The 49,912-nt window shown below is 59.1% G+C and carries 47 protein-coding genes, 1 pseudogene and 1 riboswitch; of the genes and pseudogenes, 24 read left to right on the top strand and 24 right to left on the bottom strand.

The window, feature by feature from the left end; translation table 11 throughout:
* Window positions 1-326: 326 nt before the first annotated feature.
* Complete coding sequence (locus tag MF6394_RS29765; protein WP_078468110.1) at window positions 327-1,064, bottom strand: substrate-binding periplasmic protein; 738 nt, start codon at window positions 1,062-1,064, stop codon at window positions 327-329.
* Between the two features lie 197 nt (window positions 1,065-1,261).
* Between MF6394_RS29765 and MF6394_RS29760 the strand changes: the two genes are divergently transcribed.
* Window positions 1,262-1,714 carry a GNAT family N-acetyltransferase gene (locus MF6394_RS29760; protein WP_034133957.1) on the top strand — a complete coding sequence of 151 codons (453 nt, stop codon included), beginning with the start codon at window positions 1,262-1,264 and terminating at the stop codon, window positions 1,712-1,714.
* A 97-nt stretch (window positions 1,715-1,811) separates the two neighbouring features.
* On the opposite strand, the gene MF6394_RS29755 is transcribed toward MF6394_RS29760, so the two are convergent.
* Genes MF6394_RS29755 through MF6394_RS29745 form a run of 3 tightly spaced genes read right to left on the bottom strand, consistent with a single transcriptional unit; the run spans window position 1,812 to window position 4,774 of the window.
* The gene (locus tag MF6394_RS29755; RefSeq protein ID WP_034133958.1) at window positions 1,812-2,108 is read right to left on the bottom strand and encodes a winged helix-turn-helix domain-containing protein; all 297 of its coding nucleotides are present in this window, start codon (window positions 2,106-2,108) and stop codon (window positions 1,812-1,814) included.
* Between the two features lie 17 nt (window positions 2,109-2,125).
* Window positions 2,126-2,626, bottom strand: coding sequence for a M48 metallopeptidase family protein (locus MF6394_RS29750; RefSeq protein ID WP_003194942.1), 501 nt, complete (start codon window positions 2,624-2,626; stop codon window positions 2,126-2,128).
* 42 nt (window positions 2,627-2,668) lie between these two features.
* On the bottom strand, window positions 2,669-4,774 hold the full coding sequence (locus MF6394_RS29745; protein ID WP_069557080.1) for a putative bifunctional diguanylate cyclase/phosphodiesterase: 2,106 nt from the start codon (window positions 4,772-4,774) through the stop codon (window positions 2,669-2,671).
* A gap of 312 nt (window positions 4,775-5,086) precedes the next feature.
* On the opposite strand from MF6394_RS29745, the gene MF6394_RS29740 reads away from it, so the two are divergent.
* Both MF6394_RS29740 and MF6394_RS29735 read left to right on the top strand, forming a co-directional pair.
* Window positions 5,087-5,752 (top strand): polysaccharide lyase family 7 protein, encoded by a 666-nt coding sequence (locus MF6394_RS29740; RefSeq protein WP_047711966.1) that lies wholly within the window; start codon window positions 5,087-5,089, stop codon window positions 5,750-5,752.
* Between the two features lie 473 nt (window positions 5,753-6,225).
* A complete protein-coding gene (locus MF6394_RS29735) occupies window positions 6,226-6,519 on the top strand; it encodes a hypothetical protein (RefSeq protein WP_034133962.1) in 294 nt (97 codons plus the stop codon).
* Between the two features lie 59 nt (window positions 6,520-6,578).
* Here the strand turns inward: MF6394_RS29735 and MF6394_RS34855 are convergent.
* Window positions 6,579-6,725: pseudogene (locus MF6394_RS34855) on the bottom strand (fructose-1,6-bisphosphate aldolase); the annotation flags it as partial.
* A gap of 636 nt (window positions 6,726-7,361) precedes the next feature.
* Between MF6394_RS34855 and MF6394_RS29730 the strand changes: the two are divergent.
* The 3 genes from MF6394_RS29730 to MF6394_RS29720 are packed head-to-tail and all read left to right on the top strand — an operon-like array spanning window position 7,362 to window position 11,254.
* Entirely contained in the window at window positions 7,362-8,438 is a 1,077-nt protein-coding gene (locus MF6394_RS29730) for a SagB family peptide dehydrogenase (protein WP_078468109.1), read from the top strand.
* A 13-nt stretch (window positions 8,439-8,451) separates the two neighbouring features.
* Window positions 8,452-10,050 carry a carbamoyltransferase C-terminal domain-containing protein gene (locus MF6394_RS29725; protein WP_050516284.1) on the top strand — a complete coding sequence of 533 codons (1,599 nt, stop codon included), beginning with the start codon at window positions 8,452-8,454 and terminating at the stop codon, window positions 10,048-10,050.
* Window positions 10,037-11,254, top strand: a complete 1,218-nt coding sequence (locus tag MF6394_RS29720) for an MFS transporter (protein ID WP_228391119.1) — start codon at window positions 10,037-10,039, stop codon at window positions 11,252-11,254. Before MF6394_RS29725 ends, MF6394_RS29720 begins: the two co-directional genes overlap by 14 nt.
* 109 nt (window positions 11,255-11,363) lie before the next feature.
* On the opposite strand, the gene fba is transcribed toward MF6394_RS29720, so the two are convergent.
* The 6 genes from fba to tkt all read right to left on the bottom strand — a co-directional run bounded on the left by fba (window position 11,364) and on the right by tkt (window position 17,717).
* A complete protein-coding gene (gene fba / locus MF6394_RS29715; RefSeq protein WP_003177554.1) occupies window positions 11,364-12,428 on the bottom strand; it encodes a class II fructose-bisphosphate aldolase in 1,065 nt (354 codons plus the stop codon).
* A gap of 232 nt (window positions 12,429-12,660) precedes the next feature.
* Window positions 12,661-12,993: an MliC family protein gene (locus MF6394_RS29710; protein ID WP_034133963.1), complete on the bottom strand. Its 333-nt coding sequence runs from the start codon at window positions 12,991-12,993 to the stop codon at window positions 12,661-12,663.
* Between the two features lie 61 nt (window positions 12,994-13,054).
* A complete protein-coding gene (locus tag MF6394_RS29705) occupies window positions 13,055-13,282 on the bottom strand; it encodes a hypothetical protein (protein ID WP_003194953.1) in 228 nt (75 codons plus the stop codon).
* Window positions 13,283-13,313: 31 nt separating this feature from the next.
* On the bottom strand, window positions 13,314-14,477 hold the full coding sequence (locus tag MF6394_RS29700; RefSeq protein WP_057710262.1) for a phosphoglycerate kinase: 1,164 nt from the start codon (window positions 14,475-14,477) through the stop codon (window positions 13,314-13,316).
* Window positions 14,478-14,494: 17 nt separating this feature from the next.
* Entirely contained in the window at window positions 14,495-15,550 is a 1,056-nt protein-coding gene (gene epd / locus MF6394_RS29695) for an erythrose-4-phosphate dehydrogenase (protein WP_078468108.1), read from the bottom strand.
* Window positions 15,551-15,719: 169 nt separating this feature from the next.
* On the bottom strand, window positions 15,720-17,717 hold the full coding sequence (tkt, locus tag MF6394_RS29690; RefSeq protein ID WP_034133964.1) for a transketolase: 1,998 nt from the start codon (window positions 17,715-17,717) through the stop codon (window positions 15,720-15,722).
* Between the two features lie 260 nt (window positions 17,718-17,977).
* Between tkt and MF6394_RS29685 the strand changes: the two genes are divergently transcribed.
* The 5 genes from MF6394_RS29685 to MF6394_RS29665 all read left to right on the top strand — a co-directional run bounded on the left by MF6394_RS29685 (window position 17,978) and on the right by MF6394_RS29665 (window position 22,942).
* The gene (locus MF6394_RS29685) at window positions 17,978-18,973 is read left to right on the top strand and encodes an ArsR/SmtB family transcription factor (protein ID WP_003194962.1); all 996 of its coding nucleotides are present in this window, start codon (window positions 17,978-17,980) and stop codon (window positions 18,971-18,973) included.
* A 19-nt stretch (window positions 18,974-18,992) separates the two neighbouring features.
* The gene (metK, locus tag MF6394_RS29680; protein ID WP_069557074.1) at window positions 18,993-20,183 is read left to right on the top strand and encodes a methionine adenosyltransferase; all 1,191 of its coding nucleotides are present in this window, start codon (window positions 18,993-18,995) and stop codon (window positions 20,181-20,183) included.
* 212 nt (window positions 20,184-20,395) lie between these two features.
* Window positions 20,396-20,746, top strand: coding sequence for a DUF1090 family protein (locus MF6394_RS29675; protein WP_047711968.1), 351 nt, complete (start codon window positions 20,396-20,398; stop codon window positions 20,744-20,746).
* Window positions 20,747-20,845: 99 nt separating this feature from the next.
* Window positions 20,846-22,507 (top strand): NAD-dependent DNA ligase LigB, encoded by a 1,662-nt coding sequence (gene ligB, locus MF6394_RS29670; protein ID WP_078468107.1) that lies wholly within the window; start codon window positions 20,846-20,848, stop codon window positions 22,505-22,507.
* A gap of 39 nt (window positions 22,508-22,546) precedes the next feature.
* A complete protein-coding gene (locus MF6394_RS29665; protein WP_044271866.1) occupies window positions 22,547-22,942 on the top strand; it encodes a DUF1090 domain-containing protein in 396 nt (131 codons plus the stop codon).
* A gap of 6 nt (window positions 22,943-22,948) precedes the next feature.
* Here MF6394_RS29665 and MF6394_RS29660 read toward each other — a convergent pair whose 3' ends face one another.
* Window positions 22,949-23,398: a c-type cytochrome gene (locus tag MF6394_RS29660; protein WP_003194972.1), complete on the bottom strand. Its 450-nt coding sequence runs from the start codon at window positions 23,396-23,398 to the stop codon at window positions 22,949-22,951.
* A 129-nt stretch (window positions 23,399-23,527) separates the two neighbouring features.
* On the opposite strand from MF6394_RS29660, the gene mltA reads away from it, so the two are divergent.
* Complete coding sequence (mltA, locus tag MF6394_RS29655) at window positions 23,528-24,721, top strand: murein transglycosylase A (protein WP_044271868.1); 1,194 nt, start codon at window positions 23,528-23,530, stop codon at window positions 24,719-24,721.
* Between the two features lie 124 nt (window positions 24,722-24,845).
* Here the strand turns inward: mltA and MF6394_RS29650 are convergent, their stop codons facing one another.
* Together MF6394_RS29650 and MF6394_RS29645 are read right to left on the bottom strand one after the other, a co-directional pair.
* Window positions 24,846-25,232 (bottom strand): MAPEG family protein, encoded by a 387-nt coding sequence (locus MF6394_RS29650; RefSeq protein WP_003194977.1) that lies wholly within the window; start codon window positions 25,230-25,232, stop codon window positions 24,846-24,848.
* Window positions 25,233-25,261: 29 nt separating this feature from the next.
* Window positions 25,262-26,095: an EamA family transporter gene (locus MF6394_RS29645; RefSeq protein WP_069557072.1), complete on the bottom strand. Its 834-nt coding sequence runs from the start codon at window positions 26,093-26,095 to the stop codon at window positions 25,262-25,264.
* 103 nt (window positions 26,096-26,198) lie between these two features.
* Here MF6394_RS29645 and MF6394_RS29640 point away from each other — a divergent pair, with 103 nt between their 5' ends.
* Complete coding sequence (locus MF6394_RS29640; protein WP_044271874.1) at window positions 26,199-27,434, top strand: cation:proton antiporter; 1,236 nt, start codon at window positions 26,199-26,201, stop codon at window positions 27,432-27,434.
* Here MF6394_RS29640 and MF6394_RS29635 read toward each other — a convergent pair.
* Complete coding sequence (locus MF6394_RS29635; RefSeq protein ID WP_069557071.1) at window positions 27,418-28,293, bottom strand: LysR family transcriptional regulator; 876 nt, start codon at window positions 28,291-28,293, stop codon at window positions 27,418-27,420. The two genes, MF6394_RS29640 and MF6394_RS29635, sit on opposite strands and share 17 nt — an antisense overlap.
* Window positions 28,294-28,385: 92 nt before the next feature.
* On the opposite strand from MF6394_RS29635, the gene MF6394_RS29630 reads away from it, so the two are divergent.
* Both MF6394_RS29630 and MF6394_RS29625 read left to right on the top strand, forming a co-directional pair.
* Window positions 28,386-28,799 (top strand): VOC family protein, encoded by a 414-nt coding sequence (locus tag MF6394_RS29630; protein WP_044271877.1) that lies wholly within the window; start codon window positions 28,386-28,388, stop codon window positions 28,797-28,799.
* A 34-nt stretch (window positions 28,800-28,833) separates the two neighbouring features.
* Window positions 28,834-30,123, top strand: a complete 1,290-nt coding sequence (locus tag MF6394_RS29625) for a cation:dicarboxylate symporter family transporter (RefSeq protein ID WP_235369393.1) — start codon at window positions 28,834-28,836, stop codon at window positions 30,121-30,123.
* 19 nt (window positions 30,124-30,142) lie between these two features.
* On the opposite strand, the gene MF6394_RS29620 is transcribed toward MF6394_RS29625, so the two are convergent.
* The 3 genes from MF6394_RS29620 to MF6394_RS29610 all read right to left on the bottom strand — a co-directional run bounded on the left by MF6394_RS29620 (window position 30,143) and on the right by MF6394_RS29610 (window position 33,511).
* Window positions 30,143-31,033 carry a formate/nitrite transporter family protein gene (locus MF6394_RS29620; RefSeq protein WP_047711973.1) on the bottom strand — a complete coding sequence of 297 codons (891 nt, stop codon included), beginning with the start codon at window positions 31,031-31,033 and terminating at the stop codon, window positions 30,143-30,145.
* A gap of 71 nt (window positions 31,034-31,104) precedes the next feature.
* Window positions 31,105-33,006, bottom strand: a complete 1,902-nt coding sequence (locus MF6394_RS29615; protein ID WP_078468106.1) for a patatin-like phospholipase family protein — start codon at window positions 33,004-33,006, stop codon at window positions 31,105-31,107.
* Window positions 33,007-33,106: 100 nt separating this feature from the next.
* Entirely contained in the window at window positions 33,107-33,511 is a 405-nt protein-coding gene (locus MF6394_RS29610; protein WP_003194988.1) for an acyl-CoA thioesterase, read from the bottom strand.
* A gap of 198 nt (window positions 33,512-33,709) precedes the next feature.
* A riboswitch (S-adenosyl-L-homocysteine riboswitch) is annotated at window positions 33,710-33,816 on the top strand.
* A 21-nt stretch (window positions 33,817-33,837) separates the two neighbouring features.
* Between MF6394_RS29610 and ahcY the strand changes: the two genes are divergently transcribed.
* The 5 genes from ahcY to MF6394_RS29585 all read left to right on the top strand — a co-directional run bounded on the left by ahcY (window position 33,838) and on the right by MF6394_RS29585 (window position 40,394).
* The gene (gene ahcY / locus MF6394_RS29605; protein ID WP_003194990.1) at window positions 33,838-35,247 is read left to right on the top strand and encodes an adenosylhomocysteinase; all 1,410 of its coding nucleotides are present in this window, start codon (window positions 33,838-33,840) and stop codon (window positions 35,245-35,247) included.
* 172 nt (window positions 35,248-35,419) lie between these two features.
* Window positions 35,420-36,265: a methylenetetrahydrofolate reductase [NAD(P)H] gene (gene metF, locus MF6394_RS29600; protein WP_003194992.1), complete on the top strand. Its 846-nt coding sequence runs from the start codon at window positions 35,420-35,422 to the stop codon at window positions 36,263-36,265.
* Window positions 36,266-36,344: 79 nt separating this feature from the next.
* A complete protein-coding gene (locus MF6394_RS29595; RefSeq protein WP_078468105.1) occupies window positions 36,345-37,427 on the top strand; it encodes a hypothetical protein in 1,083 nt (360 codons plus the stop codon).
* A gap of 63 nt (window positions 37,428-37,490) precedes the next feature.
* The gene (locus MF6394_RS29590) at window positions 37,491-38,294 is read left to right on the top strand and encodes a substrate-binding periplasmic protein (protein ID WP_044271885.1); all 804 of its coding nucleotides are present in this window, start codon (window positions 37,491-37,493) and stop codon (window positions 38,292-38,294) included.
* A 222-nt stretch (window positions 38,295-38,516) separates the two neighbouring features.
* Window positions 38,517-40,394: a DEAD/DEAH box helicase gene (locus MF6394_RS29585; RefSeq protein WP_044271888.1), complete on the top strand. Its 1,878-nt coding sequence runs from the start codon at window positions 38,517-38,519 to the stop codon at window positions 40,392-40,394.
* A 158-nt stretch (window positions 40,395-40,552) separates the two neighbouring features.
* On the opposite strand, the gene MF6394_RS29580 is transcribed toward MF6394_RS29585, so the two are convergent.
* Together MF6394_RS29580 and MF6394_RS29575 are read right to left on the bottom strand one after the other, a co-directional pair.
* Window positions 40,553-41,131 (bottom strand): YceI family protein, encoded by a 579-nt coding sequence (locus tag MF6394_RS29580; RefSeq protein ID WP_032894782.1) that lies wholly within the window; start codon window positions 41,129-41,131, stop codon window positions 40,553-40,555.
* A gap of 32 nt (window positions 41,132-41,163) precedes the next feature.
* Window positions 41,164-41,715 (bottom strand): cytochrome b, encoded by a 552-nt coding sequence (locus tag MF6394_RS29575; RefSeq protein WP_032894779.1) that lies wholly within the window; start codon window positions 41,713-41,715, stop codon window positions 41,164-41,166.
* 272 nt (window positions 41,716-41,987) lie between these two features.
* Between MF6394_RS29575 and MF6394_RS29570 the strand changes: the two genes are divergently transcribed.
* The gene (locus tag MF6394_RS29570; protein ID WP_034128920.1) at window positions 41,988-43,394 is read left to right on the top strand and encodes an adenosylmethionine--8-amino-7-oxononanoate transaminase; all 1,407 of its coding nucleotides are present in this window, start codon (window positions 41,988-41,990) and stop codon (window positions 43,392-43,394) included.
* A 134-nt stretch (window positions 43,395-43,528) separates the two neighbouring features.
* On the top strand, window positions 43,529-44,248 hold the full coding sequence (locus MF6394_RS29565; protein ID WP_044271891.1) for a 16S rRNA (uracil(1498)-N(3))-methyltransferase: 720 nt from the start codon (window positions 43,529-43,531) through the stop codon (window positions 44,246-44,248).
* 75 nt (window positions 44,249-44,323) lie between these two features.
* Here the strand turns inward: MF6394_RS29565 and MF6394_RS29560 are convergent, their stop codons facing one another.
* The 3 genes from MF6394_RS29560 to MF6394_RS29550 are packed head-to-tail and all read right to left on the bottom strand — an operon-like array spanning window position 44,324 to window position 46,854.
* The gene (locus MF6394_RS29560; protein WP_078468104.1) at window positions 44,324-45,226 is read right to left on the bottom strand and encodes a transporter substrate-binding domain-containing protein; all 903 of its coding nucleotides are present in this window, start codon (window positions 45,224-45,226) and stop codon (window positions 44,324-44,326) included.
* A 25-nt stretch (window positions 45,227-45,251) separates the two neighbouring features.
* A complete protein-coding gene (locus tag MF6394_RS29555) occupies window positions 45,252-45,602 on the bottom strand; it encodes a RidA family protein (RefSeq protein ID WP_044271895.1) in 351 nt (116 codons plus the stop codon).
* 10 nt (window positions 45,603-45,612) lie between these two features.
* A complete protein-coding gene (locus tag MF6394_RS29550; RefSeq protein ID WP_078468103.1) occupies window positions 45,613-46,854 on the bottom strand; it encodes a D-amino acid dehydrogenase in 1,242 nt (413 codons plus the stop codon).
* A 107-nt stretch (window positions 46,855-46,961) separates the two neighbouring features.
* On the opposite strand from MF6394_RS29550, the gene MF6394_RS29545 reads away from it, so the two are divergent.
* The gene (locus MF6394_RS29545; protein WP_044272113.1) at window positions 46,962-47,864 is read left to right on the top strand and encodes a LysR family transcriptional regulator; all 903 of its coding nucleotides are present in this window, start codon (window positions 46,962-46,964) and stop codon (window positions 47,862-47,864) included.
* 31 nt (window positions 47,865-47,895) lie between these two features.
* On the opposite strand, the gene trhA is transcribed toward MF6394_RS29545, so the two are convergent.
* Window positions 47,896-48,513, bottom strand: coding sequence for a PAQR family membrane homeostasis protein TrhA (gene trhA, locus MF6394_RS29540; RefSeq protein ID WP_003195019.1), 618 nt, complete (start codon window positions 48,511-48,513; stop codon window positions 47,896-47,898).
* 145 nt (window positions 48,514-48,658) lie between these two features.
* Between trhA and MF6394_RS29535 the strand changes: the two genes are divergently transcribed.
* Complete coding sequence (locus MF6394_RS29535; RefSeq protein WP_032894764.1) at window positions 48,659-49,573, top strand: LysR family transcriptional regulator; 915 nt, start codon at window positions 48,659-48,661, stop codon at window positions 49,571-49,573.
* Window positions 49,574-49,912: the final 339 nt, after the last annotated feature.

Raw genomic sequence — 49,912 nt, 5'->3', positions numbered from 1 at the left:
CCACTCAAGCGTTGGTAATATTGGCTCGCAAGCTTGCTCGAGTGGTGTTCGCTCTACTGAAAGGGCAAAGCGAATATCAGCCAAAGGTTGGTTGAGGGTTGCCCCTCAACCATAGAATCTCCCACAGTTGGGTCGTGGGGCGTCAAGTAAATAGGCGTCGGCTGTCAGGCCGTCTTCGCAGGCAAGCCAGCTCCCACAATTAGATCGCGGTGCGTCAGTTAGAGCCGCGTCGGCTATCCGGCCGTCACGGGAGCAAGCTCCCTCGCCACAGGGTCAGCGTCGCACCAACGTTGTGTAGATAACTATGCCGCGATGAGGCCCGCACGCTACATCCCATGCGCCTTCATCAACCGCGCATAACTGCCATCAGCCTTCATCCTGGCAATCTCCCGATCAAAACCCGCGACAATCTGCGCATGCTCGGGGTTCTTCAAACTGACCAGAATATGCAGGCTGTTCTCGCTCAAAGGCTTGCCCACAAACGCCACGGTATTGCGCACCCGCGGCGACTCCCGAGCCAGGTAATAACGCGCCACGTATTCATCTTCCAGCGTCAACCGCACCCGCCGCGCCGCGAGCATGCGCACCGCCATGGCAAAGTTGTGCACGGGTACTTTCTGTAGCTGGGTGTCTTGATCGAACGGTGCCGAGTAAGCGTAACCGCGCACCACGGCGATGGTCTCGTCGCGCAGTTCGGCCAGGCTCTGATAACCAATGTCATCGTCGCTGCGCTTGAGAAAGCGCACACGGTTAAGCAGGTACTCAGCAGAAAACTGGCCAAACTGCGTGCGGGCCTCGTCGTACCAGGCGTTGATCAGCACATCGTAGCGCCCATCCCCCACGCCCTTGAGCGCACGGGCCCAAGGCACCTGTTCAAAATCACTGGCGTACCCCGCACGGGCCAGGGCCGTGCTGACGATATCGGTGGCCAGGCCGCCATTGATCAAGGTGGCATCGGTGAACGGCGGCCAGCCATCCGCCACCAGACGCAGACGCTGGGCCAGCACCGGCTGGGCCAGCAACAGCACTGCGATCAAAGCAACGGCACGAGTCAATCGCGGCATGCTCAAAGTCCTTGGCGGGCAGGCGGTGGCCTGATAACAGTAGCTCATCAATAAGCTTGCATTGCAGATTACACAAAGCAGCCAGCGGCGCACGCACTGAATGATGGCAAATTGACGCCATTCACACATTTGCCAATTTTAGACAGCGGCGCCCGTCACGCTTACTATCCAGGCACGTCTTTATAAGAGCACACATCATGACGGTTGATTGGGTTTGCAAACATCACGACGACCTGGGCAAGGACCAGCTATATGCCGTCCTGCGTTTGCGCAGCGAGGTATTCGTCGTCGAGCAGAAATGCGCGTATCAGGACATCGATGGGCAGGACCTGGCGGGGGACACCCATCACCTGATGGCCTGGAACGACAATGAACTGGTGGCTTACCTACGCCTGCTGGACCCGGAGTCCCAGGGCGGCGATGTGGTGATTGGCCGGGTGATCGTTGCGCCATCGGCACGCGGCACCGGGTTGGGGCACACGATGATGGAAGAGGCCCTCAAGCAGATTGAAGAAATCTGGCCCGAGACACCGATCTTTCTCTCAGCTCAGGCGCATTTGCAGGAGTACTACGGGCGGTATGGGTTTGTAGTGGCGGGTGAGGAATACCTGGAGGACGATATTCCCCATATCGGCATGCGGCGCATCTGAGGGCGCCATCGCAGGCAAGCCAGCTCCCACATTGGAACGCATTCAACTGTGGGAGCCGGGCTTGCCCGCGATAGCGTCAGCCCTGCCACCGCTGAACTCAGGGGTAGCCCAACACCTGCTTGATCGACGCCAGATTAGCCTCGATCCACCTGCGGTCAATCGCCCCCCAATTCCGAATCCGATAGTGCCCGGCATGGTTACGCGCACCATCCTCCTGCTCGAACTCACACACAATATCCAGGTCGGCCAACGCCGCAATCGTATCCTGGGCGGTACGCCTAGGCATGCCGGTGGCCTCGGTCAGCGCCGGGACGCTGCTGGCCAGCTGGCTGTCGATCAAGTACGCCACGTACAGGCGGCGGTAGAAGCTGCTTTTGGTCTTGCTCACATCCATGGTCAGTCGCCTTGGGGTTAGGGCTTGCCCTGCAAATCGCGCCAGGTGAGGTACACGCGCAGGTCGAATTCCACCTGATGGTAGCCCGGCATCATGTATTGGCAGAGTTTATAGAACGCCTTGTTGTGGTCCGACTCCTTGAAGTGAGCCAGTTCATGTACCACGATCATGCGCAGAAACTCCGGGGCCGCCTCCTTGAACAGCGAAGCGATGCGGATCTCTTTCTTGGACTTGAGATTACCGCCCTGCACTCGGGAAATCGTGGTGTGCAAACCCAAGGCACGATGGGTCAGGTCCAGCCGGTTGTCGAACAGCACTTTGTCGATAGACGGCGCGTTACGCAGGTGCTCCTGCTTCAAGGCCAGGGCGTACGCATACAGGGCCTTGTCGCTCTGCACCGCATGGCGCTCGGGGTAACGCTGTTCCAGATAGGCACCCAACTGGTCCTTGGCGATCAGTTGGCGCACTTGCTCCTGGAGCGCGGCGGGGTAGGCCTGGAGGTATTTCAACGCGGTCATGGGCTCGGCAACGCAATTGGGACGGGCGCCAGTGTAGCGAATTCAAAGCGCGCGAGGGTACGACCAGCCGGCAACGTCTTCGGCCATCAACGGCAGCGCCGCCCACGGCCCCTGGATATACGCGCAGCCATTGGCCTTTAGCCATTGTGTTTGCTCAAGGGTCTCCACGCCTTCGGCGATCACCAGCACACCAAAATGCTCACACAGTTGGATGATGCTGCGCGCCATCGCCGCATCCCGCGCCGAGCCAGGCAGGCGCGCCACCAATTGAGGGTCAAGCTTGAGGGTATCGAACTTGAGGTCGCGCAAATGGGCCAGGGAGCACTGGCCGCAGCCAAAGTCGTCCAGGGCAATCCGCACCCCGATCCGGCGCAGTAACTGGAGTTGCTTGGTAGACTCGGCAAGATTACTCATCAAGCAGTCCTCGCCGATTTCCACCTCCAGTTGCCGCCCCTCTAACCCATGCCGCTCCAGCATCTGCTGCAGTTGGTTGGCGAGGTTGGGCATGTTGAACTGGCTGCTGCTCAGGCTCACGCTCAACACCAGGTCGGGGTCGAAGGTGGCTTGCCAGGCCTGGCGCTGGGCGGCGACCTGCTGGTAGATCCAGGCACTCAACTGGTTGATCAACCGCGCCTCTTCCAGCAGCGGCAAGAACAGGCCCGGCGGCACATCACCGACGCTGGGATGCTGCCAGCGCAACAGCGCCTCGACGCCGCGCAAACGCCCGTCTTCCAGGGAGACTTGGGGCTGGTACACCAAGGTGAAATCCTTGTTGGCAATGGCGGTACGCACACTGTCTTCCAGCATCAGCCGCGAGCGGGCGCGGCCGTTCATTTCCTGGTCGTAGTACCGATACTGCTGACGGCCGGCGCGCTTGGCTTCGTACATGGCAATATCCGCGGCCCGCAGCAGGCCGCCCAAGTCCGAGCCGCAATCCGGGAAGGTCGCGATGCCGATACTGACCCCCAGCATCACCTCCAACCCATCGACCTGCTGGCACACAGACACCCGTTCGATGAGCTTTTCCGCGATCTTCGCGGCCTGCTCGGGAAACTCCAGCTCCAGCAACGCGGTGAATTCATCCCCGCCCATGCGCCCCAGAATGTCGTAGGAACGCAGGCACGCCTGCATTTGCTCCGAGACCCAACGCAACACGCGATCCCCGGCGTCATGGCCCAGCGTATCGTTGACCCGCTTGAAGCCATCCAGGTCCAGGTACAGCAATACCAGCGCCTGCTCGCTACGTTCGCTGCGCAGCAAGGTGTTCTCCATCGCCTGATGGAAACCGCGCCGGTTCAACAGTCCGGTCAGCGGGTCGGTCACGGCCTGAAATTCCAGTTGCTGGTGCAGGTGACGCACCTCAGACATGTCCAGCACCGTCACCACCATCGCCTTCTGCTCGGCAGGCAAGGGCGCACAGGACAACGCCACCGGCACCTGCTGACCCCGACCGGTGCGCAAAATGGCATCGTGCTGGCGCCACGTCTCGCCCCGGCGATACGCCTCGTACATGGGGAAACCCAACCAGGCTGGCACATGGGGCTTTTGCAGGAAACTGAGGAAACTCTCGCCCTGCAACTCAGCCATCGTCGCATTCAACAGCCGCGAAATGGCCGGGTTGGCGTACTCGATCACGCTGGTTTCGCTCACCACCAAAATACCCTCGGCGGCGTTATCCAGCACCGAGGCATTAAAGGCGCGGGCCAACTCCAGGTCATGGCTCAGGCGCTGCAAGGCACGGCGATTGCGCTGGTGCTCCAGCAACGCCTGCACCTTGGGCTTGAGGATATGCGGGTCGAAGGGCTTGAACAGGTAGTCGATCGCCCCGCTGGCATAGCCTTCAAGCACCGCATCGGGCGAATGGGCGGTGGCGGTCAGAAAGATAATCGGCGTCATACGCGTGCGCTGGCTGCCCCGCATCAGGCGTGCCACCTCGAAGCCGTCCATGCCCGGCATGCGCACGTCCAGCAACACCAGGTCGACGTCGTGGGCCAGCAGTAACTCCAGGGCCTCCAGGCCAGACGCGGCGGTGATCACACGCCAATCGTCACGCTGCAACAGCGCACGCATGCTGACGAGGTTTTCCGGGTAGTCATCGACCACCAACAGAACCGAAATTGCATCGTCGTGTTGTGGAGCGCCATCCATGCTACGTCTCTTCCTTAGGGAGCTACACCGGTCACTTTTGTTACAAAGGCCGGATAAACACTGAGGGCTCACTCTAGCCGTGGTTCTAAAAAAGCAGAAGTGACGTAGGGGCCATCATTGTGCCAAAGGCCAGGAAGCCGACTAACGGTAAGGCCCTGTAGCCCGCGGTTCACGGGCAACATGGCTTTTTGGCATTCCTCTGACGCCAATAAATTGCCAGCAATTGTTTAACAATCTCACCAGCACCGCCTATAAAGAACCTGGAAGGCCCTTTGGGCCAATGCCTACACCCTCTGTAAAAAGGCCAACACCATGATCGACCTTTCCACCTGGAACCTGAGCATTCCGGTCGGCTCCCCACCCACAACCATTGAAACGCCAAGGCTGCTGAGCGGCTTCAACGATCAATACTTCCAGGCCGAAGGCAGCGACGTGCAGTTCTGGACACCCGTGACGGGCTCGCGCACCGAAAACGCCATCTACCCACGCAGCGAACTGCGCGAAACCTACGCCGACGGCCGCCTGCGCAATTGGACCTACCCCGAGGCCGACAACTTCCTGCGCGCCACCCTCACGGTCAACCAGGTGCCCTCCTCCGGCAAAATTGTGATCGGCCAGATCCACGCCTACGACAGCCAGAAGCCGCTGATCAAGCTGGAGTACCAGTTCAAGGAAAAAACCCAGACCGGCAACATCGTCGCCAAAGTGCGCATGCGCCCGGACGAGGCCGAAAGCCGGGTGATCATCGTCGCCTCCAACGTGCCGCTGGAGAAGAGCTTCACCTATGTGATCAACCTCAACAAAGCCGGGTTGCTCAGCGTGTATGCCGCCGACAGCGAGTGGAATGAACGGATCGGCGCGGCCTGGGGCGACAAGCCGTTGTACTTCAAGGCGGGGGTGTACGTGCAGGACAATTCGGGCGACACCAATGAGGGTGCGCGGGTGACGTTTGCGAAGTTGGATATTGATCATGAGTGAATCGTCCCGTGAGACACAGGATTTTTCCCAGATAAATCCAAAGCCTTAAACACACCGCAGCCCCCTGTGGGAGCCGGGCTTGCCCGCGATGACGGCGCATCAGCCACTCTCCTCGGCGCCTGACACACCGCCATCGCGGGCAAGCCCGGCTCCCACATTGATTGTGCGTCAGCTCAAGGTGCGGTGTGGGTCCTACAGCACCGTTGCGACAAGCCACATCGCCGCTTATAGTTCGCCCCGTCGCCGGCATTGATCGGCGATAGGGTTTCGCAGCCCTACAGAGTTAAAACCGCACCCGTCAAAAACAACCCCGGTACTCTTGCCGAAGGTCGTCTTTGTTATGGCGGCTGTGCGTGGGAGACCTTCGGGTCTGCCGGGTCTTAACTCCTCGGTCTGCGAACCCGCGTACAGCTGCCACCCAATTTGTTTCGCAGCAAACGGTGGTCATTCTTCTCTCGAGTTAAGGATTCACCATGACCCAACAGCTACCACCCCGTCGCTTCACTCCTTGCACCGAAACCGCCACCGACTACCCCGTGCTGTTGATCGACAGCGAAGCCCCACTGCTCGACCTCCACGCCTGCCTGCGCGAACGTCTCAACGCGGCTCTGGAACACCTGAACCTGATGGCCTGCTCCAGCCTGCCGGACTTCGCCGAGCGCGACCTGAACAACGTAGCTAATACCGCACGCATCCTCGTGCAGGATGTGAGTGATGTGTTTCGAGTCATTGAACACCGTGGTTTCGGCGCTTCATCTGCAAGTTGATTAAATGGTGTCCATAAAAAAGCCCGCATCGCTGCGGGCTTTTTATTAACACTTGAGGCTCAGCTCACCTTAGCGTTCAACTCACCTTTCAAATACCGCTGATACATCGCTTCCAACGAGATCGGCTTGATCTACAAAGAATTGCCCCCCGTACCGAACGCTCCATAACCCGTGATAGAGCAATCACGCATGGAGCTCTCGGTTGCAAGGGAAAATCACAGATGCGGGTCAGTATCAACGTAAGCACTCTATACGCCGCGCCTAGCGTCCTCGACTAAACGCTTATAGCGCTGAGCACCCGCGAAGAAAAACATGTGCCCACAACGGCTACGAAACCTTCGGCTTTTATGCAACAGGATATTACGGCCTCGTATACAAATTAGTGCTTTTAGAAATCAACGGGGAAGCGAAATGTAGGAAATACCAATCAGAACGATCCGATAACCTCATGGACAAATACACAAAAATTCGACTGAGAACAATACCGCTCAAGAAAACAAAATTGACAATCTCAATAGGCGCTCATACGGTTTAATTGCATCGCACATCTGCGAAGGCAACAACCCTGAGGAACTATATTATGAAACGAGTAACTATAGAACCGACGCTCAACAATCAATCAAACGACGCGTACCAGACCCCTCACTTCTCAATTAAAACGGTGACTGTACCCCACTACGCATTCGTTCCAAACTGTAAGGATCGAATTATTGAAGCTTCTGCTGACAGTAGAAAACTAGAAATTAAATAATCATTTACCGCCTGGGCTTCGGCCCAGGCAGTTCATAAAAATGAATCTCGCTAAATGAATTTCACCAAACCTAATAGGTGCTTAGGCGGCTATGTGTACTGCGAAGAAAAAATGGCTCTCAAACGACATATTTCTTGTACTTAAAGATGGTGAGGCTTACTTGTGGGACTATAGAAACCACGCTCAATACCAGATAAGTGCTGGGGAGTTTGAGCGGTTAGTGAGTTTTTCTGCAGGCGATTTCGTATCAGACACAGACGATGACATATCCATAGACACATCCGGGGTCCTTCATGACGTGAAACCAACCGATGAATGGGGTTGGGACGTGTTATCAAAAATATTCCACATTGGGACATCTCATCCGAATTCGCCAGCCCCTGACAAGCCTGAAATGTACATTGAATACGCTAAAAGCTACTTGAATTTCTGCAAGTCAATCCATAAGAATGAACCAGATATTTCTTTAATAAAAGGAGGCGAAAAAACACTACTGCCACCTCCAAACATTTCAGTCATTAAAGAAGCGAGTCTATGGGAAACCCTTTTGGCGCGTCATACTTGTCGAGATTTTTTTGACACTTCAGTACCAGTATTGTCACTAGCAACCATACTTTATGGAACTTTAGCAGATAAAAAAGAGGTCGATTACGACGCTCCGACTGGCGCTCAAAAGTTCGGATTCAGAAGGACGTCACCTTCGGCGGGAGGCTTACAGGCGACGGAGGGCTATGTATGGGTACGGAATGTCGAGGATCTTGCACCCGGCATTTATCATTATATAAGTGAACAGCACACGCTGGAGAAAGTACGCGACCTTCCGCCTGAAGTAATATCTACTTATTTATGCGGCCAGCACTGGGCAAACAACTTGGCATTCGCAATTTTTTTCACCTCTCGTTTTGACAAGCTTTGGTGGAAATACCCTCACTCTCGTGCCTATCGTCCAATGCTGCTGGACGTCGGACATCTATCACAAACTGCAAATTTATTAATCACCGCGCTTGGCTTACATCCTTGGTTGACCGGTTACTTTCATGACAAAGAGATAAATGAACTCTTAAAGGTAAACCTTCCCTCGGAGCAAGTCATCTTTTTGGTGGGTGCAGGGCATGGCACGGGTAGTTCGTACACCACCGAAGTTAGGAAACTACTAGACGGAGTCTGATGAGGTGCTGACTATGGTCAATTTTGAAAATGATGACAGTGTAATCCTTGGCCTTAAAGATGGACATGACGGAGCGGTAGCTCTAATTATCGGTAACCACTTGGAGTTTTCTGTAGAAGCAGAAAAGGATAACGGTCTTCGCTTTTCAAGCGTGACACCTGACGTACTTTTGAAAATTTTTCACATGTTCAACAAACCCGTGGACATAGTAGCTCAGAGTGGTTGGAGTAGAGGACAGAGTTCAGAAAGTGACACCATTGGTGCAGGTTATTCTGGATTAACGCAGATTCTTAACCAAAAACGATCAATATTTGGTCGCGACGTTACTTATTTCTCATCCTCCCATGAACGCTCACATCTTTTATGCGGATATGGGCTTTCGCCGTTCCCACAAGGACAACCTTGCTACGCATTACTTTGGGAGGGTTATTTTGGCGCATTCTATCGAATCGATGAAAACGTAAATATTTCTAAATTAGGTAGTGCACTTGAAAACCCTGGGGACAGATTTGCTTTTCTATACGCGCTCGCAGATCCCACTTTTAATCTTGGGGCGGGGCAAATTCGTTTAAGTGATGCCGGAAAACTCATGGCGCTCGCCGCTTATGGCGAAAACGGTGAGATCGATGAGGACGCCAGACACATAATAGCGACGCTACTCGACGAGAACACGAATTTTAGAAAGCTTCACAAGCGCCAATTTCGTAAAAGCAAATATTACAATATTGGAATTGAAAACCCTCGACTCGCATCGCTTGCACACCAATTTTCAAACGCAATTTTCAATCTGTTTCGCGACTTTGTTCAGCCGCTAGTTTTTGATGACGCACCTTTATTAATTGTGGGTGGCTGTGGATTAAATTGTGACTGGAATACCAAATGGAAAGAGACACAACTATTCCCTGATGTATTTATTCCTCCGTGCACAAACGACAGTGGATCTGCAATTGGAACCGCGATTGATGCATTATTGCACACCAAAGGACTTGCCAAGATAACTTGGTCGCCCTATGCAGGTGAGCCATCACAGATTGACACAGATAATACAGGCACCTTCATTAGTGAACCCTATGATATACGGCGTGTTGCACAATTGCTTCATGACGGTTCCATATTAGGTTGGGTGCAGGGTAGATATGAAATGGGGCCTAGAGCCCTAGGGAATCGCTCAATATTGGCGGCGCCCTACCCTAGAGAAAATCTCATTAGATTGAATAAAATCAAGCAGCGCGAAGGGTTTCGACCTATTGCGCCGATATGTTTAGAAGAATGTATGGGTGAATACTTCCACCCGTCTACTCCCTCCCCCTTCATGCTAGAGTTTCGTAAAGTAATTTCATCTAAAATTCCGGCGGTCACGCACGTTGATAACTCAGCGCGTCCTCAATCAGTCAATAAATCGCAAAATCCTCGTATGTATCAATTACTGAGTGCCTATCGTGACATTTCAGGAGTCGGTGTACTTTGTAACACTTCCCTGAATTTTAACGGTCGCGGTTTTATTAATAGGTTGAGCGACCTTTGTCGATTTGCCAGCGAACATCAACTCGACGGCTTCGTATTTGAAGACAAATTTTTTCTCAATTCAGATCGGCATGATGAAAACGTCTAGCAAGCTTATTTATGTGCAAGCGCTATCCAGCCTCTCATTATGGCTTGATATTTTTTTGATCTTCACGGTTCCCGTTTATATATGGCATGCCTCTCCTTCATCGATAGCATTCTTGGCTTTTTGTCTGGGTGCACCAATGTTGTTTCTTGGCCCTATCATTGGAACACTGATAGATCGACATGACGTCAGGAAAACACTATTATTAGGTGCCTTGCTGCGCACACTATCTACTGTAGCGCTAGCAGTGTCTCCAGACCTTCAGAGTTTTTTGTTTTTCGTTTTATTCAAAGGCGTATCAAACTTATTCTACTTTCCTTCGATGACCATCGCGGTTCGAAAACTGATACTTGCCGAAGAGCGTAAATCTTTTTTCAGTCACGTCAGTGTATTTGATCAATCTTCAAAAATTCTCGCCCCATTACTTGCAGGTGCGTTAGCGGTAGTATTGCCACCCAAGGATTTATTCTTTTTATCTGCTGCCGCCGTTTTATTAACCATTCCATTCCTAAAGTCTATTTGCCGGGCATTCCGAACGCAAATGAATGACTCCTCTACGAAAATCCTTCCACTCTATCGTGACATAACTAGAGGGTTTTCTATATTCAATGCCCTGCCCTTTCAACTCCGCATAGGCTTTTTGTACTCCCTACTGACATCGCTTGCGTTAGGAATTTACGACCCACATTTGGCGTCCTTTCTAGCCTACGAAGCTTTACCTCCAGTCAGTTTTTCAGTGATCGTTTCCGCGACAGCCGCAGGCGCGATATGTGCCGCTCTGCTGATGAAGTTAAAGCTGAGCAATATCGATGAGATTCTACTTCGATCACATGCATTAGTTATTTTCTCTACAGCATTAATCCTGACGGCAATTTTAGTATTTTTTCAAGTACCTGGAAGAGCCTATCTCTATCCGCTGGTTTGGTTTGTGAATGGTTTCAGCTATGAGCTTTTAATCATTTCCTCAAACATAATCCTTCAACAGTTATGCCCTCCTGACAATATTGGAAGAGTGTCCATGTCTTTCAGAAGCGTCCAAATGCTCTGTATTATAATTGGGCCTTCATTAGGGACAATATTAATAATCGCGGCAGGTCGCTCAGCACCTTTCGTTGCGGCCGCATGCATGGCTTTTTTAACTGCATCAGTGTCAATTGCGGTCTATTTATATCTGTACAAAAAACAAGCACGCACACCTGTCAGTTAGTGCAGCATCGAACGATGGCCCGGTGACTCTCCTAACACTTAAAGTTGCCAATTCAAGTCCACAAAAAAGCCCGCATCACTGCGGGCTTCTTTAGTTAAACGCTTGAGACTCAGTTCACCTTAGCGTTCAACTCACCTTTCAAATACCGCTGGTACATCGCCTCCAACGAGATCGGCTTGATCTTCGAAGCATTACCCGCAGTACCAAACGCTTCATACCGTGCGATACACACATCACGCATCGCCGTCACAGTGGCGCCGAAGAATTTACGCGGGTCGAACTCGCTCGGGTTGGTGGCCATCAGGCGACGCATCGCACCGGTGGACGCCAGGCGCAGGTCGGTGTCGATGTTGACCTTGCGCACGCCGTACTTGATGCCTTCGACGATTTCTTCAACCGGTACGCCGTAGGTTTCTTTGATGTCGCCGCCGTACTGGTTGATGATCGCCAGCCACTCTTGCGGTACCGAGGAAGAACCGTGCATCACCAGGTGGGTGTTGGGGATGCGCTTGTGGATTTCCTTGATGCGGTCGATGGCCAGCACGTCGCCAGTAGGTGGCTTGGTGAACTTGTAGGCGCCGTGGCTGGTGCCGATGGCGATGGCCAGGGCGTCGACCTGGGTTTTCTTGACGAAGTCGGCGGCTTCTTCCGGGTCGGTCAGCATCTGGCTGTGATCCAGCACGCCTTCGGCGCCGATGCCGTCTTCTTCGCCGGCCATGCCGGTTTCCAGCGAACCCAGGCAGCCCAGCTCGCCTTCAACCGATACGCCGCAGGCGTGGGCCATGGCCACGGTTTGTTGGGTCACGCGTACGTTGTACTCGTAGTCGGTTGGGGTTTTGCCGTCTTCGCCGAGGGAACCGTCCATCATTACCGAGCTGAAGCCCAGTTGGATCGAGCGCTGGCACACGTCAGGGCTGGTGCCGTGGTCCTGGTGCATGCACACCGGGATGTGTGGGAATTCTTCGATCGCGGCGAGGATCAGGTGACGCAGGAACGGGGCGCCGGCGTATTTGCGCGCACCGGCCGAAGCCTGGACGATCACAGGGGAGTCGGTCTTGTCAGCGGCTTCCATGATGGCGCGCATCTGCTCAAGGTTGTTGACGTTAAAGGCTGGGACGCCGTAGCCGAACTCGGCTGCGTGGTCCAGCATTTGACGCATGCTGATAAGTGCCATTGTGTTGTCTCTCCCGGTCGAGGGTCGTTAATCGTGCAAGCCTGCCGTAGCGGCGGCTGCTATTCAAGTTATTGCAGTGCTCGGCGCACAACCTCTGTGAGATTGGAGCCGGATCAATGTGGGAGCGGGCTTGCTCGCGAAAGCGGTGTATCAGTCACCGGATTCGTCAGCTTACCCACCGCATTCGCGAGCAAGCCCGCTCCCACATTTGCTTCTCATCAAATCCAAAATCCTATTGGGCCTTACAGCCGCGCCCAATCAAATCATCCGTCGCCACCCAGTAAACCAGGCCTTCCTCACCTTTGGTGTGAAACGCCAACTGGCCGTCGCTGTACAGCACGCCCGAGGCGGCTACTTCTTGCTTGAGCCGGTAAACCTGGTCCGAACCGCCGAGGCGTACATCCACTTCGGAACGGGCCGGGTTGGCAAAGCGCCAGTTCACCTCGGCCTTGCTGTCGCAGGTCCAGGTGGTCCATTTGTCGGCTGGCTCTGCCTTGTCGAACAGGTTCATGCTGCTGCAGCCGGCCAACAGGGCCAGGGCTGCCAGGGCGAAAACGCCTTTCATTGCCAATCCTCGCAGGGCGGCCTATGGGCCGCCGTTGCTGTCGGTTAGTGGATCAGACCCGTCATGGGCAACCCTGTTCCTGACCGTTGGGCGCGGAGTCGTATTTCTCCAGCCGTTCGTTGCCGATGCGCTTGTTGATCACCGGCATGGTCTCGGCTTGCCAGTCAGCCTGGTAACAGCTTTTTCTCAACGGTGCCTTCGCGTTATCCGCCTCGGGCGCCGCGCTGGGTGTGCTGCCGCAGCCAGCCAACAGGCCCGCTGCGATCACCAGTGCCAACGACTTGATCATGGGAACGCTCCTTTTCCTGATCACGCGAGCCTTAACCTTTGGCTCGGGTTTCCAGCACTTCCACGGCTGGCAACACCTTGCCCTCGACGAACTCGAGGAAAGCGCCACCACCGGTAGAAATGTAGGAGATCTGATCAGCCACACCATATTTATCGATAGCCGCCAAGGTATCGCCGCCGCCAGCAATGGAGAACGCCGAGCTTTCAGCGATCGCTTTAGCCAGCACCTTGGTGCCGTTGCCGAATTGGTCGAACTCGAACACGCCCACCGGGCCATTCCACAGGATAGTCTGGGATGCCTTGAGCAGCTCGGCGAAGTTGGCCGCGGTTTGCGGGCCGATGTCCAGGATCATGTCGTCGTCGGCCACGTCAGCGATGAGCTTGACGGTAGCGGCGGCGCTGTCCGCGAATTCCTTGGCAACCACCACGTCTACCGGCAGCGGCACGCTGACCTTGGCGGCGATGGCGCGGGCGGTGTCGAGCAGGTCTGGCTCGTACAGGGACTTGCCCACCGGGTGGCCAGCAGCGGCCAGGAAGGTGTTGGCAATGCCGCCGCCGACGATCAGTTGGTTGCAGATCTGGCTCAGGCTGTTGAGTACGTCCAGCTTGGTGGACACCTTGGAGCCAGCAACGATAGCGGCCATTGGTTGGGCCGGAGCACCCAGGGCCTTGCCCAGTGCATCCAGCTCGGCAGCCAACAACGGGCCAGCCGCGGCGACCTTGGCGAACTTGGCCACGCCGTGGGTCGAACCTTCGGCGCGGTGGGCGGTGCCGAACGCGTCCATCACAAACACATCGCACAGGGCGGCGTATTGCTGGGCCAGTTCGTCGCTGTTCTTTTTCTCGCCCTTATTGAAGCGCACGTTTTCGAACAGCACGATATCGCCCGCTTTCACGTCCACGCCGCCCAGGTAGTCTGCGACCAATGGCACGTCGCGGCCCAGGGCCTTGCTCAGGTACTCGGCGACCGGCTTGAGGCTGTTTTCGGCAGAGAACTCACCTTCGGTCGGGCGACCCAGGTGGGAGCAGACCATCACGGCCGCGCCTTTTTCCAGGGCCAGCTTGATGGTCGGCAGCGAGGCCAGGATTCGCGCATCGCTGGTGACAACACCGTCCTTGACGGGGACGTTGAGGTCTTCGCGAATCAGTACGCGCTTACCTTGCAGATCGAGGTCGGTCATCTTCAACACGGTCATGGGTCGCAGTTCCTGAATTACTGTTGAGGTTGTTTAGAAGCGATGTGCAGATAGTGTTCGGCAACATCCAGCATGCGGTTGGCAAAGCCCCATTCGTTGTCGAACCAGGCCAGGATGTTCACAAGCCTGGGGCCGGAAACGCGGGTCTGGCTGGCATCGACAATCGCCGAATGCGGGTCATGGTTGAAATCGCAACTGGCGTGGGGCAACTCGGTGTAGGCCAACAGGCCTTTGAGCGGGCCGCTGGTAGCGGCGTCGCGCAGGATCCGGTTGACCTCGGCCGCGTCAGTGTCGCTCACGGTTTGCATGGTGATATCCAGGCAAGACACGTTCACCGTCGGCACCCGTACGGCTTTGGCCTGGATTCGCCCGGCAAGTTCCGGCAGCAGTCGCTCGATGCCCCGCGCCAGGCCGGTGGACACCGGAATCACTGACTGGAATGCCGAACGCGTGCGGCGCAGGTCTTCGTGGTGGTAGGCGTCGATCACCGGCTGGTCGTTCATCGCCGAGTGAATCGTGGTGATCGACACGTAGTCCAGGCCGATCGCCTGGTCCAGCAGGCGCAACAACGGCACGCTGCAGTTGGTGGTACACGACGCGTTGGACACCAGCCGCTCATCGCCGGTCAGGCAATCCTGGTTGATGCCGTAGACGATGGTGGCGTCGACATCCGCCTCGCTGGCCATCGGCTGGGAAAACAGCACACGCGGTGCGCCGGCGTCGAGAAAACGCTGGCCATCGGCACGGGTGTGATAGACACCGGAGCATTCCAGCACCAGGTCGACGCCCAGTGCTTTCCAGTCGATGCCTTCGGGGGTGGCACTGCGCAACACTTGTACGCAGTTGCCATTGATATGCAGACAATCGCCTTCAACCCGCACTTCGCCCGGGAAGCGGCCGTGGGTGGAGTCAAAGCGTGTCAGGTATTCGATGCTGGCCATGTCGGCCAAATCATTGATCGCGACAATTTCAAACCCGGCCGCCGCCCCTCGCTCGAACAGAGCACGCAAGACGCAACGACCAATGCGGCCGTAGCCGTTGAGTGCAACTTTGTAGGGACGCGGTTGAGGCATGGGGTTCTCGCATTGTGGGCGACACAAACCACTGTAGGAGCGAGCTTGCTCGCGAAGAACCTGAGAGCGCCGCGTTAAACCAGAAACGCTGCGTTATCGTTAACGATCTTCGCGAGCAAGCTCGCTCCTACAGTAGAGGCGGTGGCCAGTGGGCCACCGCGTTAGCGCCTTAGTCTTCCAGCAGCTCTTCAGCCTGACCCAGGATGTTTTCCAAGGTGAAACCGAACTCTTCGAACAAGGCTGGCGCCGGCGCCGACTCACCGTAGGTGGTCATGCCGATCACGCGGCCTTCCAGGCCCACGTACTTGTACCAGTAGTCGGCGTGGGCCGCTTCGATGGCGATACGCGCGCTGACCTGCAACGGCAATACCGATTGCTTGTAGCCGGCGTCCTGGGCTTCGAACACGCTGGTGCAGGGCATGGACACAACACGTACGTTGCGGCCTTGGGCGGTCAGCTTGTCGTACGCCTGAACGGTCAGGCCCACTTCGGAACCGGTGGAGATCAGGATCAGCTCCGGCTCGCCGATGCAGTCCTTGAGCACGTAACCGCCACGGCTGATGTCGGCGATCTGCGCGTCGGTACGCACCTGGTGTTGCAGGTTCTGACGCGAGAAGATCAGCGCCGAAGGGCCGTCCTTGCGCTCGATGGCGTGCTTCCAGGCCACGGCGGATTCCACCGCGTCGGCTGGGCGCCAGCAATCGAGGTTCGGCGTGGTGCGCAGGCTGGTCAGTTGCTCGACCGGCTGGTGCGTCGGGCCGTCTTCGCCCAGGCCGATGGAGTCGTGGGTGTAGACGTGGATCACGCGCTTCTTCATCAGCGCGGCCATACGTACGGCGTTACGAGCGTATTCCATGAACATCAGGAAGGTCGCGCCGTAAGGCACCAGGCCGCCGTGCAAGGAAACGCCGTTCATGATGGCGCTCATGCCGAACTCGCGCACGCCGTAGTACATGTAGTTGCCGCTGGCGTCTTCGGCCGAGACACCTTTGCAACCTTTCCACAGGGTCAGGTTGGAACCGGCCAGGTCAGCCGAACCGCCGAGGAACTCAGGCAGCAACGGGCCAAAGGCGTTCAGGGTGTTCTGGCTGGCTTTACGGCTGGCGATGGTCTCGCCCTTGGCCGCGACTTCAGCGATGTAGGCCGAGGCTTTTTCCGAGAAGTCGGCAGGCAGGTCACCGGCCAGGCGGCGTACCAGTTCGTTGGCCAATTCCGGGAATTCGGCGGAGTAGGCCGAGAAACGCTGGTCCCACTCGGCTTCGGCGGCCAGGCCTTTTTCCTTGGCATCCCATTCGGCATAGATGTCGGCCGGGATTTCAAACGGGCCGTGGTTCCACTTCAGCGCTTCGCGGGTCAGGGCGATTTCCGCGTCACCCAGTGGGGCGCCGTGGCAGTCTTCTTTACCTTGCTTGTTCGGCGAGCCAAAACCGATGGTGGTCTTGCAGCAGATCAGGGTTGGCTGCGCGCTCTTGCGAGCGGTGTCGATGGCGGTCTTGATCTCTTCCGGATCGTGGCCGTCAACGTTGCGGATCACCTGCCAGTTGTAGGCTTCGAAACGCTTAGGCGTGTCGTCGGTGAACCAGCCTTCGACTTCGCCGTCGATGGAGATGCCGTTGTCATCGTAGAAGGCAATCAGCTTGCCCAGGCCCAGGGTGCCGGCCAGGGAAGCGACTTCGTGGGAAATGCCTTCCATCATGCAGCCATCACCCAGGAATACGTAGGTGTGGTGGTCAACGATGTCGTGGCCAGGGCGGTTGAACTGCGCGCCCAGGACTTTTTCCGCCAGGGCGAAACCAACGGCATTGGCCAGGCCTTGGCCCAGGGGGCCGGTGGTGGTCTCAACGCCTGGGGTGTAGCCGAATTCCGGGTGGCCCGGGGTGCGGCTGTGCAGTTGACGGAAGCTCTTGAGGTCGTCGATGGTGACGTCGTAGCCAGTCAGGTGCAGCAGCGAATAAATCAGCATCGAGCCATGACCGTTGGACAGCACGAAGCGGTCACGGTCGGCGAACGAGGGGTTGCTCGGGTTGTGTTTCAGGTAGTCACGCCAAAGTACCTCGGCGATATCCGCCATGCCCATCGGGGCACCGGGATGGCCGCTGTTGGCTTTTTGCACGGCATCCATGCTGAGGGCACGAATGGCGTTGGCACGCTCACGACGGCTGGGCATCGCTGATCTCCTGGAGTTTGCTTATAAAGAAACGGAAAAAAGGACCGGCATTTTCCCTCAGCCACCGCCTGCGGGCAATGACAGATAGTCACTTGGGGGCGTTTTTCCTGTGCTTTGGGCACCAATCCCTTGCAGAAACCTTTAACCGGTTCGTCTAAAGGTTATAGCGATGGCTTATAACCGCCACTTATCGATCAATATCAAAACTTTTTGATATTGATCTTGCGGGGATGCGCACCCGTCACTAGACTGCTGGCCTTATGAACCTACCCGTGCCCTCCCTGCGTCCTGACGACGGCGATGAACTGGCTGCCTTGTGCAAGGCCGCTGGCGATCCGTTGCGCTTGAACGTATTGCGCGCACTGGCCAACGATTCTTTCGGGGTACTGGAGCTGGCGCAGATCTTCGCCATCGGCCAGTCCGGCATGAGCCACCATTTGAAGGTGCTGGCCCAGGCCGACCTGGTGGCCACCCGTCGCGAAGGCAATGCGATTTTCTACCGACGTGCCCTGCCCCATACCGAACTGCTTGGCGGCAAATTGCACGCTGCCCTGCTCGACGAAGTGGACAACTTGTGCCTGCCCGGTGATGTGCAGTCGCGCATCGGCCAGGTGCACGGGCAACGCGCCGCCGCCAGCCAGGATTTTTTCTCACGGGTGGCCGACAAGTTTCGCGCCCAACAGGACCTGATCGCCGGCTTGGCCCAGTACCGCGAAAGCGTACTGGCGCTGTTGGACAAGCTGAGCTTCAGTGAAGAAGCCACAGCCTTGGAAGTCGGCCCTGGCGACGGCGGTTTCCTGCCCGAACTGGCGCGCCGCTTCGAGCAGGTCACGGCGCTGGATAACAGCCCGGCAATGCTTGAACTGGCACGCCAACTCTGTGAGCGCGAAGCCCTGGGCAATGTGCGCCTGCAGTTGGCCGACGCCCTGAGTGACACCGGCCTGCGGGCCGATTGCGTGGTGCTGAACATGGTCTTGCACCATTTCGCCGCACCGGCAGAAGCCCTCAAGCAAATGGCCGGGTTGCTGCACCCCGGCGGTAGCCTGCTGGTTACGGATTTATGCAGCCACAACCAGAATTGGGCCAAGGAGGCCTGCGGTGATCTCTGGCTGGGTTTTGAACAGGACGATCTGGCCCGTTGGGCCACCGCTGCGGGACTCGTTCCCGGGGAAAGCCTCTATGTAGGTTTACGTAATGGTTTCCAGATTCAGGTCCGCCATTTTCAGCGACCGGCTGGCGACACTCACCATCGGTAAATATCAGGAAAACATCGAGATGAGCGAATACTCCCTTTTCACCTCCGAGTCCGTGTCTGAAGGGCATCCGGACAAAATCGCCGACCAGATTTCTGACGCGGTGCTGGACGCTATCATCGCTGAAGACAAGTTCGCCCGTGTGGCGTGCGAGACGCTGGTGAAAACGGGCGTGGCGATCATCGCCGGCGAAGTCACCACCACTGCCTGGGTTGACCTGGAGCAGATCGTACGTGACGTGATCACCGACATTGGCTACAACAGCTCCGACGTGGGCTTTGACGGCGCGACCTGCGGCGTGATGAACATCATCGGCAAGCAATCCCCGGACATCAACCAGGGTGTTGACCGCGCCAAGCCAGAAGACCAGGGCGCGGGCGATCAGGGCCTGATGTTCGGCTACGCCAGCAACGAAACCGACGTGCTGATGCCCGCGCCGATCACCTTCTCGCACCAGCTGGTACAACGCCAGGCCGAGGCGCGCAAATCCGGCGTACTGCCATGGCTGCGCCCGGATGCCAAGTCCCAGGTGACCTGCCGTTACGAAGGCGGCAAAGTCGTGGGTATCGACGCTGTCGTACTGTCGACCCAGCACAATCCGGACGTGTCCTACGCCGACCTGCGCGAAGGCGTGATGGAGCTGATCGTCAAGCACGTGCTGCCTGCCGAGTTGCTGACCAAGGACACCCAGTTCCACATCAACCCGACTGGCCAGTTCATCATCGGTGGCCCGGTGGGCGACTGTGGCCTGACCGGCCGCAAAATCATCGTCGACAGCTACGGCGGCATGGCTCGTCACGGCGGCGGTGCGTTCTCCGGCAAGGACCCTTCCAAGGTTGACCGCTCTGCCGCTTACGCCGGCCGTTATGTGGCCAAGAACATCGTCGCTGCCGGCCTGGCCGAGCGCTGCGAAATCCAGGTGTCCTACGCCATTGGCGTGGCCCAGCCTACGTCGATCTCGCTGAATACCTTCGGCACTGGCAAGATCAGCGACGAGAAAATCGTCAAGCTGGTGCGCGAGATCTTCGACCTGCGCCCTTACGCAATCACCACCATGCTCGACCTGCTGCACCCGATGTACCAGGAAACCGCAGCCTACGGCCACTTCGGCCGTACCCCTGCGCAGAAGACTGTGGGCGATGACACCTTCAGCACCTTCACCTGGGAAAAAACCGACCGCGCCAACGACCTGCGTACCGCCGCCGGCCTGTAATCGTTCGCGGTAAATAAAGCCCCGCCAGGCCTGCCTGCCGGGGCTTTTTGTTGTCTGCAGGGCCACTTCGGGCTTTTTTGGATCCAAGGCTTGCAGGCCAAATGATGGCCCACTAGAATCCGCGCCCTCCCGGGCCCTTCACCTTACTTGGATATTGCACTGCGCCCGCCCGGGATGGATAAGCGCGCAGGCAATCGAACATTGAGGTTTTCATGCGCATTTGCACACTCGCCCCTGCCGCCCTTCTGCTCAGCCTGTTCACCCTGCCAGCCCAGGCCGCTGACCTGAACGCACTGAGCGGCGCCCTGAGTGCCCAGCTCGGTGGCGGCAATGCCGGCGACTGCCAGCAGCAACCCAAAGACCTGCAAGCCAAGATCGACGCGGCCAATGCCAAGAACGATCTGTTGAAAGTGCGGGCGTATGAGACTGCGCTGGAGCAGGTCAACAAAGCTTGCAACAAACTCGCCGACAGCCAGGCAAAAGTCGACGCCAAGCAGCAAAAGCAGCAGGCCAAGGCTGAAAACAACGACGCTGTGAAGGCCTTGGGCGGCCTGTTCAAGTAAACAGAAATACCCGGTAAAAAGCCCCGCTCGGTCGGGGCTTTTTTGTGGGCGCGTGGATCACTTAGGCTGGGCATCCTTTTTCGAGCAAGGATGCTCCTGATGCAAGTCTTACTGGCTGTTCTCATAAGCGCCCTGCCAGCCTGGGCCTGGGCCGAAACCTGCCCCGATGACGTTCACTCACAGTTGGAAACCTTGTCCAGGCAAATCCAGCAGTGGGACGACAGCTACCATCGACAGGGCCAATCCCTGATCAGCGACGAGCTCTACGACCAGGCCCGCACACGCCTGGCGCATTGGCAGGAATGCGCCCGCCAGCAGACACCCAAGGCTGATAACCCACTGGCCAGGGCGCGCGGCACCTTACGTCATCCGGTCGCGCACACGGGTTTGCAAAAGCTGCCGAGCGAGCCGGCCGTCAGTGACTGGCTCACCACTCGACAGGATGTCTGGGTGCAACCCAAGGTGGATGGCGTTGCGGTGACCCTGGTGTATCGCCATGGCCGCTTGCACCAGCTCATCAGTCGGGGCGACGGCCTGCTGGGTCACGACTGGTCAACCTCCGCCGCCAAGATCCCCGGCATTGTCCAGCAACTGCCCGACGCCGTTGATGTGGTGCTGCAAGGCGAACTCTATTGGCGCCTCGACCACCATGTGCAATCGCTCAAGGGCGGGCTCAATGCCCGCAGCAAAGTGGCGGGCCTGATGAACCGTCGCCAGTTGAACGATGCCGAGGCGGCAGGGATCGGCCTGTTCGTCTGGGCGTGGCCCGACGGCCCGGCGGACTTCACCGAACGCCTGGCCACCCTGGCGCGCTGGGGGTTCACCGACAGTCAACAGTACAGCCAGCCCGTCAGCACCATCAGCGAAGCCGCGCATTGGCGTACCCATTGGTACAACGCGCCATTGCCCTTCGCCAGCGATGGCGTGGTGCTGCACCAGGCTGCGCGAGCGCCCGCCGAGCGCTGGCAAGCCACTGCGCCTTACTGGTCGGTTGCCTGGAAGTACCCGGCCATCAAGGCACTGGCGCTGGTGCGCAAGGTGCAGTTCAGGGTGGGGCGCACCGGGCGCATTACCCCAATCCTCGAACTGGAGCCCGTACGGCTGGATGATCGGCAGATCAGCCGGGTTAGCGTCAGCTCGCTCAAGCGCTGGCAAGCCCTGGATATCCGCCCAGGCGATCACGTGTCGATCAGCCTGGCGGGCCAGGTGATACCGCGGCTGGACGAAGTCATCCTGCGCAACAAGACACGCGTGGACGTGCAGGTCCCCGACCCTCAAGACTTCCACGCCTTGAGCTGCTGGCAACTGGACCCCGGTTGCGAAGATCAACTGCTCGCCCGCCTCACCTGGTTGAGCGGCAAACACGGCCTGGCCTTGCCCCATATGGGCCGTGAAACCTGGAACGTATTGATCCAGGCGGGTCTAATCGCAGGCTTTCTCGATTGGTTAACCCTGGATGCGGCCGAGCTTGCTACCATTGAGGGCTTAGGCGAGCGTACCCGTGCGCGGGTGCTCGACAGTATTCAAAGCGCCCGGCAACGCCCTTTTTTACAATGGCTCTGCGCCTTGGGCATACCGCCAGCGGCGCGCAACAACCTGGAAGGCAACTGGCAGACGCTGGTCGCCAAAGACACCCAAGCCTGGCTGGCCTCAGATGGCATTGGCCCGGGACGCGCAGCGCAACTCAGCGCTTTTTTTCGCGACCCGCAGGTACAAGCCATGGCTGAAACATTACGCGCAGCCGGGGTAGATGGGTTTTGAACACCACCCGGCCACCTGATTGCGAACTTGGAGCTTTATATGAAATTTCTCGCCCCCTTTGCCTTGCTGACCCTCGCAGGCTTCATGAGCACGCCACTGTTGGCCGCCGAAGACGCGCAACCGCTCACCGGCTGCGCCGCCAAGCGCCAGGCCATCAGCAGCCAGATCGAACAGGCCAAGGCCCACGGCAACAGCGCCCAACAGGCCGGCCTGGAAAAAGCCCTGGCCGAAGTCACCGCTCACTGCACCGATGCCAGCTTGAAAAAAGAGCGTGAAAACAAGGTGCTCGACGCCAAGCATGAGGTCAGCCGCCGTCAGGCCGACCTCGACAAGGCCATGAAGAAAGGTGACCCGGACAAGATCAACAAGCGTAAGGAGAAGCTGGCCGAATCGCGTAAAGAGCTGCAAGACGCGGTGGAAGAACTCGACCAGTAAAACCGATCAATGATCGCGGAATTGCTTATGGCAGGCGCTGCAGGCATCTTCAACTTTTTGCACCGCAGGTTGAAGGTTGCTGGCTTTATAAGGCTGCACCTGGCTGGCGATCACCAATTCACCGGTGGCCGCCTCAAGGTCGCGGGCCAGTTGCTGGAACTGCGCCTGTTTTTGCCACACGTCATCCTTGGCACTGGTGTGATCTTCTTCGCGCACGCTCGGGAAATGTTTCCACGGCTCATGGGACAACGCATCCAGCTTGACCGCACCCTCGGCGAACTTGGCGCCATCGAATGGGATACGCCCGCGCAGCATGCCACCCAGGTCTTCACCGGTCTTGAGCATCTGCTTGAAGATCGCCTTGCGCTGGCCCAGCGGGGAATTGGGATCAACACCGCCACAGGCAGACACCGCCAGGCAGGCCAGCAATACAACAGTCAATTTTTTTAACATCATCATGGCTTCAAGGTCACGGGAAACGGCGGCCAGTATCCTCGCACCGCCCACAAAGACCAATAGCCCTATTAATAATAAGGGTTGCCCGGATGCAGTGAAGCACGGGCAATCGTTTCAGGAACTACCTACATGAATGTCACCTTCAAACCCTGGAGCCGGCGCCTGGCGTGGGCTCTGCCGATGTTCGCGCTACTGGCCGGCTGCGATGGCGGTAAAGACACCGGCAAACAAGCTGCCCAGGAGCCAACCAAACCTCACGCCGTTGCCACCTATGTGAGCGCACCGTGGGAAGCCCTGCCGAGCGTTTCCGACAGCGACTTGCTCGCCGGGTTTGAATCCTGGCGCAGCGCCTGCCAGCGCCTCAAGGCCGACCCGATCTGGGGCGCGACCTGCGCGGCCGCGGCCAGCGTACCGGGCGATGCCGTGGCGGTTCGTAGTTTTCTCAAGGAACATCTGGATGTCTTCGGCCTGCGCTCGGCAGACAACACGCCAAACGGCTTGATCACGGGCTATTACGAGCCGGTCTACCCCGGCAGCCTGACCAAGACCGCCACCGCCCACGTGCCGGTATACGGCGTGCCGGACGACCTGATCATCGTCAACCTCGAGAGCATCTACCCGGAACTCAAGGGCAAGCGCCTGCGCGGGCGCCTGGAAGGTCGCGTGCTCAAGCCTTATGACGATGCCAGCACCCTCAACAGCCAAGGCTCCACCGCCAAGCCGATCGCCTGGCTGACCGACCCGATGGACCTGCAATTCCTGCAGATCCAGGGCTCGGGGCGTATCCAACTGGCCGGCGGGCGCCAACTGCGTGTGGGTTACGGCGACCAGAACGGCTACCCGTACCGCCCTATCGGCCGCTGGCTTGTGGAACAAGGCGAGCTGAAAAAAGAAGACGTGACCATGGGCGCCATCAGCGCCTGGGCCAAGGCCCACCCGCAGCGCATTCCAGAACTGCTGGCGAGCAACCCCAGCTACGTATTCTTCAGCGCCCGCCCCGACAGCAACGAAGGCCCGCGTGGTTCGCTGAACGTGCCATTGACCGCCGGCTACAGTGTGGCGGTGGATCGCAAGGTGATTCCGCTGGGCAGCCTGTTGTGGTTGTCGACCACCAAACCAGACGGCACGCCACTGGCACGCCCGGTCGCAGCCCAGGACACCGGCGGCGCAATCACCGGCGAAGTGCGCGCAGATTTGTTCTGGGGCACAGGCAATGCAGCAGGCGAGTTGGCGGGGAATATGAAACAGCAAGGGCAGATCTGGATGCTGTGGCCCAAAGGCGCGGCGTTGCCACAGGTGCCGGATGCGCCTGCCGGCACCTGACAACCGCTGGGGCTTTTTGTAGGAGCGAGCTTGCTCGCGAAAAACTCACAGGCGCCGCGCTTACTCAGTAAGCACGCGTTATCGTTGGCGTTCTTCGCGAGCAAGCTCGCTCCTACAGCACCCCTTACATCGAAACGAAGAAGAAACTCGCAATCAACGCCATACCCACGGCCCACACCAGCGAACGCAAGATCGCCCAGTCCGCCAGGTAGCAGATGATGTACAGCAGGCGGCTGGTGATAAACAGTACTGCCAGCACGTTGATCGTCACCAGGTCGGCGTTGCCGGCCAGGTGCGCAACGATCACTGCGGCGGCAAACGCAGGGGTCACTTCGAAACTGTTGAGTTGCGCGCTATGCGCACGCTTGGCGACGCCTTCCAGGCTATCGAGGAAGGCACGCGGGTCGTGGTTATCCCGTGGCCCGAACTTGCCTGTACTGAACTTGGCCACACCGGTGCAAATGTACGGCAGAAAAATTGCGATCAACACACACCATAAAGCGACTGTCATCACCGATTCCTTTTAGTTTTATCCGACGGTTAGAGTTTCATCACCAACATGCCAATCAACACCAACCCACAGGCTATGAGCCGTGGACGGCCAAAAGGTTCTTTCAAGTAACGCATGCCGAACAGCACCACCAGAATCACACTGACTTCGCGCAGCGCGGCGGCTTCGGCAATCGAGCCCAACTGCATGGCCCAAAGTACCAAAGCGTAGCTCAACAACACGCACAGCCCCACGCTCAAGCCCAACCGCCACTGGGTGCGCCAGAACAGGCTGAAGGCTGCACGCTTGCGCACCAGGGCCAGCAACGGAAACGGCCAGGCGCTGATCAGCGTCAGCCACACCAGGTAATCCAACGGGTGCGACCAGCGCCGCAGCGCCTGCCCGTCCAGAAAGGTGTAGCAGCCGATGCACAGGCCAATCAGCAACACCACCGGCAGCATCGACCAGGGCAACCGGTCACCGCCGCCGCCCTGCCACAACAGGCATACCATGCCGAACGGGATCAGCAGGATCCCCAGAATCTGCTGGGTGCTCAGCACTTCGCCAGCAAACACCAGCGTCAGCACCAGCACCACCAACGGCGACAAACCGCGCATCAACGGATATACCAGGCCCAGGTCCCCCACCCGATAGGCCTGGATCAACAAATAGCGATAGAGCAATTCAAACAGCGCCGAGGCCGCGATCCACGGCCAGATGTCCAACGGCGGCAAGGACACGAACCCCACCGCCACTACCACGAACAGCAGCGCCACACTGTCCATGCAGGCGATGACCAAAAGGCGCTCGCCACTGAACTTGATCAAGGTATTCCACGTCGCATGCAACAGCGCCGCTACCAGCACCAGGGCTGTCGCTATCACTAGAACCTCCTTAATTGATACGTCATGTAACAGCACCTGTTTATACTAAACCCCGATTCGACGCACCTCGTGCGCCTATATTCCCCCGCTCCAAGGACCCCGGATGCTTGAACTTGTCGCCGCCTTCATCTGCCTCACCACCCTGCTCACTTATGTGAACTTTCGCTTTATCGGCCTGCCGCCCACCATCGGCGTGATGGTCACCGCACTGTTGTTCTCGCTGATCCTGCAAGGCCTGAGCGTGCTCGGCTACCCAGGCCTGGAAGAACGCATCCAGCAGTTGATCGGCCAGATCGACTTCGGCGATTTGCTGATGAACTGGATGCTGTCGTTCCTGCTGTTCGCCGGCGCCTTGCACGTCAACCTGAACGACTTGCGCAGCTACCGCTGGCCCATCGGCCTGCTGGCAACCTTTGGCGTGTTGATCGCCACCGTGGTGATCGGCAGCCTGGCGTACTACATCTTCGCCCTGTTTGGCTGGCACGTGAGTTTCCTTTATTGCCTGCTGTTCGGCGCGCTGATTTCCCCCACCGACCCCATTGCGGTGCTCGGCGTGCTGCGGACCGCCAATGCCTCCAAACCGCTGAAAACCACTATCGTCGGCGAGTCGCTATTCAATGACGGCACCGCCGTGGTGGTGTTTACCGTGCTGCTGGGCATCGCGCAGTTGGGTGAGACGCCCACCGTCGGCGCCACGGCCATGCTGTTTGCCCACGAAGCCATTGGCGGCGTGCTGTTTGGCGGGCTGATCGGCTACCTCGTGTACCTGATGATCAAGAGCATCGAACAGCACCAGATCGAAGTCATGCTGACCCTCGCCCTGGTGATCGGCGGCTCGGCCATGGCTTCGGAACTGCATGTGTCCGCACCGATTGCGATGGTGGTCGCGGGGCTGATCATCGGCAACCTGGGGCGCAAGCTGGCGATGAACGACATGACGCGTCGCTATCTGGATGGTTTCTGGGAACTGCTCGATGACATGCTCAACGCGCTGCTGTTTGCGCTGATCGGCATGGAGCTGCTGCTATTGCCATTCAACTGGCTGCACGTGTTCGCGGCCAGCCTGCTGGCGGTGGCGATCCTGCTCTCGCGCCTGCTCACCGTGGCCCCGGCGATCCTGTTGCTGCGCCGTTGGCGCACGGTGCCACGCGGCACAATCCGCATCCTCACCTGGGGTGGCCTGCGCGGCGGCGTCTCGGTGGCACTGGCCTTGGCCCTGCCCTTGGGCCCGGAGCGCGACTTGTTGCTGAGCATCACCTACATCGTGGTGCTGTCTTCGATCCTGTTGCAGGGGTTGACGATTGGTCGCGTTGTCAGCCGTGTCACTGCGCCGCAGTAACCGCGCCGCGCAACACTTCAAGCAGATGCCGCATCGCCAACGGGCGGCGCGGTGTCGAGCTGTACATGACCACCATCTCGCGTGCATAGCACAGCCGGTCGCCGGCCGGTAACACACGGATGCCGTTGCAGGGCATGCCCGCCCACTGCGGCACCAGCGATACCCCCATCCCCTGGGCGACCAGCATCAGGATAGTTTCCAGCGCATCCAGCTCACATAACACCTCGGGCTCGAAGGACTGTTCATCGAGAAAACGCTGGGCGATCTGCCCACCCCAGGAGCGAGCGTCATAGCGGATAAACGGGCGTTCGCCTAACAAGGCTGCCAGTGACTGCGCCCCCCACTCGGCGGGCGCAATCAGAATCAAGGGTTCGGCACGCAGCAAAGCCATCGACAAGGCTTTGGGCGGTTGAAACGGCGGTCGCACCAGTATCGCTGCATCCAATTCCTGGTTGAGCAACTTCTCATAGAGACTTCTGGAATCGCCGGGTGTGATCTTCAGCCTCAGCTTGGGTGCCGACACTGTCAGCCGCTCGATCAGTCCGGGCAAGACGCCGGTCAGCGCCGTGGAAATGGCCCCAATGTTAATCTCCCCCGATAACTCGTCCTGGCTCAGGTGCTCCTGCAACTGGCGCGCCTGTTCAATGACGGCCTGGATTCTGGGCAAAAGCAGCAAGCATTGGTCCGAAGGCCACGCGGCATGTGCGGTGCGCATGAGCAACGTACAACCCAGCGTGCGCTCAAGCGCCTTGACCCGCTGGCTGATCGCCGCCGCACTGCGGTTTTCACGCCGTGCAGCAGCGGCTATAGACCCGGTTTCAATGACAGCGACCAGGCTCCTCAGGAATCGAACATCCATAAGTTTTCCTTTCGCTCAGACCAAGGCAAACCCGTTTTACCCTGGCGGCACCGCCTGTTTAACCTGACAGCTCCCCATCTGGAGAGCCAGCCATGAACAGACCCTTCCACGCTGCATACCATGTTTATGACTTAGACGAGGCGCGCATTTTTTATCGAGATGTTTTGGGTTGCACCGAGGGCCGGTGCAGCGCGACCTGGATCGACTTCGACTTTTTCGGCAATCAACTTTCACTGCACCTGGGTACGCCCTTCCCAACTACACGTACCGGCCTGGTCGGTGAGCACCAGGTACTGATGCCGCACCTGGGCGTGGTGCTGCCACTTGATGAGTGGTTAACGCTTGCCGAACGCCTCACCCGCCTGGGCACACGCTTCGAGATCCCACCCGTGACCCGCTTTGCCGGCGAACCAGGCGAGCAGCGCACGATGTTTTTCCTCGACCCCAGCGGTAATCCCATCGAGGTGAAAGGGTTCAAGCACTTCGAAGGATTGTTCGCCCAGTAAATCCCTGACAACCACAACAATAAGGGCCACCCCCATGACCGTCAGAAAACCCACCAGCCTCATCACCCGCATTATGATCGGCCTGGTTGCCGGGATAATCGTCGGCATCCTGCTCAACCAATTTCCCGAGCAAAAAGCCTGGTTCATCGACAACCTGCTGCAACCAGCGGGCGACCTGTTCATCAAGCTGATGAAGATGATCGTCGTGCCGCTCGTCTTCGCCTGCATGACCGTCGGCATCGCCGGCATGGGCAACCCGGCCGCCCTGGGTCGCGTCGGCCTGAAGACCTTCGTGTACTTCTTCACCATCACCAGTATTGCCATCGTCTTCGGCCTGCTGGTTGGCAATGTGGTGCAGCCGGGCTCGGGCGCCGAATTCGGCAGCACGCTGCAGGCACCGGCCACGGGGCTGGCCTCCAGCGGCGCCCCACAGAACCTGGGCCAGGTACTGCTGGCAATCGTGCCGGACAACATCGTCCTGGCCATGTCGCAGGGCAAACTGCTGTCGGTGCTGTTTTTCGCGATCCTGTTCGGTTGTGCCTTGTCGTTGTTGCCCGAGGAACGCAAAGCGCCGTTGATCAGCGTGATGCAGGGCGTCTCCGACACCATGTTCAAAGTCACCCACCTGGTTATGCACTACTCGCCGATAGGTATTTTCGGCTTGATCGCGGTCACCGTCGCCAGCTTTGGCATCAGCGCGTTGCTGCCGCTGGCCAAACTGATCGGCACCACCTATGTCGCGGTGCTCTTGTTTGCCCTGTGTGTATTGGGGGCAGTGGCACGCTTGGCCGGCGTCGGCTTTTTTCACCTGCTGCGGGAAATACGCAGTGAACTGTTACTGGCCTTCAGCAGCGCCGCCTCGGCGACGGTCATGCCTCAACTGATCGAGAAGATGGAGCGTTATGGCGCGCCACGGCCCATTACCAGCATGGTGATCCCGCTGGGGTACTCGTTCAATCTGGATGGGGCATCGCTGTTTGCCGCACTGGGCACGCTGTTCATCGCCCAGGCGTATGGCATCGACTTGAGCCTGGCAGATCAAGGCATGCTGGTCTTGATCATGGTGCTGACATCAAAGGGCGCGGCAGGCGTGCCAGGTTTCATGTTCATCATCCTGACCGCGACCTTGACCGCCGCAGGGCTGCCGGTGGAAGGCGTGGCGATCATCGCAGGCATCTATCGGCTGATGGATATGCCCGTCACCGCATTGAACGTACTGGGCAACGCATTGGCACCCTTGGTGATCGCACGCTGGGAAGGCCAGCTCAGGGCACCCGACAGCACGCCGGCCTCCGAACCTCCCAGCGTGCCTTTCAAGGCCTGACGCGGCAGCCAGGGTGATGTCAGGCTTTGTCCTTATCCTGACGGAGCTTGGCCCGCGTATGAGGTTGAGCAACAGCGGGCACGGACGCCTCGCTGCGAACCTGCGCATGGCTGATCAACGCAAAGATGAAACTACCGCCGATGATATTGCCCGCCAGGGTCGGCCCGGCGAAGACCAGCCAGAAATCCTTCCACGGCAACTCGCCGGCAAACACCAGGTAGGACACTTCCGCTGAACCGACGACGATATGGGTGAAGTCGCCCAGTGCCATGAAGTAGGTGATCAGAATGATGATCCACAGCTTGGCGCTCTCCATCGACGGAATCATCCAGACCATGGTGGCGATCATCCAACCGGAGACAATGCCCTTGGCGAACATCTGCGCGGGGGCGTTCTCCATGACCTTGCGCCCGATCTCGAGGAAGGCCAGGTCGGTCTTGGTATCGAAGATCGGCAGGTGCAGCATTACGTAGGCCACCAGCAAGGTGCCACACAGGTTGCCCACCAGCACCACCGTCCACAGCCGCAACAAGCGCGCGGCATTGGCCAGGGTCGGCTTGCTCATCACCGGCAGCACAGCGGTCAGGGTGTTCTCGGTAAACAACTGCTGACGGGCAAGAATCACCGCGAGAAAGCCTGCGCAATAGCCAAAGCTGGCGATCACCTTGAATTCCTCACCATCCGGCAGGCGCGAATTGAGCAGGCCCATGCCCATCAGCGACAGGCCCATGGTCAAGCCGGCGGCCAGCGCCGACCACCACAGCGCGGCCACACTGCGTTCCAGCTCCTGGTCGCCTTGGGTGCGGATAATTTCGTGTAATACAGCCGCGCGCGGCGGCTGGTTGTCATCAACGTCCTGCTGCTCTTCCTGCGACAGGTTGGGGGTCTTGCCGTCTGCTTGAGTGGCCATGATGTACCAGAGTCCAAGGGGTGCCTGTAGCTACGACACGCCGCGACGATGGCTGTTCAGTGGCACCGCAACTAAACCGGAATACGCCAAGCCTTGGCCTGCTCCACGGTGGTAGAGCTCAAGGGTTTACCCCACGGTTTATTGCGCGCCCGGTAGTGTTTGACGATGCCATCAAGCACACGATTGAACTCTTGCGGCGTCGTCGCCTCGCCCAAATCACGCACCGCGCGTTGCAGTAACTCAACGTTGGCAGAGGGCTGACCAGGGCGGTATAGCGAGGGATAAATGACTTCGCGGATAAAATTCGCTGCCTTCACCCCGATATCGCGTTTTTGCATTTCAGTGACGGCGCGGCTCAACACCTTGGACAGGCCAGAGCCATTGCCCACCTGCAGCAGTTGCTGAAAATTACGCTGGCCTGGCGCATTCAGGCGCTTGCCCAGCCAGTCGATATCCTCGGGTCTACGGGCGAGGGCGTCCAGATTGCGCAGCGCCGAGGCTATCTTTGGCGTAATCACCAGCGACGTATCGGATTGATTCGCTTCGGCAATCGCACGGTCCAACGCCTTTAACGCCTGTTGTGCGTCTTTGCGAAAACGCAACGCCTCGGCGCCGGCCGGGTCCTTCTGCAGTTCGTCCTGCACGCTGGCGAGCAGGTGATCATCCATCGCCATCACGGCATCGTTCAGCGAGGGGAATTCATGGCGCTCACGCTCCAGCTCACGTTTTTGCAGATGCCCTGACACCGCCTGGCGGGCCTGGGCCTGCAAATGCTGTTTCTGCTTGCAGGTCATGGTGAAGTTGACGGTGCCACCGAGCAGGCCGCGATAGTCGCCTTTATCGGAGTTCAACGGCAGCGTTACGGTTTGCTCCGAATACGCTTTGAGCCGGTCATCCTGATAGCTTTCAGCGGCGGTGTGTGGCGTGCCGGTGAACGTGTCAGTCAGATAGCTGAAAAAACCACCGCTTTTGGGGGGGGCTGATGGTTTGTCAGACTCGAACTTGACGATCAGGGCTTCGTCCTTGCCCAGGGGGCTTTCCGGGAAAGAACGTTCAATAATGCCTGGCGCCGGGGTATTGAGGAGCAACCCGCCGTCCTGAAACGCCGTGACCTCTGAAGCAGCCTGAAACCCGTGGCCCTGTTCGGAAGGGCTCTTGAACAACCCAGGCAGCGCCCCCGAAATAAGCGCGGCGCGGGCGATATCCATATCCGGTGTGAGGCTGGCATTGAACACCACCAACTGCGGGCGACCGTCGAACATGCCCGTGCCGGTGATGTTCAGTTGCTTGATCGCCGGAATATGCCGGCTCAAGATCTCCAAGTCGCGAAAAGTGGGGCCACCGCCAGCGTTGAGCCGTTCGGCAATTGCGGTGACTTCCGGGGGGCGGTTGGCTGCGGGCATACCCGCGATATGGGCCAGAACAGACTTACGTGATTCATTACGAATCAAGTCTTCCAGCGGCTGCCCCTCGGTTTGCAGGCGCGGCAGCAACGTCAGCAGCAGTTGGGAGATATTACCCGCCGGCCCTGGCACTTTCCCGACGAATTTGCCGATCTGGGAACTGGCCTCCTGCAACCACGCCGTGACCGGGTCTTTGCTATTGAGCAGGCTGGGCAGGTCAAGGTTATTCGACAGTTGCGTGAAGGCCTTGGCATCCATGCCGCTGGCGAGTAGCGCTGCCGAAATCGCGCCGGCAGAAGAGCCGGAAACCCCTTTGACGCCTTTGAGTTTGTCGGCCTCTTCAAGCGCCTGCACCATCCCTGGAAAGGCGATGCCCTTGGCGCCACCGCCACTGAGTACCAGGTGAGCGGGCGGCGGCGGTGACAGCACCACCTCCACCCGCCCGTCACTGTGACGATAAATACTCAGGTTGCGCTCGCCCACACCTTTGACCAAAGGCGTCTTTACGTCCTGGCCGGTGGTCTGAGGCTGAGGGGGCTGATTCTGTACAACAGAACTGGAGACTTTCATACACGAGGCTCTCTCTACAGGGTGTAGGCCTGAGTGATGAGAGAGCCTCGGATAGATCCATGTGGAATGATTTGGTAAAGCAAATCACGCCACGTAGGTGTTACTCGGGAAGACTGTCGTCCTTGAACTGGTCCTTCACGTACTTGATCTCGGTGCGACCGTGGGGCGCTGGCAATCCGTCTTCGCCCAGGTTGACGAAGACCATTTTTTCCACGGTCAGGATGCTTTTGCGCGTGATCTTGTTGCGCACTTCACAGGTCAGGGTGATGGAGGTGCGGCCGAACTCGGTGGCGGTGATGCCCAGTTCGATGATGTCGCCCTGGCGCGAGGCGCTGACAAAGTTGATTTCCGAGATGTACTTGGTGACCACGCGCTGGTTGCCGAGTTGGACAATCGCGTAGATCGCCGCTTCTTCGTCGATCCAGCGCAGCAAGCTGCCGCCGAACAGGGTGCCGTTGGGGTTGAGGTCTTCGGGTTTTACCCATTTGCGGGTGTGGAAGTTCATGATCACTCCAAAGCGTCTTGCCAAATGATGGGCAACATCATGGCAGAGCCAGGGCCCAAGCTCTATGAGCCATTAGCTATCAGGCCCATGAGCGATCTTCATGCCGCCGACAGAAAGGCTTGGGAAGTGCCGCTTACACGGCTATAATCGCCTCCGTTTCAAAACGGTCATCTTCGATTGATACCGTTCTCCCGCCACCTGTCCGAGGGGCGCTGCAGCAGGTTCAACCTGTCAGGCTCGGATGGGGCGTTGTCCGGCCTGGTTGCCCTGGCCTGATACTAAACGCACAACGGCGCCCATTCGCACCCTACGAATGGAGGCTCTCTATGAGCGCTGTAATGACGCCTGCTGATTTCAATGACTACAAAGTCGCCGATATGTCCCTCGCTGCTTGGGGCCGTCGCGAAACCTTTATCGCCGAATCCGAAATGCCAGCCCTGATGGGCCTGCGTCGCAAGTACGCCGCTGAGCAGCCGCTCAAGGGTGCGAAGATCCTCGGCTGCATCCACATGACCATCCAGACTGCCGTGCTGATCGAAACCCTGGTTGCATTGGGTGCCGAAGTGCGTTGGTCGTCCTGCAACATCTTCTCGACTCAAGACCAGGCCGCCGCCGCCATCGCTGCTGCCGGTATCCCGGTATTTGCCTGGAAAGGCGAGACCGAAGAAGAGTACGAGTGGTGCCTGGAGCAAACCATCCTCAAAGATGGCGCGCCTTGGGATGCCAACATGATCCTTGACGACGGCGGCGACCTCACCGAGCTGCTGCACAAGAAGTACCCGCAGATCCTCGACCGCGTCCACGGCGTCACCGAAGAGACCACCACCGGCGTACACCGCCTGCTGGACATGCTGGCCAAGGGCGAGCTGAAAATCCCGGCCATCAACGTCAACGACTCGGTGACCAAGAGCAAGAACGACAACAAGTACGGCTGCCGTCACAGCCTGAACGATGCGATCAAGCGCGGCACCGACCACCTGCTATCGGGCAAGCAAGCCCTGGTAATCGGCTACGGTGACGTGGGCAAGGGTTCGTCCCAGTCGTTGCGTCAGGAAGGCATGATCGTCAAGGTCTCCGAAGTTGACCCGATCTGCGCCATGCAAGCCTGCATGGACGGTTTCGAAGTGGTTTCGCCGTTCATCAACGGCCAGAACGACGGCACCTCCGCCTGCATCGACGCAGCCCTGCTGGGCAAGATCGACCTGATCGTCACCACCACCGGTAACGTGAATGTGTGCGATGCAAACATGCTCAAGGCCCTGAAGAAGCGCGCCGTTGTCTGCAACATCGGTCACTTCGACAACGAGATCGACACCGCTTTCATGCGCAAGAACTGGGCATGGGAAGAAGTAAAGCCTCAGGTACACAAGGTTCACCGTACCGGCGCTGGTGATTTCGACCCACAGAACGATGACTACCTGATCCTGCTGGCCGAAGGCCGCCTGGTGAACCTGGGCAACGCCACTGGCCACCCAAGCCGCATCATGGATGGCTCGTTCGCCAACCAGGTACTGGCGCAGATCTTCCTGTTCGAACAGAAGTACGCCGACCTGTCGCCCGCCCAGAAAGCCGAGCGCCTGACCGTGGAAGTACTGCCCAAGAAACTCGACGAAGAAGTGGCCCTGGAAATGGTCCGCGGCTTCGGCGGCGTGGTGACTCAACTGACCAAGACCCAGGCCGACTACATCGGCGTGACGGTTGAAGGTCCGTTCAAGCCGCACGCTTACCGCTACTAAGTAACCGGCCCTCTCCTTGCCGCAGAGGGCTTGTGTGGGAGCGGGCTTGCTCGCGAATGCGGTGTGTCAGTTGATGTATAGGGTGACTGACACGCCCCTTTCGCGAGCAAGCCCGCTCCCACATTAAATCGGTGCATGACTTCCGGTATCCAAGTTTCATAGGGTTATTACCATGTCCCAAGACCGTCGCTACAGCTTCGAGTTCTTCCCGACCAAGACCGATGCTGGGCATGAAAAACTGATGACCACTGCCAAGCAGTTGGCCAGCTTCAGCCCTGATTTCTTCTCCTGCACCTACGGCGCTGGCGGTTCGACCCGTGACCGCACGATCAACACCGTGTTGCAGCTGGAAAGTGAAGTCAAAGTTCCAGCCGCTCCGCACTTGTCGTGCGTGGGCGACAGCAAGGCCGACCTGCGTAGCCTGCTGACCCAATACAAAGCCGCCGGCATCAAGCGCATCGTTGCGCTGCGTGGCGACCTGCCATCGGGTATGGGCATGGCCAGCGGAGAGCTGCGCTACGCCAACGACCTGGTGAGTTTCATCCGCGAAGAAAGTGGTGATCACTTCCATATCGAAGTGGCCGCTTATCCGGAGATGCACCCCCAGGCGCGCAATTTCGAAGACGATTTGCAGAATTTCGTGCGCAAGGCCAATGCCGGCGCCGACAGCGCAATCACCCAGTACTTCTTCAACGCCGACAGCTACTTCTACTTCGTCGAGCGTGTACGGGCGATGGGCGTGAACATCCCCATCGTGCCGGGCATCATGCCCATCACCAACTACAGCAAGCTGGCGCGCTTCTCCGACGCCTGCGGCGCCGAGATCCCACGCTGGGTGCGCAAGCAACTGGAAGCCTATGGCGATGACGTCAAAAGCATCCAGGCGTTCGGCGAGCAGGTCATCACCGAGATGTGTGAGCAATTGTTGCAAGGTGGTGCACCAGGGTTGCATTTCTATACCCTGAACCAGGCTGAACCCAGCCTTGCCATCTGGAACAACCTCAAGCTGCCACGTTAACGCTTGACCAGTTGTACCAAGGCCCTCGTTCTGACGAGGGCCTTTGTCGTTTTACGTTACCCACGGAACCCCGCAGTCCATGAATACAGTGCCCCCGACGTCCCGCCCGCAACTGGTCTACCTGGTCTTCGGCGCCGACACCTACCATCAGGAAGCCGTATTCAGCATCGCCAGCGCACTGGCGTTCCTGCAGGACACCCCGGACGCGAACATCGACATCCAGGTATTTAGCGACAACCCCGAGCCCTATCGCCTGTTGCCGGTGCGCGTGCGCCCATTGGACGAGGCCACCCGCAAGCGCTGGAGCGAGCCTCACGGCTATCACTTTCGCACCAAACACGTGGTGCTGCGCCAAGTGCTGCAAGAATCCCCGGTGGCGCTGCTGATCGACACCGACACTTTCTTCCATCATTCGCCCATGGCCCTGTTCGAACGCGTACAGCCCGGCACCCTGTTGTGCAACGCCTTCTACACCAAGTACGGCGACAACCACGAAAGCATCCTGTACACCGCCCTGCGCCAGCGCCTGCTGGACATGGGCGTGGCTGACGATGACATGATGACCCTCAACTCCGGCGTCATGGGCCTGACCCAACAGGATGCGCACATCCTCGACCGCTCCATCGAGTTGATGGATGAACTGTTTCCCCATGCCCAGGGCGCCTACACCCTGGAAGAGTTCTGCCTGTCCATCGCCGCTTACCGCACCGTGAAGGTGCGCGATTGCCCGGACCTGATCCATCATTACTGGAGCCGCAAACAGCTGTTCCGGGCCAAGGTCAAGGCGTGGATCGCCAAGCACGCCAGCGCGCCCACCAGTGCGCAAGCCCTGGCCGATACGCGCCAGGTCTCCTCGCACCTGCCGCGCCCGCCGCGTTTGCAGCGTTTGATGTACAAGCTGATCACCCTGCTGCTGCCCAAGCATCAGCAACAGTTCATCCGCGAGATTCTTTACGGCTGCTACGAACACGAAAACGAGTTCGACCAGGCGTGCGGCCCGGTCTGGTGGGACAAGGCCCGACAAAACCAGGAAGAACGCCAGAAGCGCCCGCTTGATGCCCACCAGCTGGAACACTGGTTCGCCAACCCCGTGGTGCGTTTGATTCTGGGTGAGCGCCGCGCCGCGATCCAGGAACACCTGCTGAACGCTCCCGCGAAGTAAGACCGCCCTCCAATGCGCGTGCCAGAGCTTCTCTTTCTGTGGGCAGCGTCGTAACCTCAGGGTATGCCCGTCCTCTTCAAGCTGTTGACCGCTGTGCTGTTTTCTTGCCTGAGCCTGGCCGCTCATGGCGAGAAGCTGCGCATTGTCACCGAACCCTGGGCGCCCTATGTCTACGAAGACAACGGCACCATGGCCGGCCTGGATTACGAAACCACCCTGATCGTGTTCCAGCGCCTGGGGGTGCAGGTGCAATGGCAGTTCCTGCCCTGGAAGCGCTGCCTGGCGATGCTCGAGCAGGGCCACGCCGACGGCGCGCTGGATATTTTCCACAGCCAAGAGCGCGACGCCTTGCTGCTCTATCCCAGCGAGCCGTTGTCGGAAGTCGAATTTGTCTTGTTCTATGCCAACGACCGCCCCCACCCCGCCGCCACCCTCGACGACCTGCGCGGCCTGACAGTTGGCGTTTCCCCCGGCTACCTCTATGGCGACGCGTTCAGTGGGTCCAACACCTTCGAGCGTGAACCTGCGCCCAGCCATGAGGCCAATTTTGGCAAGCTCATGCTGGGGCGCGTCGATATGGTGGTGACTGACCGGCGCGTGGGGCACTACGTGATCAAGGCGCTGGGCCTGGAAGGTAAGGTCAGCCAGGCGTCGGTGGTGGTCAGTCGCCAGCAGCAATTTCTTGCGGTACGTCGTGGCGCAGGCATGGACCTGCTGGTGCAACGCTTTGCCGCCGAGCTCAAGCGCTTCAAGCAAGAGCCGGCCTATGCCACCTTGAGTGCTAAATATGGCCGGATGCACGAGCAAACGGCCCCCATACCGGCCCCCGAACACGCCGTTGAGCAGCAGGAAAGCAGCGCGCAGTGATTGCTCTGTTATACTGCGGCCTTTCCGCCAGGCTTACGCCCGGCCGCTCGGGTCTTGAAAACGGCACCCAACCCAGCTACTGCGCAGCTTTGCGGCCCGCGCGAGCCGGTGGAGTGCCCGCCAGACACAGCAGGACCGGACGGGGTTGCGCTCCCCTAAGCGCCATTCACGCCCGGCAAGATTATCCCTTTGGGCCAAGCCCTAACTAAAACAGGATTACTCATGTCCTTTGCTTCCCTCGGTCTCTCCGAGGCTTTAGTCCGCGCCATCGAGGCAGCGGGCTATACCGAGCCTACTCCGGTGCAACAGCGGGCCATTCCCGCCGTGTTGCAAGGTCGCGACCTGATGGTCGCGGCTCAGACAGGTACTGGTAAAACCGGCGGTTTCGCCCTCCCGATCCTGGAGCGGTTGTTTCCCAACGGTCACCCGGACAAATCCCAACGTCACGGCCCGCGCCAACCGCGTGTACTGGTCCTGACCCCAACCCGCGAACTCGCAGCCCAAGTGCACGACAGCTTCAAGCTGTATGCCCGCGACTTGAAGTTCGTCAGCGCCTGCATCTTCGGCGGCGTCGGCATGAACCCACAGGTTCAGGCCATGTCCCGTGGCGTCGACGTGCTGGTGGCCTGCCCGGGTCGCTTGCTCGACCTGTGCGGCCAAGGCAGCGTCGATTTGTCCCACGTGGAAATCCTCGTGCTGGACGAAGCCGACCGCATGCTCGACATGGGCTTTGTCCATGACGTGAAAAAGGTCCTCGCCCGCCTGCCGGCCAAACGTCAGAACCTGCTGTTTTCGGCAACGTTCTCCCAGGACATCACCGCCCTGGCTGGCAAGCTGCTGCACAACCCCGAGCGCATCGAAGTCACGCCACCGAACACCACGGTCGAGCGTATCGAGCAACGCGTGTTCCGCCTGGCAGCCAGCCACAAGCGCTCGCTGCTGGCGCACCTGATCACCCACGGTGCCTGGGAACAGGTGCTGGTGTTCACCCGCACCAAGCACGGCGCCAACCGCCTGGCCGAGTACCTGGACAAGCACGGCCTCACCGCCGTTGCCATCCACGGCAACAAGAGCCAGAACGCACGCACCAAAGCCCTGGCCGACTTCAAGGCCGGTACTGTGCGTATCCTGGTCGCTACCGATATCGCCGCACGCGGCCTGGATATCGACCAGTTGCCACACGTGGTCAACTTCGAGCTGCCAAACGTCGATGAAGACTATGTGCACCGTATCGGACGTACGGGCCGTGCCGGTCGTTCGGGCGAGGCCATTTCGTTGGTCGCGCCGGACGAAGAAAAACTGCTGAAAAGCATCGAACGCATGACCAAGCAGAAAATCGCCGACGGCGACCTGATGGGCTTCGATGCCAGCGCCGTGGAGGCCGAGAAGCCAGAAGCGCGCGAACGCCCAGACGTGCGTAACCCACGCAACCCACGCGGCCCCAAAGGCGATGGCCCGAACGGCGGCGGTGGTGGCGGTGGTCGTCGCGACAAAGGCAAGGACAAGGGCAAGGAAAAATCCGCGACCAGCAGCCGTGGCGAACGCCCGGCCCGTGAGCAGAAGCCCCGTGAAGGTACCCCGGCCCGCGAACAGCGCCAGCCGAGCCAGCCACCACGCGCCGCGGCCGACCGCGCCCCGGACGAGTTCCTTGACGACGATATCGATAACTTCGGTAACCGCGTCGACTACGTGCCCCAAGCCAAACCGGCCCAGGGCCGTGGCCGTCGTCCAGGGGCTCCGGCCCAGGGCGCAGGCGCTCCACGTAGCGGCCAGCCACAGGGCGGTCGCCAGAACGCCCCGCGCAACAGCAGCGGCGGCACCACCGGTACCCCGCCTGCCAAGCGCAGCGGCCCGCGTAATGGCGCACCGCGTGACGGCCAGGCCCGTCGCGAAGACTCGCGCAGCAACAACCGCCGCCCGGCCCGTGACGATCAGCCTCGCTCGTCCGAGCCTGCGGTACAAAACCCGCGTGGTGGCCCGGCGCCGAAGATCATCCACAAGGAGTCGAAAGCGGATCGCTTCCCGACACCTGAGCAGTTGGACCAACTGCCAGGCCGTCCTCGTGGTGAGAAACCAGCGCTGTTGACTCGCAACCGCTGATTTTCTGTGGGAGCTGGCTTGCCTGCGATGGCATCAACCCGGTGCACCTGATGTACCGAGGTGCCTGCATCGCAGGCAAGCCAGCTCCCACATTGACTGCATTTCAGACACAAAAAAACCGGATCTCAGAATCCGGTTTTTTTGTGTACAGGCAGAAATTACTTCTGCTTCACGCCTTCCAGCGAGATGTCCAAGTCGACAGTCTGCGAAGTCGGGCCTGGGCCTTTCACGCCGAAGTCGTTCAAGTCAATCGTGGTCTTGGCGTTGAAGCCGGCACGTTCGCCGCCCCATGGATCCTTGCCTTCACCGTTGAAGGTAGCCTTGAAGGTCACAGGCTTGGTCACACCGTGGAACGTCAGGTCGCCAGTCACATCAGCTGTCTTTTCGCCAGTGGATTTGACGGCGGTAGACACGAACTTGGCATCGGCAAATTTGGCCACATCGATGAAGTCTTTGCTGGCGATGTGCTTGTCACGTTCTGCGTGGTTGGACCACAGGCTGGCGGTTTTCACGTCGACCGCGATTTTGCTGGCTTCAGGCTTGGCTGCGTCCCAGCTGAAGGTGCCATCCCAGTCCTTGAAGGTACCGTGGATGTAGCTGTAGCCCAGGTGGCTGATTTTCCAATCGATAAAGGCGTGTTGGCCTTCTTTATCGATCTTGTAGTCAGCGGCCATCGCCGAACCTGCGGACAGCAGGGCAGAACCGATTGCCAGCGCAGCGAGTGTTTTTTTCAACATGCTTTCTATTCCTTGTGAGTCGAGGTTGAACATCAGGCTTTGCGTCCCAGCATTCGCGTAAGGGTCGCATCACGATCGATAAAGTGGTGTTTCAGTGCCGCCACGCCGTGCAAGCCGGCGAAGACCACCAACACCCAGGCCAGGTACAGGTGCACCCAACCGGCGGTATCTGCCTGGTCCGGTAGACCGGAAACCACGGCAGGAATTTCAAACAGACCAAACACCGGGATACCGACACCGTCTGCGGTGGAAATCAGGTAACCGGCAATCATCACGGCAAACAGCCCAACATAAAGGAATGCGTGCCCAAATGCGGCACCGATCCGCGTCATGCGGCTATAGCTGGTCAGCGGTGGTGGCGGCGGGCTGACCAGGCGCCAGACGATCCGCACCAGCATGATGGCGAACAGCGTGATGCCAATGCTCTTGTGCAAGTCGGGCGCATCTTTGCGCCAGGCGCTGTAGTAATCGAGACCGACCATCCACAAGCCCAAGGCAAATAAACCGAACACCACCAGGGCGACGCCCCAGTGCAGAACCATGCTGACCCAACCATAGCGGGCCGGCGAATTGCGTAGCTGCATGTACTTAATCCCGTAAGAACTGTGCCCAAGACTAGCGCTTTACCTATCGAATTAAAGCGGAAAATTTTGCTTTGAAATATCGAGAAATACGATAAAGAGGCTATGCATAATAAATTAACAAGGGATTAAGACTATTCCCAAGAAACGTGACAGACCGTCCTGCATTTACCGCGAATTTCCCCACAATGGCTTGTGAGCCAAGCCACCATTGCATAGGCTTGCGCGATTGTTTCGCCCGCGCAGGCAGCGGGACCGCTTCGAGGAGATCACCGATGGGCTTGAACAACCAGTGGATGCAACGCGACCTCGCGGTGCTGTGGCATCCCTGCACCCAGATGAAAGACCACCAGCAACTGCCGCTGGTGCCCATCAAACGCGGTGAAGGCGTATGGCTGGAAGACTTCGAAGGCAAGCGCTACCTCGACGCCGTCAGTTCCTGGTGGGTCAACGTATTCGGCCACGCCAACCCGCGTATCAACCAGCGCATAAAGGACCAGGTCGACCAGCTGGAACACGTGATCCTCGCCGGCTTCAGCCATCAGCCGGTGATCGAGCTGTCCGAGCGCCTGGTCGCGATGACGCCCGAAGGGCTGACCCGCTGCTTCTACGCCGATAACGGTTCGTCCTGCATCGAAGTGGCGCTGAAGATGAGCTTTCACTACTGGCTCAACCGCGGTCAGCCGAATAAAAAGCGCTTCGTCACCCTCACCAACAGTTACCACGGCGAAACCATCGCCGCGATGTCGGTGGGTGACGTGCCGCTGTTTACCGAGACCTACAAGGCGCTGCTGCTCGACACGATCAAGGTGCCGAGCCCGGACTGCTACCTGCGCCCCGAAGGCATGAGCTGGGAAGAACACTCGCGCAACATGTTTCTGGCCATGGAACAGACCCTGGCCGAGCACCACGACACCGTTGCCGCCGTGATTGTCGAGCCGCTGATCCAGGGCGCCGGTGGCATGCGCATGTACCACCCGGTGTACCTCAAGCTGCTGCGCGAAGCCTGTGACCGCTATGGCGTGCATTTGATCCACGACGAAATCGCCGTGGGCTTTGGCCGCACCGGCAGCATGTTCGCCTGTGAACAAGCCGGCATCCGCCCGGACTTCCTGTGCCTGTCCAAGGCCCTTACCGGCGGTTACCTGCCGCTGGCCGCCGTGGTCACCACCGAAGAGGTCTACAGCGCCTTCTACGACGATTACCCCACCTTGCGCGCCTTCCTGCACTCCCACAGCTACACCGGCAACCCGCTGGCCTGTGCGGCGGCGTTGGCGACGCTGGATATCTTTGAAGAAGACAACGTCATCGAGAACAACAAGGCCCTGGCCCAGCGCATGGCCACCGCCACCGCGCACTTGGTGGACCACCCTCACGTATCCGAAGTGCGCCAGACCGGCATGGTGCTGGCCATCGAGATGGTGCAGGACAAAGCCACCAAGGCCGCCTACCCGTGGCAGGAGCGCCGTGGTTTGAAGGTTTTCGAGCACGCGTTGGAACGTGGTGCGTTGTTGCGGCCGTTGGGCAGCGTGGTGTATTTCCTGCCGCCGTATGTGATTACACCCGAACAGATCGACTTTCTGGCCGAAGTAGCCAGCGAAGGCATCGATATCGCCACTAACAGCAAGGTCAGTGTGGCGGTGCCCAAAGATTTTCACCCAGGCTTCCGTGATCCGGGTTGATTGCCCAAATCCTTGTAGGAGCGAGCTTGCTCGCGAAGGCATTCCAGGCGCACCGCTGCGTCGGATGTACATTTTTCGCGAGCAAGAACTAGGCGTCCCCCTCGCTCCTACATAACCCTCTGCAGAGAACAGAAATGAGACTGTCCCGCTTTTTCACCGACACCCCGCTGAGCCTCGGTGATCACGAATTGCCCGAAGCCCAGGCGCATTACATCAGCCGTGTGTTGCGCATGACTGAGGGCGATGCCGTGCAATTGTTCGACGGCTCTGGCCAGGAATTTCGTGGCACCTTGCTGGAAGTCGGTAAAAAACGCGTCACCGTGCAACTCACGGAAAGCTTTGCCGGCCAGGCCGAATCTCCCCTGCATATTCACCTCGGCCAGGGCCTGTCCCGGGGCGAGCGCATGGATTGGGCGATCCAGAAAGCCACTGAATTGGGCGTCAACGCGATCACACCGATCTTCAGCGACCGCTGCGAAGTACGCCTCAAGGACGAACGCGCCGACAAGCGTTTGCTGCACTGGCGCCAGGTAGCAATCAGCGCGTGCGAGCAATGTGGGCGTTCAACGGTGCCGGTGATTCACCCACCGCTCTTGCTGGCAGACTGGCTCAAGCAAACCGAGGCGGACTTGAAGCTGGTGCTGCACCCGGTGGCAGAGCCGATGATCAGCCACGCCAAGCCCTCCAGCCTGGCGTTCTTGATCGGCCCCGAAGGTGGGCTGACCGACAATGAAGTCGAGACCGCCCAGGGCGCCGGTTACCACGCCGCCCGCCTCGGCCCGCGGGTGTTGCGTACCGAGACCGCGCCCGTCGTCGCATTATCCGTCGCCCAACAACTCTGGGGCGACTTCTAACCTCACCCTGTAAACCCAAATCAACTGTGGGAGCTGGCCTGCCTGCTCCCACCGTTTTATCGGGTTACCCCAGGCTTACTCCACTGGGTCACTCACTGGCTTGGCGATGATCGCCTTCAACTCGCTGGTCATCGGGAACTCCAGGTTCAAGCCCTTGGGCGGAATCGGCTGCTCGAACCAGCGTTGGTAAATCCCGTTGATCTCTCCCGAGCGGTACAGATCGCCCAGGGTTTGGTTGACCACCGCCAGAAACTGCGGGTCATCCTTGCGCACCATGCAGCTGTAGATTTCCCGTGATTGCTCCTCGCCCACCACCACCCAATGATGCGGGTCCCTGGCCTTGGCGCGCTCGCCGTAGAGCAATGCGTCGTCCATATAGAACGCTACGGCCCGGCCAGTCTCGAGCATCTTGAACGCTTCGCCATGGTCCTTGGCACTGATCACGAACATATTGGCTTTGTGTTCAGCGTTATAACTTTTGAGGAAGCGCTCATTGGTGGTGCCGGCGGTGGTCACCACATTCTTGCCCGCAAGGTCGGCAAAGCCTTTGATCCCGCTGTCCTTGGCCGTGAGCAACTGGCCCTTTACGTAGATAAACCCGTAGGAGAACGCCACCTGCTTCTGCCGTTCAGCCGTCACGCCGGTGGAGCCGCACTCCAAATCCACAGTGCCGTTCTGCACCAGTGGGATCCGGGTTTGGGACGTCACCAGGTTGTACTTCACCTTGAGGTCGCCCACTGCGGTTTTCTGCTGGATACGCTCGACAATCTTGTTTGCCAGATCCACCGAGTAACCCATCGGTTTGCCACTGCTATCCCCCACGTAGGAAAACGGCACCGACGCATCGCGATAGCCCAGGGTGATGGACTTGGCGCTGGCGATCTTGCTCAACGTGCCCTCCAGCGGCGCTTCGGTTGCATGGGCCTGTGCGCTCAACAAAAGCCCCAGCGCGCAGCCGGTCAACAGGATCTTTTTCATTGTTATTCTCCGTTGGTCTTTGAGGTTATTTACGTACTGCTATCACGCTGATTTCCACCAGCACATTCGGTCGTGCCAGTTCTGCCTGCAGGGTGGTGCGCGTGGGCGCCATGCCTGGCGAGAGCCATGCGGACCAGACTTCATTCATCGGTGCAAAACCGGTACCGATGTCCTTCAGGTAAATCGTCGCGTTGAGTAAATGGTCCTTATCGCTGCCCGCCTCGGCCAGCAGCGTGTCGATCCTGGCCAGCACTTCGCGGGTCTGGGTGGCCACATCCAGGCCGTCGCCGGGGACCTGGCCCGAAAGAAACACCAGGTCCTTGAACGTCACGGCACCGCTGAGTCGTTCGTTGCTATTAATTCGGGTGATGGTCATGGCTGCATCCTCAAGCGGCGCGGGGCGTCAGGCCCTGCATATCAATGGAAGGGGTGCGCTGGTCGATCAACTCGGCCAATAGTTGGCCGCTGCCGCAGGCCAGGGTAAAGCCAAGGGCACCGTGGCCCAGGTTCAGCCACAGGTTGCGATAGCGGCTGGCACCAATCAGCGGCACGCCCGTTGGCGTGGCCGGGCGCATGCCAGCCCATTCGAGCGCGTGTGCGTAGTCAGCTGCATGGGGAAATGTCTCTACTGCCTGGCGCTTCATCAACGCCAGACGCGAAGGCTCAAGGCCGGCATCAAATCCCACAATATCCACCATGGCCGCGACCCGAAGTTGCTCACCGAGACGCGCGTAGACGATCTTGCGGTCGTAGTCGGTGATGCTCACGTTCGGCGCCTGGTGTTGCGGGCCAATCGGCACGCTCAGGCTGTAGCCCTTGAGCGGATATACGGGCAGTGACAGCCCCGGCAGTGCCAACTCAGCGCTGCGATAACCGGCCGCGAGCACCAACTGCTCGACCGGCATTACCTCGTCACCCAGTTCGATGGCCTGTACCGCACCGCCAGCATGGCGCAACCCGGTGACCTTGCGCCCGAGCAAGAACCGGCAACGCCCCGACGCGTCAAGACGGGCCGCCAACTGCCGGCAAAAAGCGTGGCAATCCCCCACCTCCTCATTCGGCGTATAGATGCCACCGACAAAGCCACCGTCCGCCAATGCGGGCTCCAGGCGAGCGCACTCAACAGACGACAACACCTGTTGCTGCAGGAAATTTGTGACCTTGGCGCGCGCATGTTCAAAGGTGCTGGCGCTGCGAAACATCACCAGCTTGCCATTGCGCCGCCAGTCGAAGCCGCCCAGGCGATCATCCTCGCGCCACTGCTGTAACGTGCTCTGACTCAGGGTAGCCAGGCGCAGAAGATGGGCACCGTTACGCCGGTTGACCGAACCCCGGCACGCGCCGATAAAGGCCGCCATCCAGCGCCATTGCTGTGGGTCGAGGCGGGGTCGCAACTTCAAGGGCGAGTCGCCCCGCAGCAACCACCCGATTGCCTGCAAGGGCACGCCCGCGTCGGCCAGCGGCGCAACATAACGATAAGACAGTTGCCCACCGTTGGCGAAACTGGTTTCGCTGCCCAAGGTGCCACGGGCATCGATCAGTGTGACCTCATGGCCAGCCCGCACCAACGCATAAGCGCTGGCCAAGCCGATAACCCCACCGCCGATGATGCAAACCTGCCTGGCCATCCCAGCCCCCAACCGTTGATTAAGAGCGCTCAGCGTAGAGCCAGGTGACAGGTCACCGACAATGAATAAAGATGGCTCACCTATAAACAAAGGTTATGGGACTCGCCATGCGCTTGCGTCATATCGAAATCTTCCAGGCCATCCGTCAGACCGGCTCCATCAGTGCCGCCGCGCAGTTGCTGCACGTCTCGCAACCGGCGGTGACCAAAGTGCTGCAGCACGCCGAGCTGCAGTTGGGCTTTGCGTTATTCCTGCGGGTACGGGGTAAATTGCAACCCACCCCGGAAGCCCTGGCGCTGGAACGCGAAGTCGAGAAAGTCAGCGCAAGCCTGCAAGGCGTGCGGCGCCTGGCGAAAAGTTTGCGCCGCGAACCGGGACAAAGCATTCGCATCGGCGCAATCCCGGCGCTGGCGCTGGCGCTGCTACCGCCGGCGGTCCTGGAATGGAAGCGCGATTACCCGGACATTGCCTGTGAACTGTCCAGTGACCATAGCCACGAGCTGGTGCAAAAGCTGTTGATGCGCGAGATCGACCTGGCGCTGACGCTCAACTTTTCCGGGCATCCGGGGCTTACCACTCAAGTACTGGCCAACGGCGTGCTGGTGGCATTGGCGTCCAAAGGCTATTGGCCGGACGCCGAACAGCATCAGCCCCTGCCGTTGGCCGAACTGGCCGGTGCGCCCTTGATCGGCCTCTCCAGCGCTGACCCTCTGGCCGCCAAGCTGGAGAGTTATCTGGAAAGCGTCGACCCGCCACCACGAGTGACGATCTCGGTGCAGACCTACTCACTGGCCCGCGCGATGGTCGAATCCGGCGCGGGCCTGACCGTGATCGATCCGTTCACAGCATTGGGTGCTTCAACGGCCACCACCCATATCCGAACGCTCACCCCGCCGCTGCCGATTACCCTCTACGCGCTGACCCGTGCCAACGAACCTCCACCGCATATGCTGGCCAAGCTGCTAGAGATTTTTGGTAGCCGCGCCCAGGTGTTACTGGAACGCCTTTAAGTGTGGGAGCCGGGCTTGCCCCCTCCCACAATCAGAGCACGTAATGCATGATCGCCACGAAATGCAGCAGGCTGCCGCCAATCACAAACAAATGCCAGATGCCATGGGAATGGCGCAAGCGATCCTCCAGGGCAAAAAAGATAATGCCTACGGTGTACAGCACCCCACCGGACGCCAACCAGATAAAACCGGCCGTGCCCAGCGCCGCCATCAGTGGCTTGACCGCCACCAGGACGATCCAGCCCATCACGGCGTAGATCACGATGGACAGAATCCGCGCCTCCGAGCGTGGCTTGATCTCCTGCAGGATGCCGATCACCGCCAGCCCCCACACAATCCCGAACAGCGTCCAGCCCCACGGCCCGCGCAGGGTCACCAGGCAGAACGGTGTGTAGCTGCCGGCGATCAACAGGTAAATGGAAAAGTGATCGACCTTCTGCATGATCGCTTTTCGCCGGCCCCGCACGCTGTGGTACACCGTTGACGCGCTGTACAGCACCATCAGGGTAAAGCCATAAATCGCCACGCTGACGATCTTCCAGGGGCTGCCGTCCAGGCTCGCCACCACCAACATCCACACGGCGCCAATACAGGCCGCGACTGCACCGAGCAAATGGCTCCAGGCGTTGAATCGTTCCCCGTGGTACATCTGTCACTGACCTCCCGTCACCCTCAAGAACAGGCGGACAAGCGTCCAGCCTTGCGCATCAGAGTGCAAGCGGCACGTGACGTTCCGGCGACGACGGCGGCGTTTACGGGCACAATCGAGCGCAATCGAACAAGAGCCCACGGCCATGCTGATCGACGAAGAATTCACCCTCAAGAAACTGGAGATCTTCCTGGCGTTCATGCGCACCGGCAACCTGGCCCGCGCCGCCGCCGAGCTGCAAACCAGCAATGTCAGCGTGCACCGCGCCATCCACTCCCTGGAAAATGCCCTGCGCTGCCCGCTGTTCAAACACGAAGGGCGCAACCTCACCCCGCTGGAAAGCGCCTACGTGCTCGAAGAGCGTGCGCAGAAACTGGTGGCTGATGTGGTCGACAGCGTGCGCCTGACCCGCGAAGCCGCTGGGTTCTCGGCCGAACGTTTCAAGCTCGGCTCGCTGTATTCGCTCACGGTCAAGACCGTGCCGCAATTGATCATGGGCCTGAAAATCCGGCGCAGCGAACTCAATATCGACCTGATCCTGGGCTCCAACTTCGACCTGCTCTACAAGCTCAAGAACATGGAAGTGGACGCGATCCTCATCTCCCTCGACGAACACGCCCACGACCCCGACTGTGAGCAGATCGCGCTGTTCAGCGATGACATCTTCCTCGCCACCCCGGCCGACTCGCCCCTGGACCGCAATCAGGAAATCGACCTGGCCGACGTGCGCGATGCCACCTTCATCACCCTCACCCAGGGCTTCGCCACGCATCAGGACGGCAACCGAGTGTTCCATCAGGCAGGGTTCGAACCGAAGGTGGCGATGCAGGTGAACGATATCTTCACCTTGCTGAGCATGGTCAGCTCAGGGGTGGGTTATGCGCTGCTGCCCGGGCGGATCGCGGCGGTGTATGAGAACCGCGTGAAGCTGATACCGCTGCAGCCCAGGTATCGGTTGCAGCAGCAGATCGGTGTGGTGTTTTTGAAAGCCAAAGAGCGCGATCCGAACTTGCTGGCGTTGTTGGCGGAGTGTCGGATGTATGCCAATCGCCAGGTTTGAGGCCGCCATCGCACAACTTCGGCACGACGCTAAACCTGTGGCGAGGGAGCTTGCTCCCGTGACGATTAGACAGCCGATGCCAATCTACCAGACACCCCACGATCCAACTGTGGGAGCTGGCTTGCCTGCGAAGACGGCCTAACAGTCAACACAGCTGGATTGTGTACATATCCATTCCTGCGGTAACGGCTACTTAGGGTTCCGCCCTGACGTGAACTGCCCCCCGAATGTTGGACACCTGCCCCCTCGGGAGAGTGTTCCATGACGAAATACAACCTAGCGCTCAAGCAATCATTGATTGAAGAGTGCCTGTCTGCCAGTAGTGTTCATGAGGTGGCC

This window comes from Pseudomonas sp. MF6394 (genome assembly GCF_002018845.1).
Classification (GTDB): Bacteria; Pseudomonadota; Gammaproteobacteria; order Pseudomonadales; family Pseudomonadaceae; genus Aquipseudomonas; species Aquipseudomonas lactis.
This window is presented reverse-complemented; position numbering and strand designations above follow the sequence as displayed.

Excerpts from the sequence above, each read along its gene's own strand:
- MF6394_RS29705 (WP_003194953.1), bottom strand. The coding sequence starts at position 13,282 with ATGATCAAGTCGTTGGCACTGGTGATCGCAGCGGGCCTGTTGGCTGGC.
- MF6394_RS29565 (WP_044271891.1), top strand. The coding sequence starts at position 43,529 with ATGAGACTGTCCCGCTTTTTCACCGACACCCCGCTGAGCCTCGGTGAT.
- MF6394_RS29685 (WP_003194962.1), top strand. The coding sequence starts at position 17,978 with ATGAACCTACCCGTGCCCTCCCTGCGTCCTGACGACGGCGATGAACTG.
- MF6394_RS29710 (WP_034133963.1), bottom strand. The coding sequence starts at position 12,993 with ATGAAAGGCGTTTTCGCCCTGGCAGCCCTGGCCCTGTTGGCCGGCTGC.
- MF6394_RS29635 (WP_069557071.1), bottom strand. The coding sequence starts at position 28,293 with ATGGATGTTCGATTCCTGAGGAGCCTGGTCGCTGTCATTGAAACCGGG.
- MF6394_RS29745 (WP_069557080.1), bottom strand. The coding sequence starts at position 4,774 with ATGGATGGCGCTCCACAACACGACGATGCAATTTCGGTTCTGTTGGTG.
- MF6394_RS29640 (WP_044271874.1), top strand. The coding sequence starts at position 26,199 with ATGCTTGAACTTGTCGCCGCCTTCATCTGCCTCACCACCCTGCTCACT.
- MF6394_RS29765 (WP_078468110.1), bottom strand. The coding sequence starts at position 1,064 with ATGCCGCGATTGACTCGTGCCGTTGCTTTGATCGCAGTGCTGTTGCTG.
- MF6394_RS29725 (WP_050516284.1), top strand. The coding sequence starts at position 8,452 with ATGGTCAATTTTGAAAATGATGACAGTGTAATCCTTGGCCTTAAAGAT.
- ahcY (WP_003194990.1), top strand. The coding sequence starts at position 33,838 with ATGAGCGCTGTAATGACGCCTGCTGATTTCAATGACTACAAAGTCGCC.
- MF6394_RS29625 (WP_235369393.1), top strand. The coding sequence starts at position 28,834 with ATGACCGTCAGAAAACCCACCAGCCTCATCACCCGCATTATGATCGGC.
- MF6394_RS29740 (WP_047711966.1), top strand. The coding sequence starts at position 5,087 with ATGATCGACCTTTCCACCTGGAACCTGAGCATTCCGGTCGGCTCCCCA.
- MF6394_RS29735 (WP_034133962.1), top strand. The coding sequence starts at position 6,226 with ATGACCCAACAGCTACCACCCCGTCGCTTCACTCCTTGCACCGAAACC.
- MF6394_RS29555 (WP_044271895.1), bottom strand. The coding sequence starts at position 45,602 with ATGACCATCACCCGAATTAATAGCAACGAACGACTCAGCGGTGCCGTG.
- MF6394_RS29755 (WP_034133958.1), bottom strand. The coding sequence starts at position 2,108 with ATGGATGTGAGCAAGACCAAAAGCAGCTTCTACCGCCGCCTGTACGTG.
- MF6394_RS29620 (WP_047711973.1), bottom strand. The coding sequence starts at position 31,033 with ATGGCCACTCAAGCAGACGGCAAGACCCCCAACCTGTCGCAGGAAGAG.
- MF6394_RS29575 (WP_032894779.1), bottom strand. The coding sequence starts at position 41,715 with ATGCAGCTACGCAATTCGCCGGCCCGCTATGGTTGGGTCAGCATGGTT.
- metF (WP_003194992.1), top strand. The coding sequence starts at position 35,420 with ATGTCCCAAGACCGTCGCTACAGCTTCGAGTTCTTCCCGACCAAGACC.
- MF6394_RS29660 (WP_003194972.1), bottom strand. The coding sequence starts at position 23,398 with ATGATGTTAAAAAAATTGACTGTTGTATTGCTGGCCTGCCTGGCGGTG.
- MF6394_RS29615 (WP_078468106.1), bottom strand. The coding sequence starts at position 33,006 with ATGAAAGTCTCCAGTTCTGTTGTACAGAATCAGCCCCCTCAGCCTCAG.
- MF6394_RS29675 (WP_047711968.1), top strand. The coding sequence starts at position 20,396 with ATGCGCATTTGCACACTCGCCCCTGCCGCCCTTCTGCTCAGCCTGTTC.
- MF6394_RS29700 (WP_057710262.1), bottom strand. The coding sequence starts at position 14,477 with ATGACCGTGTTGAAGATGACCGACCTCGATCTGCAAGGTAAGCGCGTA.
- MF6394_RS29730 (WP_078468109.1), top strand. The coding sequence starts at position 7,362 with ATGTGTACTGCGAAGAAAAAATGGCTCTCAAACGACATATTTCTTGTA.
- MF6394_RS29750 (WP_003194942.1), bottom strand. The coding sequence starts at position 2,626 with ATGACCGCGTTGAAATACCTCCAGGCCTACCCCGCCGCGCTCCAGGAG.
- metK (WP_069557074.1), top strand. The coding sequence starts at position 18,993 with ATGAGCGAATACTCCCTTTTCACCTCCGAGTCCGTGTCTGAAGGGCAT.
- MF6394_RS29590 (WP_044271885.1), top strand. The coding sequence starts at position 37,491 with ATGCCCGTCCTCTTCAAGCTGTTGACCGCTGTGCTGTTTTCTTGCCTG.
- MF6394_RS29760 (WP_034133957.1), top strand. The coding sequence starts at position 1,262 with ATGACGGTTGATTGGGTTTGCAAACATCACGACGACCTGGGCAAGGAC.
- MF6394_RS29630 (WP_044271877.1), top strand. The coding sequence starts at position 28,386 with ATGAACAGACCCTTCCACGCTGCATACCATGTTTATGACTTAGACGAG.
- MF6394_RS29650 (WP_003194977.1), bottom strand. The coding sequence starts at position 25,232 with ATGACAGTCGCTTTATGGTGTGTGTTGATCGCAATTTTTCTGCCGTAC.
- MF6394_RS29560 (WP_078468104.1), bottom strand. The coding sequence starts at position 45,226 with ATGAAAAAGATCCTGTTGACCGGCTGCGCGCTGGGGCTTTTGTTGAGC.
- MF6394_RS29550 (WP_078468103.1), bottom strand. The coding sequence starts at position 46,854 with ATGGCCAGGCAGGTTTGCATCATCGGCGGTGGGGTTATCGGCTTGGCC.
- ligB (WP_078468107.1), top strand. The coding sequence starts at position 20,846 with ATGCAAGTCTTACTGGCTGTTCTCATAAGCGCCCTGCCAGCCTGGGCC.
- mltA (WP_044271868.1), top strand. The coding sequence starts at position 23,528 with ATGAATGTCACCTTCAAACCCTGGAGCCGGCGCCTGGCGTGGGCTCTG.
- fba (WP_003177554.1), bottom strand. The coding sequence starts at position 12,428 with ATGGCACTTATCAGCATGCGTCAAATGCTGGACCACGCAGCCGAGTTC.
- MF6394_RS29570 (WP_034128920.1), top strand. The coding sequence starts at position 41,988 with ATGGGCTTGAACAACCAGTGGATGCAACGCGACCTCGCGGTGCTGTGG.
- MF6394_RS29665 (WP_044271866.1), top strand. The coding sequence starts at position 22,547 with ATGAAATTTCTCGCCCCCTTTGCCTTGCTGACCCTCGCAGGCTTCATG.
- MF6394_RS29545 (WP_044272113.1), top strand. The coding sequence starts at position 46,962 with ATGCGCTTGCGTCATATCGAAATCTTCCAGGCCATCCGTCAGACCGGC.
- MF6394_RS29595 (WP_078468105.1), top strand. The coding sequence starts at position 36,345 with ATGAATACAGTGCCCCCGACGTCCCGCCCGCAACTGGTCTACCTGGTC.
- MF6394_RS29580 (WP_032894782.1), bottom strand. The coding sequence starts at position 41,131 with ATGTTGAAAAAAACACTCGCTGCGCTGGCAATCGGTTCTGCCCTGCTG.
- MF6394_RS29535 (WP_032894764.1), top strand. The coding sequence starts at position 48,659 with ATGCTGATCGACGAAGAATTCACCCTCAAGAAACTGGAGATCTTCCTG.
- epd (WP_078468108.1), bottom strand. The coding sequence starts at position 15,550 with ATGCCTCAACCGCGTCCCTACAAAGTTGCACTCAACGGCTACGGCCGC.
- MF6394_RS29585 (WP_044271888.1), top strand. The coding sequence starts at position 38,517 with ATGTCCTTTGCTTCCCTCGGTCTCTCCGAGGCTTTAGTCCGCGCCATC.
- MF6394_RS29610 (WP_003194988.1), bottom strand. The coding sequence starts at position 33,511 with ATGAACTTCCACACCCGCAAATGGGTAAAACCCGAAGACCTCAACCCC.
- trhA (WP_003195019.1), bottom strand. The coding sequence starts at position 48,513 with ATGTACCACGGGGAACGATTCAACGCCTGGAGCCATTTGCTCGGTGCA.
- tkt (WP_034133964.1), bottom strand. The coding sequence starts at position 17,717 with ATGCCCAGCCGTCGTGAGCGTGCCAACGCCATTCGTGCCCTCAGCATG.
- MF6394_RS29720 (WP_228391119.1), top strand. The coding sequence starts at position 10,037 with ATGAAAACGTCTAGCAAGCTTATTTATGTGCAAGCGCTATCCAGCCTC.